Source organism: Bacillus sp. S2(2019) (assembly GCF_005144805.1).
GTDB classification, from domain to species: domain Bacteria; phylum Bacillota; class Bacilli; order Bacillales; family Bacillaceae; genus Bacillus; species Bacillus altitudinis.
In genome coordinates this window covers 114,485-172,155 of the sequence record NZ_SWFL01000003.1, presented here as the reverse complement: position 1 = coordinate 172,155, position 57,671 = coordinate 114,485, and the positions used below count along the sequence as shown (strand labels likewise).

Genomic DNA, 57,671 nt, shown 5'->3' with positions numbered 1-57,671 from the left:
GTTATAGCTTAGAAGTGTTACAATTGATTCTTCATCATCCACAACTAATATTTTTTTATTCATGTTGTGCCTCCAATTAGTGATTTCCCCTGCATCCGTTTTTTTGTATCTTATGTGAAAAGCGAGAAGTCATGCTTTCTCTTTCATTTTAACGAAAGCTTAACAAGAGAACAATTTAAAATTTCGACAAGATTGGTTTTGTAAACAAAAAGAAGACTCCTCATACGAGAAGCCTTCTTTTTTATTCATATTAAGACAATACTTTCATGACGTTCTTTACAGATTCAACAGAACGGTCAAGCTGACTTCTTTCTTCTTCTGTCAGCTCAAGCTCGATGATCTGCTCAAGGCCGTTTCCACCTACGATTGTTGGAACTCCAAGGTAAATGCCTTCGTAGCCATATTCACCTTCAAGGTATGCAATCGTCGGCATGACGCGGCGTTGATCTTTTAAGATCGCCTCAACCATTTCAACGAGTGAAGCAGCAGGTGCATAATACGCACTACCGTTACCTAATAGGTTGACGATTTCACCGCCGCCTTTTCTTGTTCTTTCAACAATTGCATCAATTCGCTCTTTAGGAATTAATGTTTCCAGCGGGATACCGCCTGCATAAGAGTAACGTACAAGAGGAACCATGTCGTCCCCATGTCCGCCAAGAACAAAGCCCGTCACATCTTTCACAGATAGGTTTAATTCTTGAGCAACGAACGTACGGAAACGTGCTGTATCAAGAATTCCTGATTGTCCGATGACTTTTTCTTTTGGTAATCCTGATTCTTTATAAACTGCATATGTCATTGCATCAACAGGGTTTGTTAACACAACAATGATCGCTTCTGGAGAATATTTAACGATTTCACGTGTCACACTGCGCATGATTTTTTCATTTGTTGACACGAGGTCGTCACGGCTCATTCCCGGCTTTCTTGCAATTCCTGCCGTAATGACCACGACATCAGAACCGGCTGTATCTTCGTAGTTAGAAGTTCCTGTAATATTCGCATCGAAGCCTTGAACAGGGCTTGCTTCCAGCATGTCAAGTGCTTTCCCTTTTGTCGGGTTTTCAAGCTGAGGGATATCCACTAATACGACATCCGCTAATTCTTTTTGAGCTGTTAGAAATGCTGTAGTTGCTCCAGTAAAGCCTGCTCCGATGACAGATACTTTTTTACGCTTGTTTGCCATTTCCTTTTTCCCCTTTAACTTTAAAGTTTAAGAATCAAGACAAGTTTTTGATGAGCTCGTCAGCAAACTCAGAACATTTCACTTCTGTTGCACCGTCCATTAATCTAGCAAAATCGTACGTGACGACTTTAGATGCAATTGTTTTTTCAACAGATTGAATCACTAGATCAGCAGCTTCTTGCCATCCAAGGTGCTCAAGTAAAAGCACGCCTGATAGAAGAACAGAAGATGGATTCACTTTATCAAGACCAGCATATTTCGGTGCTGTTCCGTGAGTCGCTTCAAAAATAGCATGTCCTGTTTCGTAGTTGATATTTGCACCAGGTGCGATACCAATTCCACCAACTTGTGCTGCAAGTGCATCAGAGATGTAGTCTCCGTTTAAGTTCATTGTTGCGACAACATCGAACTCAGCTGGACGAGTTAAAATTTGTTGAAGGAAAATATCTGCAATGCTGTCTTTGACAATGATTTTGCCAGCAGCTTCTGCTTCACTTTGCGCTTTGTTTGCCGCATCTTTTCCATCTTGTTCTACAATACGATCATATTGTGCCCATGTAAAGACTTTGTCACCAAACTCTTTTTCAGCCACTTCGTAGCCCCAGTTTTTGAAGGCTCCTTCTGTAAATTTCATGATGTTTCCTTTGTGAACAAGTGTCACAGATTTACGGCCTTGGTCAATCGCATATTGGATCGCTGCTCTGACAAGACGAGATGTTCCTTCTTCAGAAACTGGTTTGATTCCGATACCTGATGTTTCTGGGAAACGGATTTTATTCACACCTAATTCGTTTTTCAAGAAGTCGATTAACTTCTTCACTTCGTCTGATCCTTTTGCATACTCAATTCCTGCATAGATATCTTCAGTGTTTTCACGGAAGATGACCATGTCTGTGTCTTCTGGACGTTTCACAGGAGATGGTACGCCTTGGAACCAGCGAACTGGACGTAAGCATGTGAATAAATCAAGCTCTTGTCTTAGTGCCACGTTCAATGAACGGATTCCTCCGCCAATTGGTGTTGTCAGTGGTCCTTTGATCGCGATTAAATATTCACGAATGTCTTCAAGTGTTTGCTCTGGAAGCCACTCGCCCGTTTTATTATAAGCTTTTTCACCTGCATATACTTCTTTCCAAGTGATTTGCTTTTCACCTTTATATGCTTTTTCTACAGCTGCTTCAAGAACTCTTGATGCTGCTTTCCAAATGTCAGGACCGATTCCGTCCCCTTCGATAAACGGGATAATTGGATTATTTGGTACATTCAATACGCCGCCAGTAACTGTAATTTTTTCGCCTTGTGACAATGATATTACCTCCCAGGTTATGTAGTGAATATTTGAAACTTCCAAGCTTGATGTCTGCAAGCCAAGAAGTTTTTCACGTGATTCGTTTTTTGTTGATATGGAGGCTGATTGGTTTAGATGGATCAGCCTCCACTATTCTATAAACATTAGTCTCTTTCACTGATCGGAACAAACGTTTGAAGGTCTGGTCCAATATAGTCAGCTCTTGGACGGATCAGACGGTTGTTATCATATTGCTCTAAAATGTGAGCAATCCATCCAGAGAATCGGCTGATCACGAAAATTGGTGTAAACAAGTCATGATCAATCCCAAGACTGTGATAGACAGAAGCAGAATAAAAATCAACATTTGGTGGAAGATTTTTCTCTGATGTCACGATTTCCTCTGCGCGTACAGACATTTCATACCATTTTGGCTCGCCTGTGAGATTTGTTAAGCGCTGGCTCATTTCTTTTAAATGTTTTGCACGCGGGTCACCCTGGCGGTAAACGCGGTGGCCAAAGCCCATAATTTTCTCTTTCTTCTCTAGCTTACCATGAATATAGGAATCTACGTTTTCAACTTCGCCAATTTCTGAGAGCATCTTCATTACGCCTTCATTCGCGCCGCCATGAAGTGGTCCTTTCAATGCGCCGATAGCTGCTGTTACACCAGAGTAGATATCTGATAGTGTAGCAACACATACACGTGCTGTAAATGTCGATGCGTTTAATTCGTGATCCGCATGTAGAATGAGCGCTTTATCAATCGCTTCAATTTCTACTGGTGAAGGCTCTTCGCCGTTTAGCATATATAAGAAGTTTGCAGCATAGCTGTATTCTTCTTTTGGCTGTACAGGCTCAAGTCCCTTTCGAATGCGTGAAAATGCAGCGACAAGTCCAGAAATTTTCGCTTGTAAGCGAATGGCTTTTCTGTAATTCGCTTCTTTGTCCATAATTTCTGATTCGTCATCAAGTAAACCTAATAAGGATACCGCTGTACGAATCGCAGACATTGGATGAACCCCATCCAGCGAATAAGATTTAAAGTGCTCAATGATCTCTTGCGGAATATGAGCATTTTCATTGAGCTGCTGCTTTAACTCGCTTAGCTCCTGCTCATTCGGCAGCTTTAAGTGCCATAACAGGTAGACAATTTCTTCGAAAGTCGCTTTTTCAGTTAAATCATCGATATTGTACCCTACATAAGTAAGAGTATCATCAATAATTGAGCTTACGGATGAAGTTGTTGCCACGATACCTTCAAGACCTCTTGTTGCTGTCATGTTCAATCTCCCCTTTTTAAAAAGATTCCCCTTCGTTGCAAAATTCTCGCTTTTTGAAAGCGCTATCCAACCAAAATAGGCTGGCAGGTTTAGAAAAGAAAATGCTTACATTTACCTATACGGTTAGAGCGCTTTTAGCCTCATATCTCTTGTTTGATCAATGAGTTCAAAATTAAGCCTATTCCCATTATAAACAATAATCAGACATTTGTTAAATGTTTAACTATAATTTTTTTTGATATTTTTTTTTCCAGCCTTCCGGTTCGGGCATGGAATAAAGGGATTTTGCTTCTTTTAATATATTTAATTATGTTTTTTTGCAAAAGCTCACGTCAGAAAAAATATCAAAAGAAAGTGGCATGAGCCACTCTCTTTTTAACCGCTGAAAAATTTCACTGCTTGCATCGCTAAATAGGCAATTCCAGCACCAATCAGCGGGCCAACAGCCACACCTTTGAATAAGCTGACTGCCAAAATCGTACCGAATACAAGTGCTGCTGTGATATGCGGATCGTTTTCGAGTAGCACAATGCCGTTTTTTGCAATTAATGCTACTAATATACCCGCTCCAAGAGCTATCCAAGCATAGGAAGATTTCATCGCTTCTCCAAGCTGTTTAAATCCAATGTCCCCTGTTGCGATCGGTACAAGCACAGCGATCGTGATGACCGTCACACCCCAATTGATACCTTTTGATTGCAGAACCGGGAATATTTTTTGATCCAGGCCAATCAGCTTAATGGCAATCAGCACAGAGACCGCTAAAATTAACGAATTGTTTTTTGCAATAAGTGCAATAACGAGTAAAAGAACCAAAAACAAATTTGCTTGAGTAAACATACGCCGCTCCTTTCTTTCTTTTTATTGCGACCTTTTCATATTACTAATCTTTTTGAATAAAATGAAGTATCGGACATGCTTGTTTTTTGGAGGGGATTGTGTGAATCACACTTATGTGGGCATTTTTTTGCGAAGTTTGATGATTTTCAGCATCGCCGTTTGTGCGGTTGTTTTTTTATATCAGTCTTTTCCGTTTTTATATCCATTTTGGATTGCATTTGCCGTGTCGTGTTTGATTCATCCAGCCGTATGCAAAATCGAAAACATGACCGGGATGCCAAGAGGTTTTGTTGTCATCATTGTGTTATTACTCTTTTTAGTGGCAGCAGCCGGATTCATGACACTTTTAGTAGCGGAAATCATTTCAGGAAGTGCTTATTTAGCAAAGGTCCTGCCAGGTCATCTTGATCAAATGATTGGGATTGTGGAACGTTTTTTCACAGATCAGATTTTGCCTTTATATCATGATTTGACTGCTCAATTTAATACACTTCAAGCAGGTCAAAAGGAATCGATTTTAGGACAAATCCAAGCACTTGGTGACGAAGCAGCGGCAAAAATCGGGACTTTCCTTTCAAAAACTCTTGAATTCATTCCAGCTTTTTTAGGTCTTTTGCCTGATGCAGCAGCGACGCTTTTATTTTCCGCACTAGCGACTTTTTTTATCACAAAAGATTGGTTTACGTTAAAAAAATATGGTTCTCGTATCTTTCCCGCCAAATGGATGCTTCATACACGTGCCATTTTATCTGAAATCAAAAAAGCCATTTCTGGCTTTATGAAGGCCCAGCTTCTCCTTGTTGCCATGACCATTGGGATCGTGCTGATTGGGCTTTTCATCTTAAAGGTCGAACATGCGATTGTGATCGCTCTATGTATTGGTCTAGTTGATTTACTTCCTTACATCGGGAGTGGCACCGTTTTTCTTCCGTGGATCATTTACTCCGCCATGACAGGAAATCTTTCACTCGCCATTGGACTGGGCATTTTGTATATTGTGGTGCTCATTCAAAGACAAATATCAGAGCCAAAAGTCTTAAGTAAATCAATCGGTCTTAATCCTTTAGCAACACTTGTGGCATTGTTTGTCGGGTTAAAATGCTTTGGTTTTCTTGGACTTGCACTCGGTCCCGCTTCTCTTGTCGTTTGGCAGGCGTTTCGTAATGCAGGGGTTTTCAGAGACCTTTATCAGTACATTCGGTATGGTGCGCAAAAGTAAAAGAGACCTGATGCGAAGGTCTCTTTAGCGTATAATCGTATAGCGTTTGCGATTGGACATGTTTCTAAGCCAGCGCTCAAAGAGCGGTTTGATCCGTTTTCTTGTCATGGGAATGAGCAACACAGCACCAATCAGATCAGAAAGGAATCCAGGTATGAGCAGCAGCAAACCACCGATCAGAATGCAGAAGCCATCGACAATGGTGGCCCCTGGCATTTTGCCATATTGTAAATCTCGCTGCACTTTCTGAAATGCCTCTATTCCTTGTTTTCTTGCAAAGTAAGCACCTAATGCGCTTGTTAGCACAATGACTAGCATCGTTGGTAAAATACCAATGATGTTACTTGAGATTAAAAATAAACTAATTTCCACTGCTGGGAACAGAATCAATAATAGTAGAAAATATTTTTTCAAGCCATATCACCTCATGGGGTCTCTTTCATCGAAAGCTGTTTACTTTTTTTAGTGTAACATAAAAAAAGAGAGGAGTCAGACAACTCCCCTCGTGTGTGATTTAAAGGACGCTTGCACGGCCTTTGTAGATCGCTCCGCGTGCTGGATCTACTGTAATCTCTTCGCCTTCTTTTAGAAGTGTTGTGGCACTGTCAAGACCGACAATGACTGGAATACCAAGACTAAGCCCAACGACTGCTGCATGGCTTGTTAAACCGCCTTCTTCCGTGATAAGTGCAGATGCTTTTTCTAAAGCACCCATCATGTCACGATCTGTGCAGTTTGCGACAAGAATCGCACCATCGTACATTTTTTCCTCTGCTTCTTTTCCGCTTTGTGCAATAACAACCGGTCCAAATGCAGATTTGCGGCCAATTCCTTGACCCTTCGCAATGATGTCACCGACAACATACACTTTCATTAAGTTGGTTGTACCTGTTTCACCAACTGGCACACCAGCTGTAATCACGATTAAATCACCATGTCTTACATAGCCTGTTTCAATTGACTTTTCTACTGCATTCTCAAGCATTTCATCAGTAGATGTCGTTTTTGAACCGCTCTTTGCAAATACACCGAATACGAGTGAAAGTTTTCTTGCCACTGATTCGTTTGCTGTGACTGCTACGATTGGTGCTTTTGGTCTATATTTTGAAATCATTCTCGCTGTATGACCGCTCTCAGTAGGTGTCACAATTGCCGCCACATCAAGCTTCATAGCTGTGTGCGCAACAGATTGACCGATCGCATCTGTAATGCTGACTTCTACTTCTTCGCTTCTGCGAGAAAGGATCGCTTTATAGTTAAGTGCTTCCTCTGAACGTGAGGCAATGTTGTGCATCGTTTGCACAGCTTCAACTGGATATGTTCCTGCTGCTGTTTCACCAGATAGCATGATCGCATCTGTACCATCAAAAATAGCATTTGCCACATCACTTGCTTCTGCACGAGTTGGACGCGGGTTACGCTGCATGCTATCCAGCATTTGAGTTGCTGTGATGACAGGCTTGCCTAAACGGTTGCATTTTTTGATTAGCATTTTTTGAACAAGTGGTACTTCTTCTGCCGGAATCTCTACACCAAGATCTCCACGCGCGACCATCAGTCCATCTGATACCTCAAGGATTTCATCGATGTTATCAACGCCCTCTTGGTTTTCAATCTTCGGAATGATTTGAATGTCAGCTGCGTTGTTCTTTTCAAGCAGCTCACGAATCTCAAGAACATCAGAAGCTCGTCTTACAAAAGAAGCTGCGATGAAATCGACACCTTGTTCAATTCCAAACAGAATATCATTGGCATCCTTTTCTGTAATACCCGGCAAGTTCACACTCACACCTGGTACGTTGACACCTTTTTTGTTTTTCAGTGTACCTGTATTCATCACTTTTGTGACGATTTCTTTTCGGTCCTTATTTAATTCTTTTACTTCTAGACCAATCAGACCATCATCTAATAAAATGGTTGAGCCCACTTCTACATCATGAATTAAATCTTCGTACGTCACACTGATTTTTTCAGTGTTTCCCACAATGTCTTCCATACTCACGATAAGATCAGCACCAGCAACTAACTCAATTGAGCCGTTTTCAACTGTACGTGTACGGATCTCTGGACCTTTTGTATCAAGAAGGATCGCAATGTCCTTGCCTAAAGTTTTACCTGCTTTGCGAATGTTTTCAATACGTGCACCATGCTCTTCAAAATCTCCATGAGAGAAGTTTAGTCTGGCTACATTCATTCCTGCTTCAATCAATTCAGTCAGCTTTTCAATGCTTTCACTTGCTGGACCGATTGTACAAACGATTTTTGTCTTTCTCATTACTGTTCCTCCTAAGGTCTTCTCGTTTTATATAGAGAGCTCTTGTGAAAGTCGGTACATATTTTGATCGACTGTATGCTTTTTATCTAAGATGTCTAAAATATCGTGATGAACGAGTTCGTTGCTTTGAATGCCTACACAGCGTCCGCCTCTTCCTTCAAGAAGAAGTTCTACTGCATACGCTCCTAAGCGACTTGCGAGCACTCGGTCAAACGCACTTGGAGAACCTCCACGCTGAATATGTCCTAAGACAGATACACGCGTTTCAAGGCTTGTCTCCTCTTCAATTCTCTTACCAAATTCGACACCGCTGCCTACGCCTTCTGCGACGATGATGATACTGTGCTTCTTGCCGCGCTCATGTCCTCTTCTCAATCTGGCAATAATTTCGTCCATGTCATAGTCTGCTTCAGGAATCAAAATCGATTCAGCTCCGCCTGCAAGACCTGACCAAAGGGCAATATCCCCTGCATGTCTTCCCATTACTTCCACTACGTATGTACGTTCATGAGATGTGGCTGTATCACGAATTTTATCAATGGCATCAATGACTGTATTTAGTGCTGTATCAAAGCCAATAGTGAAATCAGTACCAGGAATGTCATTGTCAATCGTGCCAGGGACACCTACACATGGAAAACCGAGCTCTGTTAATTTCTTCGCTCCCATGAATGAGCCATCTCCACCGATGACAACAAGTCCTTCAATACCGAATTTTTTTAAGTTCTCAATCCCTTTTTCACGACCTTCAACTGTCTTGAATTCAGGACATCTTGCCGTGTAAAGTTTTGTTCCTCCACGATGAATGATATCGCCTACTGAACCTATTTCGAGTTTCTCAATTTTACCGTTAATTAGACCTGAATATCCATTATAAATACCGTAAACTTCTACATTATGGTAAATTGCTTTCCTTACAACTGCGCGCACAGCTGCATTCATTCCTGGGGAATCCCCACCGCTCGTTAAAACTCCTATACGCTTCATCTTTTTCACCTCAGAGACCATATATGAATTAAACATACCATTTCCACTGCTTGAAAACAATCATGAGCAAAACCGGATGTTTTCAATACGAATTTCTAAAACCGTACTTATTATACAATTAAATAAAATGTTTTTAAACAAAAGTTAAGAAAGTCTTGAAAGCACTTTGTTCAAAAAACAGTTGTTTCAAGTCCTCTAAACCTTGTCAAATCAACGTTTTCAGACGTTTCAAATTTTATGAAAACAAAAGAAAATTATTTTCAAATAGCGCTTACATCAGATCGTTTTGATGAAAAAAGACGAAAAAAATAAACGCCAGCCAAAAGGCTGTACGTTTATTTAGTTTACCCCAATATATTGATTTTCAATCGATACTTTGCCGATTGCTTTGTATTTTTGATATCTTTGTTCGACTAATTCTTCAGGCGATTGTTTGAGCAAAGATGTAAGTGACTGTTTTAATGTTTTTTCAATGTAGGCTGCTTGTTGTTTCACGTCTCGGTGTGCTCCACCTTGCACTTCTTTAATAACATCATCTATAATATCTAATTCTTTTAGGTCTGGAGCGGTAATTTTCATTGATTCTGCAGCTTTTTTTGCAAGTGATGAGTCCTTCCAGAGCAGTGCTGCTGCACCTTCAGGTGAAATCACTGAATATGTTGAGTTCTCTAGCATAAATAGGTGGTTTCCTACGCCTAAGCCTAGTGCTCCGCCACTTCCGCCTTCTCCAATGACAATACAGACAACCGGTACACGAAGTCCTGCCATTTCGAAAAGGTTTTTCGCAATTGCTTCACTTTGCCCGCGTTCTTCAGCTGCTTTACCAGGATAAGCTCCTTTTGTATCAATAAAGCAAATGATTGGACGATTAAATTTATCTGCTTGTTTCATCAAGCGCAATGCTTTACGGTAACCTTCTGGATGCGGCATCCCGAAATTACGGCGCAAGTTTTCTTTTGTGTCTTTTCCGCGCTGATGACCAATGACTGTGACAGGAAGTCCTTTAAACGTGGCAATTCCTCCAACGATGGCTTCATCGTCACCATAAAAACGATCACCGTGACATTCGAAAAAGTTATCAAACAGCTCTTGAATGTAATCGAGAGTTGTTGGGCGCATCGCATGACGAGCAATTTGCACTCTGTCCCACGGCTTTAAATTTGTATAAATGTCTGTTTCAAGCTTACTCAGACGTGTTTCAAGGCGCTCAATTTCCGCACTTAAATCCATCTCTGAGTTTTGTGTGAACTTTTTCAATTCATCAATTTTCGCTCGAAGTTCAATGACAGGTTTTTCAAATTCTAGTTCTCCAGCCACTCTCGTTCACCTCCTGTGCTGTGTAATGCTAAGATTTGGCCTAATGTTTCTTTCATTTCTGCACGGTGAATCACAGCATCTAGCTGACCATGCTTCATTAAAAATTCAGCCGTTTGGAAGTCCTCTGGTAGGTCTTCACGAATGGTTTGTTCAATGATTCTGCGACCAGCAAAACCAATTAATGCACCAGGCTCTGCAAAGTTGTAATCACCGAGAGACGCAAAACTAGCTGATACACCACCAGTTGTCGGATTGGTCATCACAGAGATAATCAGACCTTGATCCTCGCTGAACAGCTTTAATGCTGAACTTGTTTTTGCCATCTGCATTAGACTAAGAATCCCCTCTTGCATTCTTGCTCCTCCAGATGCAGTGAAGATGATAAATGGCACCTTGTCCGCTTTTGCTTTCTCAATAGCTAATGTAATCTTTTCACCAACGACTGAGCCCATGCTGCCCATACGGAACGTGGCATCCATGACAGCAATGACAGCACTTTGACCTTTAATTTCACCTTTTCCTGTTACGATGGCTTCATTCAAAGATGTTTTTTCTCTGTCTTTCTGAAGCTTTTCTTCGTAGCCTGGGAAACCGAGCGGATTCTCAGAAATGAGGTGACCGTTAAATTCTTCAAATGTGCCTTCGTCTACAAGGCTTTCAATACGTTGTTTTGCATTCATTTGCAAATGTCTGCCGCAATTCATGCAAACACGTAAATTTTTATCTAGTTCTTTGGTGAGCATTATTTTTTTACATTGCGGACATTTGGTCATGATGCCTTCAGGCACATCTTGACTTGCCTGTTCAGAGGGTACAGATGCATATTTTTTCTTTTTACTGAAAATATTCTTGATTGACAAATGACTACCTCCCTTTTTGAAGGGTTTTTTCTTTACACGCACATCCACTATTATAGGACATGTCATAACTGTACCGAAACTATTGTACTTTTTTTGTCAAACGCTGTCATCCTTCATTCAATTTTTTCAGTGGGGAATTGATGAGAAATGAGTATAGGTTTGGGGCGCTGAGTAGTTGGTATATGTGAATTGTGAACGTCTACAAAAAAATCTCATTTAGGATGAAAAAAATTTCGTATAAGAGAGGAAATGGTGCACGTTTTTCCTCCAATTTCAGAAAGAACGTGCACACTTTCCCATTTCGATTACTCGCCGATAATCGTTAATTTTCTTGTTTTTTCTGCAACAGCTTCTGGGTCTACTTTGATTCTTGAAACGCCCGTTTCCATTGCTGCTTTTGCCACTGCTTTGGCTACCGCTGGCGCTACTCGTGCATCAAATGGTGCAGGGATAACGTATTCCGCTGACAATTCTTCATCTGATACAAGGGAAGCAATCGCTTCAACAGCTGCAATTTTCATTTCTTCGTTAATGTGTGTCGCACGTACATCAAGCGCCCCGCGGAAAATACCAGGGAATGCAAGGACGTTGTTCACTTGGTTCGGGAAGTCAGAACGGCCAGTTCCTACAACACTTGCACCTGCTGCATGTGCATCTTCTGGCATGATCTCTGGGTTTGGATTCGCCATTGCGAAGATGACAGGATCTTTTGCCATTTTTCCAACCATTTCTTTAGTTAAAGCACCTGCTACTGAAACGCCGATAAAGACATCTGCGCCTTCAATCACTTCTTCTAAAGAACCTTCTTTACGATCTTGGTTCGTGAATTTAGCTACTTCATTTTTCACTGCATTCATACCATTCGGACGGCCTTCATAAATAGCGCCTTTTGTATCACACATGATGATATCACGTACACCGAAATGATAAAGAAGTTTGATAATCGCAATTCCTGCTGCTCCAGCGCCGTTTGCAACCACTTTAATTGAAGACATTGATTTTCCAGACAGCTTCAGTGCATTCACAAGTCCTGCCACTGTTACAATCGCTGTCCCGTGCTGATCATCGTGGAAAACAGGAATGTTTGTCTCTTTTTTCAAACGCTCTTCAATGATAAAGCAGTTTGGTGCTGCAATATCTTCAAGATTCACGCCGCCAAATGTCGGCTCAAGAAGCTTCACTGTTTCAACGATTTTGTCTACATCGTTTGTTGCAAGTGCGATTGGGAATGCATCAACACCTGCAAAGCTTTTGAATAAGACAGCTTTTCCTTCCATTACTGGAAGAGATGCTTCAGCCCCAATGTTTCCAAGCCCTAACACAGCACTTCCGTCTGTGACAACAGCAACCATATTGCCTTTCATTGTATAATCATACACTTTGCTTGTGTCGTCATAAATATCTTTACATGGCTCTGCCACACCTGGTGAGTAAGCCAAGCTCAAGTCTTTCGCATTTTTCACTTGTACCTTTGATTTTGATTCGAGTTTGCCTTGATTCTCTTTGTGCATATGTAATGCTTCTTCTCTTAATGACATGTGATGAACACTCCTTCAAGTGGAAAATGATTTAATGAATTGCTAAGTTGATAAGCACATACTTGGCAGTTTAAATACACAGAATCTTTAAAATGATAACACAATAGGTGAAATTGTAAAACATATTCAGACGATTTGTCATCATTTAATCACAACGTTTTGTTCACCTAGCAGCTCTTTTAACTGGAAAATGACCGCATGATCTGCATGAACTTTGTATGCATCTGGAAGTCTCATCGTCTTTTTTTGCTTTTCATAATACAAATAGACATCTGCTTCTCCGCTGTGCATGGAGATCACTCGCTTCACTTGTTCTAGCAGTTCCTGCGTATGGTTCTCTTCTTTGACTCGAATGTAGACAGATTCTTTTCTTTTAGAGCCCATCTCTTCCAGTAGAACAGCTTCTTGCACGATGATTTGACTGCTCTCATTTCTGACATCTATTCTGCCTTCAACATAAAGCATTGCGCCCTCCTCAAGTAAGGGGGACAGCTTTCTAAATTGCTCTGGAAAGACGACACCTTCCATTTCTCCCGTTTCATCCCCGAATGTGACAAATGCCATCGATTGTCCATTTTTTGTCCGAATCGATTTCACCTTTGTCAAAAGACCACCCATTGAGATCTTTCGCTTTATATAGGAAGAAAGTCTGATGATTTCCACTGCACCATTCTCTCTCAAACGATCTCGATACGCTTGTACAGGGTGATTTGATAAATATAACCCGAGTGCTTCTTTTTCAAATTGCAGGAGATCAACAAGCGGCAGTTCGTCTATCTCTGCATATTTTGGCTTAATGGAGAACGTTGTATCCCCAAGAAAGTCCAGCTGATCCTCAGGTGTTAAAAATGACACATGGTCTAACGCAATATCTATCGATGCTAATAACGAAGCACGATTTGGATGAAGCTCATCCATTGCCCCTGAGAAAATGAGGGCTTCAATCGTTTTTCGGTTGACACTCTTTGTTGATACCCTTGCACAAAAATCAAATAAATCTTCAAATGGCTTTTCCTGTCTTGCTCTGTATATATCCTTTACAGCTGACACTCCGACATTTTTGATCGCTCTTAAGCTGTAGCGGATCTCCCCTTTTTCAACCGTGAATGGAAATTCGCTCTTATTAATAGAAGGCTTCAACACAGATATCCCTTTTTCCTTTGCCTCATAGAAATATTGAGCCACTTTGTCTTCATTTCCAATCACACTCGTTAAAAGACCGCACATAAAATATAACGGATAATGCGCTTTTAAATAAGCAAGCTGAAAGCCGATCATGCTATATGCAACAGCATGGCTTCTATTAAAACCATAGTTTGCAAATTTGACGATTAGGTCATAAACGTCATTTGCAATGTTAACAGGATACTCCTTTTTTAGGCATCCTTCAACAAAATGGCTTCGCTCTTCATCAAGCACCTTTTTATCTTTCTTCGAAACGGCTCTTCTTAGTAAATCAGCCTCGCCCAGCTTAAAGCCTGCCATCTTTGCTGCAATCAGCATGATTTGCTCCTGATAGACGATGACCCCATATGTATCCTTTAAGATGTCATACAAATCTGGATGCGGATAGGAGACTTTCACTCTGCCATGCTTTCGGTCGATAAAGAGCGGGATATTCTCCATCGGACCCGGGCGGTATAAGGCATTGACTGCCACGATATCTTCTAGACTAGAAGGTTTCAGTCGTCTCAGCACCTGACGCATACCTTGTGATTCGAGCTGGAAAATCCCCGTTGTATCTCCCGCTGATAACAAATCAAACGTTTTCTGATCTTCATATGAAATGTCACTAAAGTTAATGTGGACGTTTTCCTGTCTTTCAATCTGGTTTTTAATGGATTCAATTAATGTTAAGTTTCTCAAACCTAAAAAATCCATTTTTAAAAGACCGAGATCTTCTAAATAATTCATCGCATATTGCGTCAAATACACTCCATCATGGCCTTCTTGAATAGGCACGACTTGTGTGAGCGGCTCCTCACTTAGAACAACGCCGGCTGCATGTGTTGACGTATGTCTTGGTAATCCTTCTACCTTTAAAGCGGTTTGAAACACTCTTTGCAGCTCTTCAGATTGCTGGAGCAGTGTTTTTAATTCTGAGGAGACTGTCACCGCTTCTTTCAGTGTCGTCCCTGGCTTTGATGGGATGAGTTTTGCAAGGCGGTCTGCTGCTTTTGAATCAATTCCCATCACACGTCCGACATCTCTTAAAGCTGCCTTTGCGGCAAGTGTTCCAAACGTGACAATTTGCGCCACATGCATATCCCCATATTTGTCTTTTACATATGAAATGATTTCATCCCTTCTCGTGTCAGGAAAATCGATATCTATATCCGGCATGCTGATTCGTTCAGGATTTAAAAAACGCTCAAATAAAAGCCCGTGACGGATCGGATCGACATCTGTAATAAACAGAACATACGCAACTAAAGAGCCTGCTGCTGATCCCCGGCCAGGACCTGTGACTATGCCATGATCATGAGCATACTTCATAAAATCCCACACAATGAGGAAATAGTCACTGAAATTCATTTTTTGAATGATGCTCAGCTCATACTCAAGCCTTTTGATATATGTGTCATTTGAAGCAATCTGTCTTCGTTTCATGCCTTCTTGGCACACTCTTCGTAAAAACTGATCAGCTGTTGATTGATCAGGCGTCGGATAAGTTGGCAGTTTCGTCTGACCAAGATTTAAATCGACCTCACAGCGGTTTGCAATCTCAACCGTTCTTGCCAGCAATTCTGGATCATCACCATACCACTGCGTCATTTCTTCGATCGATCTGAAATGCTTGTCTGCTTGGTCTTCCTCTATTTCTGATAACTGCTGGCCTGCTTTAATGGCCTTTAAACATGTATATGCGGTTTTGTCCTCTTGATGTATATAGTGGACGTCACCTGTTGCCACAAGCGGGATGTTCGCCCTTTTTGAGAGTTCCCTTAGCTTATGAGACAGCTCTTCGTCCTGCTGAAACGGCTGAACGGCTAAATACACATGTTCCTCACCAAAAAGATCTTTTAAATGGCTGGCTGCATCCCTTGCTTCATCTAGCTGATCATGTTGTAGCAGCGTTTCAATATAGCCGGATACGCCTGGTGTGATGGCAATAAGGCCATGATGATAGGCTTTCAGCCATTTCTCTTTCAGGCCGGTTTTTGACTTTGATTTCAAGACACTGCTAATTTTGATCAAGTTTTGATAGCCTTCATTGTTTTTGGCAAGGAGGATCAAAGGATAAGCCTCTGTCTCTTGTTCATCTATGAAGACAGAAGCTGTTAAACCGATAATCGGCTTGATGCCATGTGTTTTACATTCCTTATAAAATTCAACCGTTCCATACATCACATGGTCATCCGTAAGAGCGAGCGCTTGATAGCCAAGTTCTTTCGCCTTTAATACGAGCTCCTTGACCTTCGCTGCACTGCTCAACAAGCTGTATCCACTGTGGACCTGAAGATGAACATAGGACATGCTTAATCCACTCCTTTCGTCTAAATTCATTCTTTCATTATAAAACGCGATGCGGTGAGAAACAAATGTTCTTTCTTTTCCGCTTGTTCATACTTGTCCAGCATTCGCCATATATTGAATAGAGTGAGGTGGGAAAAATGGATGTGAAGGAAGCCTTTATTCCAAACTTTATTAGCTGTTATTTTATCGCACTAGGGGTTATTTTGGGCGGTGCTATTATAGGCGGGGTAGGTGCATATTTATCTGGTCAGCCACCGCTATCAATTATTTCAAGTCTTGCCAACCGCTTAAAAATTTGGGCACTTGTTGCGGCAATCGGTGGAACTTTTGATGCGGTCTATAGTTTTGAAAGAGGGATTTTCGAAGGGAACACACGTGATATTTTCAAGCAGATCTTGCTCATTATCTCTGCTATGGGCGGTGCGCAAACGGGGTATCTCCTGATAACGTGGCTCACTCAGGAGCATGTGTCATCATGAGGGTGCCTGAGCTGTATAAACGTCCAGGCTGGCAGCGTTTTTTTGCTGGGATGATGTTCGGCGCAATTATCAGCTGGCTGATTTTTCTCTTTACGTATGGCACCTTTCAAGAGAAACAAGTGACACTGCTCAGAAGCCAGCAGCACCATATGGACAGTCTGAAAGAACAAATCACACTCTATCGGGAAGATTTGCATAAATTAAATGAAGACAATAAGCAGCGTCTGCTTATTCAGAGCGTAGACGTTCACCTCGTCAACCGTGAGCAGTACAAAATCCCGGAGCCAGATACCTTGAAATTTGAAGATCAGGTGAAAGAAGATATCTCTGAGGTGATCACAAAGGATATTGAAAGTGTCTATAAAACAAAAGAGCTCTTAAAACGGACCGTGGAAAATAAAGAATATACGATTAGAGAAAAGGCATACCGCGCTAAAGTCACTGAACTGACCATTTATACAAAGCTATCGCTTGAAGTGCGTATTTCCTTTGCTGAATAATAGATGATGTGGAATTTTTATGAATTTCTGCACTCAATGATCGCTTTTCACTTGTTATTTTTATACACTAAAAGAAGAACGAGATGATCATAAGAAAGAGGTGAGAACAATGGAGGTTTACAGCTATCGTCAAATGGCACGAGACAAAGCAAGCCGGATTAAAGACGGCATGTGTGCTTATGCTGAGACAGAAATGATGGCCCATTTAATTAAAAAAGAATTAAAGCATCAAAATCTCCAAGCCTATGAAGATTCAACTGACATCGGCTGCTGGTTTATACCTGTATCCAAGTAACCCTTTTCTCAAAGCTCAAAAAAGAGAGGGGGACTTGAAGCCCCTCTCTCACGATGATGATTTACATACTTCTTCTAAATCACGCAAAATCTCATCTGCAACTGCCCAATCATATATGGACGCACCGGCTGCAAGCGGGTGACCTCCGCCATGATATTTTTTAGCAATGGTGTTAATGACAACGCCTTTTGAGCGGAATCTCACACGAATCTGATCGTTCTCTTCCACAAAAAAGACCCATGCCTTAATCCCTGCAATATTTCCAAGTGTCCCAACAAGCTGTGAGGCTTGCTGCGCTGTTGTTTGGAATGACTCCAAAATGTCACGTTTAATAAAAACAGAGGCTACGCCATTCTCTGATAAAGAGATATGTTGAAAAATATAGCCATTTAATTTCACCACATTCAAATCTGTCTCATACAATTGATTGAAAAGGTCTGATGATGAAAACGGATATTCGATGAGTTCACCCGCATATTTGAGTGTCTTTTTCGTTGTGTTTGGGAAAAGGAAACGGCCTGTGTCTCCTACAATGCCGGCATAAATGAGTTCTGCCGCCTTTGTATTCAGCTGATATCCTTCTTCTTTCCCCTCTAAATACAGCTCATAAATCATTTCACTGACAGAGCTTGCTTCTGTATCAACCCAAAGCAAATCACCATACGGATCTTCATTCGGATGATGATCAATTTTCATCAGCTTATCGCCCATTGAATAACGCTGATCATCAATTCTTGCTTGATTCGCAGTGTCACAGACAATGACAAGGGCACCTTTGTACACTTCATCCGGCACGTCATCTAATTCATATAAAAATGAAAGGGATGGCTCAGGGGTTCCTGTTGCATAAATATTTTTTTCTGGATAGGTGGCACGCAAGATTTCCGTAAGGCCGCACTGCGATCCATAGGCGTCTGGATCAGGTCTTACATGTCTATGAATGATGATGGTGTCATATAATGATATGGTTCTAATCAGTTCTTTTTTCATAAATACTCCTTCTTATGCGATACTCTTTTTATTATTAAATCATAATCTACCCAGACAGAAAAGTGAGGAATAGACAATTTATTCTAGTAAGCAAGCCTATTTACGTTTAAAATAGGGTTGTAACCACTTACAATGGAGGCTTGGCACATGCTTGTTTTGATTGTGTTTATTATTTGTTCTGCCATGTTTTATTTATACTACAAAGCAAAAAATGTCCGTACGAACCGGCCGGTCGAGAAGAAATTCTGGTCTGCTAAATCAAGTATGGCACTTGGCTGCTTTGTCCTGCTCTTCGGTGTGAATCAATTATTTTTAAACCGCTCGTCACTCGCATTTGTCATTGGGTTTGTTTTTGTTGCAGTTGGTATCGGCAGTACATGGGCCGGATATAAAGCCTATAAGCACTATCTTCCGCTCTTTTTAAAGGAAGGCGAAAAAGACCACGCATAATAGAGAAAGGGCTAAAATGAACTTTATTTTAGCCCTTTCTCTTCTTTTCAGCGTGTTAGAAAACCTTTGCAGCCCTAGGAAGGACGAGTACTGGCGCAGAGCGAATGTCACATTCGTGAGCACTAGCACGCAGGACTGACAAAGAATGCGAGGGTTTGTCTACACGCTGAAAGGGCGCATTCATGCCGCCCTTTTTTGCCTATTATCCTCTCTCCATCAGCTGCACCATCAACATCGCTTTGCCTACAATATTTGACTGGTGGTAAACTTCCACTTCCAGCTTTCCAAACTTGCGCCCAACTTCTAAAATATTCGGTTTGATCTGTATCGTGGATTCCATTTGAACTGGTTTTAAGAAATAGACAGAAAGACTTTCTACAATTAGTTCGCCTTTTTTATGAGACTTTAAGAAGCGGTTGGCTGATTCGATTAAAATTTGTGTAAACACACCATACGAAATATTGCCCAGCTGATTTGTCATTTGTGGTGAGACTTCATATTGGTACACCGCATCTGTTTTTGATTTTTCTGTCTCGGCTTCCTTAAATCCTCTAGACACGACATCATCCAGCTTTTCACCGACCTGCGGCTGCTTTTGAATCATTTGCAGCGCCTTCAGCACGTCCTGACGGCTAATCATCCCAATCAGCTTCGCATGATCATTTACAACTGGCAGCACCTCAATACCTTCCCACACCATCATTTGTGCAGCTGAAGCGACAGATGTTTTGCCAATAACGGTCAGCGGATTTTTTGTCATCACCTTTTCAATCGGTGTAGAACGGTCATGGCCTGCAATATCCTTTGAGGTCAAAATGCCGTGAATTTTCATTTGATCGTCTGCTACCGGGAACCTTCCGTGCCCGGTTTCATAATTCTTTTCATACCATTTCTCAAGTTTGTCTTCTGGCGATAAATAGATGGTCCGTTCTATCGGCGTTAAAATATCCTCCACAAGCACAATTTCTTTTTTAATCAACTGGTCATAAATGGCCCGGTTAATGAGAGCCGCTACGGTAAATGTATCGTAGCTTGTTGATAAAATGGGCAGCTCAAGCTCATCTGCGAGCTGAATAATTTCATCATCTGTTGAGAATCCGCCCGTGACCAGCACAGCCGCTCCCGCCTCTAATGCTTGCCGGTGAGCATTGATTCGGTTTCCGACGATCAACAGGTTGCCTGCTGCTGTGTATCGCATCATCGCATCCAGTTCCATTGCACCGATGACAAATTTATTTAACGTTTTATGTAAGCCGGCTCGTCCGCCAAGCACCTGGCCATCAATGACATTGACCACTTCCGCATATGTCAGCTTTTCAATATTTTCTTTTTTCTTCTGTTCAATTCGAATGGTACCGACTCGTTCAATGGTGCTCACGAACCCTTTATTTTCAGCATCCTTAATAGCCCGGTAAGCCGTGCCTTCACTGACTTTCATTTCTTTCGCTATACGCCGGACAGAAATTTTCTCTCCGACATCCAATGAATCAATATACGATAAAATTTGCTCATGCTTTGTCGCCAATCCCGTTCACCCTTTTTGTTTTCAGCGTTTTCATCTATATTTCATTATAAAGGCAGGAGGCTTTTAATAGCAATTTGTCTTTTACACGAGCACGATACAGGCAAAGAAAAAAGCCGGTAGGGTACCGGCTTTTCTTTCTATTGATTATATCTCGATGGATTCTCCACTGTTTAATACATGACCCACGCCGCCATGCAAGCTGTCTGCAAAGGCATGAGGATCTTGCTCAATCGGCGGGAATGTACTGTAATGAATCGGTACGACTTGTTTCGCACGAAGCCACTCTGCTGCGATTCTCGCATCGTCTGGTCCCATCGTGAAGTTATCACCTATTGGCAGGAAGGCGAGCTCAATATGATTCAGCTCCCCAATGAGTTTCATATCCGAGAAGAGAGCCGTGTCTCCAGCATGATAAATTGTTTTGCCTTCAGCAGTAAATAAAATACCGGATGGCATTCCTGTATACGTAATCGTTTTGGATTCTTCATCAATGACCGCTGAGCCATGGAACGCTTGCGTCAGCTTGACTTTACCAAATTCAAATTCACGTCCGCCGCCAATAGAAAGCGGGTGTGTTTTCACCCCTTGCCAGCCTAAATAAGTGGCAAGTTCGAATGGCGCAATCACGAGTGCGTCATTGTTTTTAGCGATTTCAATCGTGTCTCCGACGTGATCTCCATGCCCGTGCGTGAGCAAAATCACATCTGCTTTCACATCTTGCGGTTTGATCTCTGTATGCTTATTTCCATTTAAAAATGGATCAATCCAAATATGGTATCCGTTTGTTTCAATGTGTACGACTGAATGTCCATGATATGTAGCTTTCATGTAAATATATCCACCTTTCGAATTTGATCTCATTTTGTCTATTCCCTCTATAAAAAGCTGAAAAACTTAGTGCCTATGAATGACATTAAGACCACCTGTTGCTTCAATGACGGTTCCTGTAATGAGGTCTGAACGGTCATCACATAGAAATGAAATGATACGACCGATATCCTCTCCAGTACCAGACCTGCCTATTGGCGTTTCATCGTCTTTGATTTGGCGGGCTTCCTCTATTGTCGATTCTTTCATGTCTCCAACGATTTTGCCTGGACACACCATATTAGCGGTGATGCCGTTTTCGGCTTCTTCAATCGCAATGGTTTTCGTCAATGACGCAAGGCCCACTTTTGCCGCTCCGAAAGCTGATCTGTGCATCCAGCCTGGCGCATGGTCTGCTCCTTGGAAGCCATATGTGATAATCCGGCCAAAGCCTTGTTTTCTCATCATAGGGATCACCATTCGGAACAAATGGAACACTGCGGATAGGTTGCCTTCCATCATTTGATACCATTCGTCTTCAGAGTAATCCGCGAGTTTTTTTCGTTCAAAAATATAAGGTCCAGCATTATTGATCAAGGCATCAATCCGCCCAAATCGCTCTGCTGCCAGCTCGACCATGTTTTTTAAATCTTCTTTGTTTGTCACATCGCCTTGGACAAATTGAAGCTTTTCTTCGTATTCTTGCAGTTCTTCTTTCATCTGCCGGACAGCTTCATCATCACTTCGATAATTCACTGTCACAGAATACCCCATATTCAGTAAAGACTCGGTGACTTTCCTGCCAAGTCCTTTAGAACCCGCTGTTATTAATGCGTGTCGCACACAATCTCCTCCTAAAGCAAAGGTTGCAAGTTCATGTGTTTCTTTTGTTATCTTTACTTTACTATAAACCGGCTCCCTTCGCACTTTTGAACCCTTTAACAGTGAGGGGAAAACCGTATAGGGTGATTCATCCACTTTTTCATATCCCATGAACCATGGATATCGAGAAGCAGCGAAACAAACCGATAGCATTCTCTCACCTCATGAAGCTGGCGAGGAAGCGGGCAAATCTCTTCATACCCTAATTGAACCGCTTGTGCAGCTTCTTTCGTCAAAAGGTATTCGAGTGCAATCAAATCAAACGTAGCTGGTCCAAATACGACATATTCCGTATCAACTAGACTCGTCACTTGATCATCGTCTTCAATATATTGCGATGGGTCTAAATCAATTAAAATGAGACTGGCTGCATCAGGAGGACTTAGCTTTTCAAGCTTTTGCTGCACCTTTTCTGCATAATTCTGATATTCAGGCTGATCAGCGTAATAGTGGCTGATGAGTTTGGAGACAGTCTTTTTTAACAGCGCATGGAATTCTCTCAAATGTCTCTTTTCTCCCCCGTATACTGCACCGAAAAAGTTTGTTTGATATGAATGAAGATGCGCTAGTTTCCTCCCGTAATCCCTATAGAATTGTGCTGAACGGCCCTCAAAAGATGTTAAAGGGATTCCTTCTACTTTTTCCATGACATAAAAGTGTTTCCCCGCCTTCTTCACTTTACGAACAACTTTCGGAATATGAAAGGAATTCGTATGAGCCAGCTTTTCATTGATTTCATCAAGATGCTCCTGTACAGTACGGGCATCTACTCCATAAATCATGTTGATCCCATACACAAATTCACTTTCTTCTCTTGCAGTTTTAGGAGATTTCACTACATATTCCGTCTGGTCTTGTAAGGAAATCAGCCACACATCATTAGCCCGGCCGTCGTATGGTTCTCCTAACGTTTTCATTGATACGATAGGCTGATCAAACAAAGCCTGAAGCGTTTTCTTCATGAACTGTTGTCACTCCTTATTCAGCTTGACACTGGTATGCTTTCATTTTCTCCAGTGAAGATCAATCTCCTTTTTCCCATGAAAAAAACCATCCGTATAAACGAATGGTTTTGGCGAATTATGCTAGGCAGGCTTTTGCTTTTTCTAAAGCGAGCTGAATTTGTTTAAATCCAGTTCCACCTGCACTTGTTCTTTTTTCAACAGCAACATACGGATCAAGAACAGTGTAAATATCTTGTTCAAAGAGGCCGCTTGCTTCTGTAAATGTTTCAAATGGAAGGTCACTTAAATAGATGCCTTTTTGAATGCATGTATATACAAGCTTCCCAACGATTTCGTGTGCTTCACGGAATGGCATACCTTTTTTCGCAAGGTAGTCTGCCACTTCGGTCGCATTTGAGAAATCTTCTTTTGTTGCTTTTTTCATGACATCTTCGTTCACTGTCATCGTTTGAATCATACCTGTGAAGATTTGCAGGCTGCCAGCGATCGTTTTCACCGTATCAAACATGCCTTCTTTATCTTCTTGCAAGTCTTTGTTATACGTAAGCGGCAAGCCTTTCATAATCGTGAGCAGCCCCATCAGGTTGCCATATACCCGCCCTGTTTTTCCGCGGATCAATTCAGCCATATCCGGGTTTTTCTTTTGCGGCATCATGCTGCTGCCTGTTGCGTACGTGTCATCGAGCTCAATGAATTTGAATTCTTGAGAACACCATAAAATGATTTCCTCACAAAGACGTGAGAGATGCATCATCACAAGGCTGCTATTGGACAAGAACTCTAAAATGAAATCACGATCACTCACGCCATCAAGGCTGTTCTCGTAAATATGGTCAAAGCCAAGAAGCTCTGCTGTATATTCACGATCAATTGGGAATGTCGTTCCTGCTAACGCCCCGCATCCAAGTGGTGACACATTAATCCGCTTCAATGAATCTTGAAAACGCGCTTTGTCCCGTTCAAGCATCCAAAAGTAGGCGAGCATATGATGAGCAAAGGAGATAGGCTGTGCACGCTGTAAGTGCGTATATCCTGGAAAAATCGTTTCAACGTGCTGTTCAGCTTTTTCTACAAGCACTGTTTGAAAAGAAGAGATCAGCTCAATGATATGCTCTACTTGGTTATTCAAATATAAATGCATATCGGTTGCGACCTGATCATTCCGGCTTCTCGCTGTGTGCAATTTGCCGCCAAGCGGACCAATCTCATCAATGAGCATTTTTTCAAGGTTTAAATGAATGTCCTCATAATCTACTGAGAAATCGAGTTCATCCGCCTCTGCCTTTTTCATGAGCGTATTCAGTCCGTCTTTGATTGCAGCGGCCTCCTCATCGCCGATGATACCGCATTTATTCAGCATACTTGCATGGGCAAGGGAGCCGGTCAGATCTTCTTTGACTAATTGTTTGTCGAAATGAATGGATGCACCAAACTCATCGACCCATTTTTCTGGTGTTTTTTGAAATCGGCCTCCCCAAAGCTTTTTCATGCTTTAACCTGCTCCTTTTTGTTCACGATGCTGTTTACTTTTGTTGGTAAACCCCAAAGGTTAATAAATCCTACAGCTGCATCATGATCGAATTCATCTGCTTTTGTGTAAGTTGCTAGATTTTCATCATAAAGTGAATATGGTGATTTACGTCCTTCTACAATGGCATGGCCTTTAAATAGTTTCACACGTACAACACCTGTTACGTTCTTTTGCGTTTCTTGTAAGAATGCATCTAGTGCTGATTTAAGTGGTGAGAACCATAAGCCGTTGTATATTAATTCAGCCATTTTTTGTTCAACGATTGGCTTAAAGTGTGCTACTTCTTTGACAAGCGTTAAGTCTTCAAGTTCTTTGTGTGCTTTTAATAGGGTAACTGCACCTGGGCACTCATATACTTCACGAGATTTGATTCCAACAAGACGGTTTTCAACATGATCGATTCTGCCTACACCATGCTGGCCAGCAACTTCATTTAAATGAAGGATGAGATCAGATAATGAATACTGGATTCCGTCAATGGCTGTTGGTTTTCCTTTTTCAAACGTGATTTCAATGATTTCAGGTGTGTCAGGTGTTTTTTCAAGTGGATTTGTCAGATCATAAGCACCTTCTGGCGGCGCTGCCCAAGGATCTTCTAAAATACCACATTCGTTACTTCTGCCCCAAAGGTTTTGGTCAATTGAATATGGGCTGTCTAAGTTAATCGGAATTGGAATCCCGTGCTTTTGTGCATAGTCGATTTCTTCATCACGAGACCATTTCCATTCACGCACTGGTGCAAGAACTTCTAAGTCTGGATTCAATGCTTTGATTGATACTTCAAAACGAACTTGGTCGTTTCCTTTCCCTGTACATCCGTGTGCAACGGCTACGGCATTTTCTTTCTCTGCGACTTCCACTAACTTTTTGGCAATGAGCGGACGAGATAGTGCAGACACGAGTGGGTATTTCCCTTCATACATCGTGTGGGCTTGCAGTGCAGCAAGTGCAAATTCTTCAGCAAACTCTTCTTTTGCGTCGATCATGTAAGATTGAACAGCTCCGACTTGAAGTGCTTTTTGTTGAACGAATGCTAAATCTTTTCCTTCACCTACGTCCAGGCAGCAAGCAACAACTTCGTAACCTTGCTCCTGTAACCATTTAACTGCAACAGAGGTATCAAGACCTCCGGAATATGCTAATACGACTTTTTTATTTTGTGACATGATTGAAAAGCTCCTCTCGCTTGTTTTGATTCTGTGAATGTTTTTTTGCATAAAAATAAGTTTTAATTTATAAACATGCATTTAGTATGTATACACTGTAACAAGGAAAAATTGTTTTTTCAACCCCTTTATGAAAAAAACTCTGCCAAATTTTCTTGGCAGAGTCATTTTGGGCTATTTTTGATCTTTTTCAAGCTCTCGCAAGACATGAGGAAGCTCTGGAATAATGAGTTTGGTCATGGCTAACCGAACTGCTCCGGTAGAGCCTGGTGTGGCAAAAACGGCTTTTTGGTTAATCACCCCTGCCGTCGCTCTAGATAAGATAGCGGCTGATCCAATATCTTCTGTATAGCTCAGCATGCGAAAAATTTCTCCAAAGCCCGGCAGCTCTTTTGAGAAAAGAGGTGTAATGGATTCAATCGTGACGTCCCTTGCTGCAATACCAGTTCCCCCGTTTAACAAGACGGCATCAATCTTCGCTTCACTTGTTCCTTCTAAAACGGCGTCTTGAATCGCTCCAATGTGATCTTTCACAATATCGTATGCAAGAATAAGGTGCCCTTGTTCTTTGAGCAAATCAATCATCAGACGGCCGCTTTTATCTGTTTCTTTTGTCCTTGTATCACTGACGGTAATGACTTTTACATGAAGCCTCGTTTTCGCTTCGCGTTTATGTTCTTCGACGCTCATATCTTCACACCGCTCCTTTCATATTGCCTCACATTATAGCATGCTGATTTCAATAGAAAAAAGCCCTTTTCCGCTGAGGAAAAGAGCTTCAAAAGGATGTTACGCTAAACGCATAACGTCTCTTGCAATCATAACTTCTTCGTTCGTTGGAATCACGATGACTTTTACAGGAGAGTGAGGGTAGCTGATGAATGCTTCTTCGCCTCTCATGTTGTTAAGAGATGGATCCCAATATACGCCCATGAATTCTAGACCACGAAGTACACGTGCTCTCACTTCTGAGCTGTTTTCACCGATTCCAGCTGTGAAGATGATGGCATCTACACCATTCATTCTCGCTGCATAAGAACCGATGTATTTATGAATACGGCTTGCAAAAATATCTAGTGCTACTTCAGCACGGTCGTTTCCTTCTTCTGTCGCTTCTTCGATATCACGAAGGTCACTTGAAAGACCAGACACACCTAAAAGACCACTCTTCTTATTCAAAGTAGAAAGTACTTCTTCAGCTGTATGTCCTGTTTTCTCCATAATAAATGGAATAAGGGCAGGGTCAATGTTACCTGAACGTGTTCCCATTGCAACACCCGCAAGTGGTGTGAAGCCCATTGACGTATCGATTGATTTTCCGCCTTCAACTGCTGCGATACTTGCACCATTTCCAAGGTGGCAAGAAATCAAACGAAGCTCTTCAAGAGGACGGCCTAATAGCTCTGCTGCACGCTCTGTTACGAACTTATGGCTTGTCCCGTGGAATCCGTATTTACGAATACCAAAGTTTTTGTAGTAGTCGTACGGAAGGCTGTATAGGTAAGACTGCTCTGGCATTGTTTGGTGGAAAGCTGTATCGAACACAGCAATCGCTGGTACGTCAGGCAGAATTTGTTTGAATGCTTTGATTCCTACAACGTTTGCAGGATTGTGAAGTGGTGCAAGCTCTGAAAGCTGATCAATGTCTTTGATGACTTCATCTGTTAAAACAACAGAATCGCTGAATTTTTCTCCGCCGTGAACGACGCGGTGTCCTACGCCATCAATTTCATTAAAGTCTTTGATGATGTTAAATTCAATTAGTTTTTCAAGCAGCATTTTAACCGCTACTGCATGATCTGGAATATCTGTGACTTCTGTTTTCTTTTCTCCATCTACAGAAATCGTGAAGATACTGTTGTCCATTCCGATTCTTTCAACAAGACCTTTTGTTAAAACGGTTTCTTCTGGCATGTCGAACAATTGGAATTTAAGAGATGAGCTTCCTGCGTTGATTGCAATAATTTTGGACATTACTGTCGCTCCTTTTACTCAGTTGTTATATAAGGTTTCACGTTTTTTCGGTGCTATATTCAACCTGTTTGAACGGGTCTTTTATAGTTTAACGATAAGTCCGAAAAATATCTGACTTTTTCATTTAAACATTGAAAACTTTGCATTTCAAGTACACCTTCGAACTGTTACCGCTTACATCAATAAGTCGTTATTTTCTGAATAATAAAATAGCCAGACATCACTCTGGCTATTCTTTCGTTTCTTTTTCTTCTATAAACCATTGGTCTAATTTTCTCATGACGCCAACCATTGCTTCCTTCTGTGAGAAAGATGGCAGATTGGCAAATAGCATACGTTTCGGTGCTTCGAGCCCCTCTTTTTTCTTTTGCATCACAAATAAGCTTTTGGCATGCTTTTTGTCTTTGAACATAGAGACTGGCAGCTGAATTAACGCATTCATATATGCATGTTCTTTGATGAAATCCTTTAATTGTACGCTTTCTTTTCCTTCAAATAAATCGTTTGGAATGATGAAGAATAAGAAGCCGCCTTCTTTCGTGTAACGAAGACTTTGCTCAATGAATAAATAATGCGCAAAGGAATGACCTTCTTTTGCCTTTAATTCATAGTCTTTAGCGCGCTCATCGTTTGGATAAAACCCGACAGGAAGACTACATACAGCAACATCTGCTGGTGAGATAAGAAGCGGCTCAAGGCTGTCCTGGTGGAAAAGCTCTACTTCTTTTTCTTCTAAGTTCGCTTGTGCCCACGCAATTTTAATGAGCACGTCATCAATTTCAGAGGCAAAACCGCGTGTTGTTTCTGCTGTTACATTGTTGAGGACCGCAAGCAGTAAATTCCCTGTTCCTGCTGCTGGATCAAAGACAACCAGCTCTTTTTGTCCTTCTAAAAATTTATTGACCAAATAGCTGACAAACAGACCAATTGTATCAGGTGTCATCTGACGGTTTGGATGTGAAATATCCTTTTGTCCTTTTAATACGGCGAGCTGAAACGCTTTACGAATCTGCTCATGATCATAAGAGGCGAAATCTGCTTTCTCTATTAAATCTTTTAGTAAACCGTTTCGATCATTTGCCTGGAAAAAGGCTTCTCCTGCTTCTGCCAATGCTTCAATATAGGAAATGTTCTGTTCCTTTTTTAAACGAATTGAAGCTGTATCGAGCAGCTCAAAAATCGTACTTACTTGATCTTTCTGCAATGCTTTTCTCTCCTCGCTTTGTTAAAAGCTAGATGTTCTCATTGAAAAGAGCCCCAGTATGAAGCCGGAGCTCTTGTCGATGCTGCTTTTATAACAGTGATTTCGCAGCCTCAATGGCTTTTTCATAATTTGGATGATTGGTTGCTTCGCTTACGTACTCAGTGTAAACCACTTTTCCGCTTGGGTCTAATACGAAGACCGCACGCGCCAATAAACGCAATTCTTTCATATATAAACCAAACGCTTCACCAAATGACATATCTCTATGATCAGATAATGTTTCAACATTTTCAATTCCGTTTGCTCCGCACCAGCGTGCTTGTGCAAATGGTAGGTCTGCACTAATGGTATAGATATTGACCGGACCTAAACCGGCTGCCTCTTCATTGAAACGTCTTGTTTGTGCGTCACACACACCTGTATCAATAGAAGGAATCACTGAGATAATCGTCACTTTTCCTGTTAAATCAGAAAGTGAAACTTCCCCTAGTGAGTTCGTTAATACCGTGAAATCTGGAGCCTGCTCGCCTACTTTCACTTCATTTCCTACAAGCGTTACTGGGCTCCCTTTAAATGTGATCGATGCCAAAACAATTCCTCCCTTATCAAATGTATGGTTCTATCATAGTAGAGAAAGCAAAAAACTGCAAAGCCTAATCGTCCATTTTGAAAAAAAAGTTAACTGCAGGGCAGCTAACTTTTTAAAGGTCTATGTCATCTAGTTTTCGTTCTTTGTGACGATGCTCCCGTTCATCCTTCTTAAACATGTGCTGAAGACGTTCAATTGCTTGAGGAGCAGAATCCAATATTTTATCGAGCAGATGTGTGTGTTCATCCAAATGAAGCATTCGTACGCCATTTGTTCCCACAATTAAAAAGGCGATTGGTGTGATCGATACTCCCCCACCGCTTCCGCCTCCAAATGGGAGTCTCGGTTCTTTTCGTTCTTGTTCATCAGACCGTTTTTCTTTCTTTTGGTTACCGTTGAATTCACTGCCGCCGGCTGCAAATCCAAAACCAACCTTTGACACAGTGAGAATGACACTGCCGTCAGGGGTTTCGACTGGATCGCCGATGATCGTGTTCACATCAATCATTTCTTTTAAGTTTTCCATCGCTGTCTTCATCAGACCTTGGATTGGATGATCTGCCATTTTCGGGTTCCTCCTTAAACAGATGATTCATTCTTCGTTGCTTGAAGAGAGGCATTTTTTCTCGCCTTTCTCCCTTTTAACCAATGGACAAGTAATCGAATGGCTGCAAGCATAGCATGTCCAATCCGAAAATAAGCTATACATGCAAAGTGTGTCTGTGATACATTGTGCTGAAAAGCGGGAATCACTTCATAGACCGGTTTGTGCTTAAAGGTGAGATGCTCCTGCATAAAGGCAAGAAGTGCTCCTTTGACTGACCACACACCACCGGCTGCTACACCTGTTAAAGCTGCGTCATGAAAACCAATCCAGGTGGACCAGTGAAATGAGACGATTTTTATATGAATGAAGAACTTTCGCATGATCCGGTTTAGATCGACAATCTCTTTTGTAATACGCTCCATTTGATGAAGGATTTCCTTTACATCACGTTTTCCCACTTTTTTATGCATGGTTTCTTTTTCTTGACTCGGCGTTTTGGTGCTGGCCATTTTCTTTTCACGAATATCAATCGTTTGATCTTCCGTATTCACTTTCACCATCGGAATGTCTTTCTTCAGTCTGACGATTCCATATAAGGTGATGATCTTCACCGCAATATGGTCATTGTCATTTGCATGTGAATAGTCCAGTGAAATGGTCACTTTCATAAAGATCAATAAGATCACAAGGAACAAAAAAGCTGCGATCCAAACGTACAGCACTGTGCTCACTTCCTCCATAACAAATGATGCTTCCACTACGATTATGGCTCTCCTTCTGGATTTTATACCCAATCACCAAAAAAAGAGTTTGACCGGTACTCGGCCAAACTCTCTTTGATTATGCGTTTGATTCTGTTTTTTCATATAAATGTTCATGAACAACCACCGTATCTGCAAAGTAGTCATGAACCCCTTGCTTTTTCGGCGTAAACCCAACCACAGCATAGAGAACAAAAAGCGTATTAATATATCGCCCCACAATTTCTCTAAAGAAAATGACATCCCATGGCAGCTTCTTCTCCGGCTGAAGTGAGACGACTTTGATTCCAAACACCATCTTTCCAAGTGTTTGTTGGAAAATCTTCGTCATGATCGCAAAATAAAGCAGAAAGACAATTGTGGTTGTGACGGAAAATGGGGAAAACCAACCTCCACCTTTTGACCAGCCAAAGAGACTAAAGATTGGAGAAACCGTCAAATGGTTAACACCCCATACGACGAGCCAATCTAGGATAAATGCCCAAAATCTAATCCAGAAACCTGCAAAAGCCTGCGCTTCAATTGAAGTGCGCTTCGCAAGAGTCGGCCTTGATTCTCCCTCTTGGCTGCGACTTTCCGTTACTTCATCGAATGTAGAATCCATCTATGATCCCTCCTTTATTTTGAATAGAGATACATCGGTTTAGACCCATTTGAGCCAGCCAGTGTTTCTTTTAAGTTCAGAAAATCAATTTCGCTTTTAAAGAGCTTGCTTGCACTCATATTGAAAAGAGAGTTCCAGCCAAAGCTTTGTGAATAGCTGATAACCTTTGCTCCTTTTAGGCCTTTTTCATTTTTCTTCATTGCTTTTAGTGCATCTTCATAGTAACCAAGCTCATCCACTAATCCGTTCGATTTCGCCTGTGTTCCGTCATATACCCGGCCGTCAGCAATTTTCTTGACGTCCTGCTTAGACATGCCGCGTCCTTCTGAGATGACTTTCACAAAACCTTCATAAGAGTTGTCAACCATGCTTTGCATGATGTCGCGCTCATCTTTTGTCATATCACGATTTGGGGACATGATGTCTTTGAATTTTCCACTTTTAATGGTTTCATATTTGATGCCTAAATTATCTGCTAGCTTTGCATAATTCAAACTTTGCATGATGACCCCGAGAGAGCCTGTTAACGTTTCAGGTGAAGCAAAGATTTTTTTCGCTGGAGTGGATACATAATAGCCGCCAGAAGCCGCCATTGAACCCATAGAAACATAAATTGGCTTCTTCGCTTTCTTTACTTCTTCTAATTTTTTATGTATTTCAGCACTTTCATAGACACCGCCGCCAGGAGAGTTGACACGCAGCAAGACACCTTTCACAGACGCATCGTCTTTTGCTTTATCTAATTCTTTTAAGAACGCACGATGATCATATGCTTCCCCGCCTAAAAGGCTGGATGCACCGCCGTTATCTTGAATCGTGCCATTAATCTCAAGTACAGCAATTTTACTCGCACCGCTTCCATCTTCTAGTACCTTTTCTTCGATTTCGTCCCCGAATTGATAGCTCATCTTATTATCATTGAAGCTTTCATACAAGGCCGTCGTGATACTAATCACAATCGAAAAGCCAAAAACACCAAGTGCAATGATTAAGGCTACCCATCTTTTCGCATTCATTTCTTTCTCCTCCTTTTTGTCTCACTTCGTTCATACGAATACACACATGAAATGTTTCACAGGAACTGTGGTTTTTTTACATTTCATTTCAACATATGATAGCACCGATGTGAAATGACGATCAACTTTACATCTTCTATCATTTGCTCATCATGACGAAAAATTGGTTATTTTATCCTCTCCCTATATCTAATAGCTCAGACCATCTTCACAACGAAACGCCCAGACCTCTCTTTCTTCCAAAATGAGCTATTAAATTATGCTCAAAGTCAGCGTCGTCTAATCACTTACAATGACTCATTTCTTAAATGGAAGCCTCTATCATGATGAAGCGTCTTTCTAATATTTTTACTTTCATATGAAAAAAGTGTAAAATGTGAACAAGGGTTTTTATGTAAGCCCTTTACTACTCGAAATCTATTTTTGACAACAAAGGGGAGAACGTCAATGACAGACAATCGTCGCAATGTATTTTTCTTTTACAAAAAAGATCATGAATTGGATGGACACATTTCTTCTCTGGAGAAGCTCGCTACCGATCAAGGCTTTCACGTCGTAAAGCGTGCAGAAGATGCCCATATCATTGCTTCAATTGGTGGAGATGGTACATTTCTTCAAGCGGTTCGCAAAACGAACTTCCGGGATGACTGCTTGTATGTAGGGGTATCAAAAACAGAGAATTCGCACCTATACTGCGATTTTTCGTTAGAACATTTTGATCAAATGATTGATGCCATGAACACTGAACAAATTGAAGTGAGAAAATATCCGATCATCGATGTAAGCGTTGACAGTACAAACCAGTTCCATTGCTTAAACGAACTGTCGATCCGCTCTAGCATCATTAAAACATTTGTCATCGATGTGTATATAGATGATTTCCATTTTGAAACCTTTAGAGGCGACGGGATGATTATTTCCACTCCGACCGGTTCAACGGCCTACAATAAATCTGTCAACGGCGCCGTGGTGGATCCGATGCTTCCGTGTATGCAAGTAACCGAGCTGGCATCGCTGAATAACAACTCATACCGTACACTTGGAGCTCCTTTCATTTTAAGCAGTGACCGCAAGCTGACACTAAAGGTTGTTCAGGACGGTAACGACCATCCGATTATCGGTCTTGATAACGAAGCGCTAGGTACAAAACATGTCAAACAAATTGATATTGGCCTTTCTGGTAAAGTGATCAAAACGGTCAAATTAAAAGATAACTCCTATTGGGAAAAAGTAAAACGCAGATTCCTTTAATCATTGAAAAGCTCCTTGATGGGGCTTTTTTTCATGCCTTTTCATTCAAGGTCATGGTGTCTTTGAAAAGATATGGTATGATGTCACAAGTATACATGTACGAAAAGGAGAATACGATGCCATTACAACATTTTGATCAATATCCATTAAGCGATGAATTGAAACAAGCGCTAGAAGCGCTTCATTTCCATACACCTACACCCGTCCAGCACGAGACATTATCCGTTGCTTTTTCAAAGCAGGACCTCATTGTCAAATCTCAGACAGGCAGTGGCAAAACAGCAGCCTACGGTCTGCCAATTTGTGAAATGGTGGATTGGGCTGAGAATAAACCTCAAGCCCTTATCCTCGTCCCAACAAGAGAACTTGCCATGCAGGTCAAACAGGATCTGACCAGCCTCGGACGATTTAAACGAATCAAAGCGGCCGCCATTTACGGGAAAGCTCCATTTCAAGCACAAAAAATAGAGCTTGCACAAAAGAACCACATTGTGTGCGGAACACCAGGACGAATATTGGATCACCTTGAAAAAGGGACACTTTCTTTAGACAATCTGTCATTTTTCGTGTTAGATGAAGCAGATGAAATGCTCAACATGGGATTTATTGATCAAGTCTCTTCTATTATTCAGCATCTGCCGCCAAAGCGGATGTCGATGTTATTTTCAGCGACGATGTCTGATGAAATGAAGGATTTGAGTGAGCAGTTTTTACAATCGCCAAAAGTGATAGAGATTGCTCGGGAGGAAACGACGAAGCAGCAAATCACCCACACGTTGATTGAAACCGAGGAAGAAGGCAAGTTTTCATTACTTCAACGAACGATTGTCATTGAAAATCCAGATAGCTGTATCATTTTTTGCAATACGCAGGAGCGAGTGAATGAGCTGACGATGAAGCTGGATGAGTGGGATGTTCCTTGCGATAAGATTCATGGCGGGATGAAGCAGGAAGATCGCTTTGCCGTCATGGATGAATTCAAAAACGGGGAATTCCGTTATTTGATCGCAACAGATATTGCAGCCCGAGGAATTGATGTCAGTGATATGACACATGTCATTCATTACGACTTGCCATATGAAAAAGAACGCTATATTCACCGGACCGGAAGAACTGGCAGAGCGGGGAAAAGCGGAAAAACGATTGCGTTTATGACAAGGCACGGGCAGCCGCTTATTGAAGAATTAAAAGAGGAAGCTGGCATTCATTTTCAAATTCAGCCTTATCCTACAAAAGAAGAAGCAAAACAGCATGTGGCAAGCTTTGAAGAAAAAATTGAAACACCGATTCAAAAGGAAAATAAGCAGGCCGGCATAGAAAAAGATATTATGAAGCTGTATTTTAATGGCGGGAAGAAAAAGAAACTCCGGGCAGTTGATTTCGTTGGAACGATCGCCAAAATAGACGGCGTTGCGTTTGATGACATTGGGATTATTACCATTCAGGAAACAAAAACATATGTAGATATTTTAAATGGCAAAGGCCCTCTTGTGCTAAAAGCCATGCGCCACACAACGATTAAAGGCAAGCAGTTAAAAGTACATGAAGCACGTGCATAAAAAGTGAAGGCTAAGCGCCTTTACTTTTTTTATTTAAAATAAAATAAGCTTACAACCCTTGAACCATCAGCCTTTCCCGCGTCCAACATGACAAATATCATATTGAATACATGATGGGTGCTACTATGAGCATGACACCTTTCCTTCTATACTTTGAAGTAGAAAGAAACGGAAAGGACTTGAACGTTCATGACGACTTCAACCAACACACAGCAGCAAGCCACTTTAAGAAAACAAGTTGGCCAATTCTCTGGTGCTAATTCGAAAAAAAGTATCATTCAACTCTTTAATACATTCATTCCATTTTTGGGGCTTTGGTTTCTTGCCTATTATAGCCTGAACATCTCCTACCTTTTAACCCTCTTCTTTGCGGTTATTGCAGCTGGATTTTTAGTGCGCGTCTTTATTATTTTTCACGACTGCTGCCATCAATCCTTTTTTAAACAGAAGCCGCTGAATCACCTGTTCGGTTTTGTAACGGGCGTACTCACCCTTTTCCCTTATCTTCAATGGCAAAGAGATCATTCAATTCACCATGCCACAAGCAGTAATCTAGACAAACGAGGTACTGGCGACATTTGGCTCCTGACAGTCAAAGAATATCAAGAAGCATCAGCTTGGACGAAATTTCGCTACAGATTTTACCGTAATCCTTTTGTGATGTTTATTTTAGGACCGATCTTTGTTTTTCTCTTAAAAAACCGTTTCAACGTCAAAAATGCTCGTAAAAAAGAGCGCTGGAACACGTATTTCACAAACGTGAGCATCATTGCGCTAGCAACTGCAACGTGTCTTCTTTTTGGCTGGCAGGAGTTCCTGCTTGTCCAAGGTCCAATCTTCCTGATCTCAGGATCAATCGGCGTATGGCTGTTTTATGTGCAGCATACATTTGAAGATTCTTACTTTGAAGCAGATGAACATTGGAATTATGTGCAGGCAGCTGTAGAAGGCAGTTCTTTTTACAAATTGCCAAAACTTCTTCAATGGTTAACAGGCAATATCGGCTATCACCATGTTCATCATTTAAGTCCGAGGGTACCGAATTATCATTTAGAACATGCCCATGAGCACAGTGAGCCGCTTCAAAATGTGCCAACCATCACGTTAAAAACAAGTATCGAATCAATGAAATTTAGACTTTGGGATGAAGAAACGAAAGCATTCATTACCTTTAAAGAAGCACGGCAATCTAAAAAGATGCCCGCACCTGTCATTAAAGGAGACATTCTGAAGAAAAATGCATAATTGGTGCAAGCTCTTTCTTACAATAGAAGGAGCTTGTTGTATTTGCAGGATGCGCTCATCTGTTCAATTTGATAAAGTAGTGAAAAAGACTGAAAAAATGAAAAAGGTGAATCACGGATGAAAAAACAACTGAAAATTCAAAAACTGCATGGGATTTCCCCATATATTTGGGCGATTTTTTTCATCCTGCCCTTTTATTTTATCTTTAAGACCCCTTCGACTTTAGGCATTGTGATCGGCATTATTTTAAACGTCGTTTTTTTTGCGGTCTACCGTTTTGCCTTTGTCTCAAAGGGCTGGTCGTTATATGTATTCGGCCTTCTATTAATCGCCATTTCGACTGGTTATGTGATGCTCTATAGCTACATTTATTTTGCTTTTTGTATCGCCTATTTCAACGGGCATATCAAAAGAAAAGTCCCTTTCTATATCTTATACTATATTCATCTAGGGAGCGCCGCCGTAGCAGTGAACTTTAGCTTGATTTTAAAAAAGGGATGGTTTCTCACACAAATTCCGTTTGTCGTGATTACACTGATCAGCGCCATCCTCCTCCCTCTTAGCATTCGAAGCAGGAAGGAACGTGAACGGCTAGAAGAGAAATTAGAATATGCCAATGAGCGGATCGCCGATCTTGTCAAAATTGAAGAGAGACAGCGCATTGCTCGTGACCTGCATGATACACTTGGACAAAAACTCTCTCTTATCGGTTTAAAGAGTGACCTTGCCCGTAAACTCGTGTATAAAGACCCTGAACAGGCACGCGCCGAATTAAAAAGCGTCCAACAGACAGCTAGAACGTCTCTTAATGAAGTGCGGAAAATTGTTTCTTCCATGAAAGGCATTCGGATCAAAGATGAAATATTGAATATCAAGCAAATCCTTGAAGCCGCCGATATTGACATGATTTATGATGAAAAGGAAGCGCCGAAACACATCTCTCTTCTGAACGAAAACATTGTGAGCATGTGCATCAAAGAAGCCGTAACGAATGTCGTCAAACATAGCGACGCCACTGTCTGTCAAATCACCATTCATCAAAAGTCAAAGGAAGTTGTCATTACAGTTGAGGATAACGGCACATTTAAAGGCGGTGATCCATCCTCTCAAACGAAGGGACATGGCCTTTTAGGGATTAGAGAAAGATTGGAATTTGCAAATGGACGCCTGCACATTGAAACAAAAGACGGGACGAAGCTGATCATGAGCATTCCAAATGATTCAGCAGCGAAAGATAAGGAGGAAATAAAATGATTAACATCTTTATCGCAGAGGATCAGCAAATGCTGCTCGGTGCTCTTGGATCGCTTCTCGATTTAGAAGACGATATGACGGTTGTTGGAAAAGGTACAAACGGCCAGGATGCCATAGATTTTGCTAAAAAACACCCGGTCGACATTTGTTTAATGGATATTGAAATGCCCGGGAAATCTGGGCTCGATGCCGCTGAAGAACTTAAAAAGTCTGATGTGAAGATCATCATTTTAACAACCTTTGCTCGTTCTGGCTATTTTCAAAGAGCACTGAAAGCTGGCGTTAGCGGCTACATGCTGAAGGACAGCCCAAGCGAGGATTTGGCAAGTGCCATCCGAAGCGTGATGAAAGGGAAAAAGGTGTACGCCCCTGAATTAATGGAAGACTTGTACAGCGACGAAAATCCTTTAACTGAACGAGAAAAGTCGGTTCTAGAACTCGTCGCAGACGGAAAAAACACAAAAGAAATCGCCAAGGAACTCAGCATTAAAAGCGGCACTGTCCGAAACTACATATCCGTTATTTTAGATAAACTAGAAGTCAAAAACCGAATTGAAGCCATCACTCGTTCCAAAGAAAAAGGCTGGTTTAAATAAGAAAAAAGATCAGGTCATACCACTGCCTTGATCTTTTTTTCTTTCTATCATTATTCCTCTATCCACTGCTAAAATATCATTGACAACAAACCTCACTTCTATGGTATGATACTTGAGTGATAATAATTATCATTATCACTCATACAACCAAATACACGGCTGATGTGCCGATTTCAAAGGAGTCTACATTCATGAAGAAAATATTGTTCCCTCTGATGCTCATCTTCGTACTTGCGTTGAGCGCATGTGGCAATAGCAGCAACTCTTCCTCAAATAAAGGAAAAAATCAATCAACGTCATCGGACACGATTACATATCAATCTGAAAATGGACCTGTAAAGCTGCCAGCAAATCCAAAACGTGTTGTTGTTCTCGCCTCTTATACAGGAAATGTCTTGTCACTTGGTGTGAACCTTGTGGGTGTTGACTCATGGTCAAAAAAGAATCCACGTTTCAAAAAGAAATTAAAAAATGTGGAAGAAGTATCCGATGAAAATGTAGAAAAAATCATGAAGCTAAAGCCTGATGTCATCATCGGTTTAAGCGGTGCAAAAAATGTAGAAAAACTGAAAAAAATCGCCCCTACCGTTTTATTCACGTATAACAAAGTCGATTACCTTCAGCAGCATATTGAAATTGGAAAAGTCTTAAACAAAGAAAAAGAAGCAGAAGCATGGGTCAAGGATTTCAAAAAGCGCGCAGCTGAAGCTGGCAAAGAAATCAAAGCAAAAATCGGTGAAGATGCAACCGTATCTGTCTTTGAAAGCGGCACAAAAGATCTTTACGTCTTTGGAGATGCATGGGGACGCGGAACAGAAATCCTCTACCAAGCAATGAAACTAAAAATGCCGGAAAAAGTAAAAGAAAAAGCATTAAAAGCTGGTTATTATGCGGTGTCACAAGAGGTCATCCCTGAATTTGCCGGAGACTATATGATCATTAGCAAAAACAGCGAGATGGACAATTCCTATCAAAACAGTAAAATCTATAAGTCCATTCCTGCTGTGAAAAAACATCGTGTGTATGAAGCAAATGCGGAAGAGTTTTACTTTAATGACCCACTCACACTTGAATATCAATTATCATTCTTTAAAAAGCACTTTTTAGGTAAATAAACCGAAGCAAGGGATCTCTTCCCTTGCTTTTTTTGCTGTCTGCTTCTAGCGGGAGTGCCTGTTTTCCGCTACAATGATGTACAAGTAATTCAAAAAGTGTGGTGCTCGTTTTGTTTAAAATTTTGCTGATTGAGGATGATACAACCCTCTTCCAAGAAATCAAAGAACGTTTAGTCAACTGGTCTTATGATGTGTATGGGATCAACAATTTTCAACAGGTCATGCAGGAGTTCACTTCCATCCAGCCTGATTTAGTCATTATTGATATTCAGCTACCAAAGTACGATGGCTTTCATTGGTGCCGGATGATTCGGCATCATTCTAATGTGCCCATTATCTTTCTTTCCTCTCGTGATCATCCTGCTGATATGGTCATGTCGATGCAGCTTGGAGCTGATGATTTTGTACAAAAGCCCTTTCACTTTGACGTTCTCATCGCCAAAGTAAGTGCTGTTCTTCGCCGAGTCCATGATTATAATGCGGAACCAGCCAACCTAAAAGTCTGGTGCGGCGCTACCCTTGATCTTGAAAATAATACAGTGACAAATGAAAACGGTGAGATTGAATTAACAAAAAATGAGTTTTTTATTCTCAAAGAATTGATTCAGCATAAAAATCATATCGTCAAAAGGGAATCTCTCATCCAAGCTTTATGGGACGATGAACGATTCGTGAGTGACAATACACTCACTGTAAACGTCAACCGCCTTAGAAAAAAACTAGACGAAATCTCCCTTGGCACCTTCATTGAAACAAAAGTGGGTCAAGGTTATCTTGCAAAAGAAAAGGATGATCAATGATGCTGCAAGCATTTCTAAAAGAACGAAGAAGCTGGATCTTGTTCTTTCTTAGTTTGCAGCTTCTCATTCTCTTTGTTGCATATTTGGATACAACGATTCCACTCGCTTCTCTTTTTTATATCGTGCTTTTGTCTACATTACTCTTCATTGTTTTTCTTTTTTTTCGTTACGGGAAAGAAACTGCTTATTACATGCAACTGAAAGCATGGGACGAAAATATAGACCATCAAATACGTCTCAAACCCTCTTCCCCCTTTGAACAAATTGTACAGGAGGCAACGTCAGAGCAAATCGACCGATACCGCCAGATGACGGCTAAGCAAAAGACTGCGCTGGAAGAAGAAAAAGATGAACTACTCTCATGGATACATGAGGTGAAAACGCCGCTCACGGCGATGCACTTAATGATTGACCGCATAACAGAACAGCCGCTCAAATCAAATATGACATATGAATGGCTTAGAATACATTTACTCCTTGATGCACAGCTGCATCAAAGCAGGATCCAACATATTGAAAATGATTTATTTATTGAAAAACTGGATCTCCAAAACATGCTAACGAAAGAAATCAAAGCGCTCCAATCGTGGTGTATGCAAAAAGGAATTGGCTTTGACCTTTTATTAGAAGAGCGAGATGTATTAAGTGATACAAAATGGTTATCCTTTATGATCAGACAAGTGCTGACAAACGCCGTCAAGTACAGCCAATCATCTGACATTATCATCGAAAGCAAACAAATGAACGAACAAGTGGTGCTCACCATCACAGATCAAGGCAGAGGAATTGACCCAAGAGACGTGTCCCGTATTTTTGAAAAAGGCTTTACCTCCACAAGACATCACAATGACGCGGCCTCCACAGGCATGGGGCTCTATTTAACAAAAAAGGGAGCTGACGCTCTTCATATCACGATCGAGGTCAACTCCACGTTAGATCAAGGGACAACATTCACCTTTATTTTTCCGAAAAAGAATGATTTTGTCCATATTGCGAGCATGTGAACATGCAGTTCAAGAAACCCAATCTCTTCATCCAACGACGCATTGAAGAGATTGGGTGATTTTATACAGCCATATCACGCTACTTCACGGCACATTTCTCCTAGCTGTTTCCTTCTATAAATACTCATTAGCAGCCCGACTGACATCATTTCTAGAAGAATATGAGATCCCCCATAGCTCATAAAAGGCATGGAAACTCCTGATATAGGCAATAATCCAAAGTTTGTGAAAATACTTAAGATAAATTTTGCTGCAAATGTGGTTGCCAAACCAATCATTAATATTTTGCCATAAGCAGATTGAACTCGTTTCGCTGTATGAACTACTCTATAAATCAAAGTCACAAACAACATAAGAACGGCCAATCCTGCAAACCATCCGAATGAATAAATGATATACGTCAACATCCAATCAGTGTGAACATCATACAATGCGTACGGATTTATCTGAAAACCATTTGAGCTAAATTCATGAAGTGAGTATTGGTAAAAGTGGGCCATATCAGCTTGATACAGAGAAAATAATTGAACAATGAGATAGACAATACCTGCTGCTGTAAACGGAATAAGCTGTCTCATTCTTGCATGAGATACATACATCATCGTTATGCATATGATCATAAAGGTGATGGTTGCAGAAAGAGATCCGACTATATGTAATAAAATAATGGGTAAAGTGACAATCGCTAACCCTAGCCAGGACTTGAAACCTTTCTCCCAATTCCAAGATTGATAAATGCCAGCTAACGAAATAATCATCAGAAATGGAAAAATTTCAGTCAGATTGATCGATCCATTATTTAAGCTTAAAAAGAGAATACCGTTCACTCTTGTCCCAATCATCATTGTAAGAATTAGCATTCCAATCGTTCCTATGTATAAATGCCATGAATAGGGTAAAAAGCGCCGATAATCAAAAGCAAACAGCCCAAGCATCAACGCAAGACCAAATACATAGTAAATGAGACTTTTATAAAAGATATTCGTGTCTTGAAAATGCAGTAAATGAGAATGAAACTGAAAATAATACATCACAAACAGCCCAAATAAACAAGTAGCTAATACAAGAAGTATCGTTTTAAAGTCCACTTGAGTTTTGTGTGTTTCATGGAGTTGCATTCCGAGTATGGCTGCATCTCCAATTTGATCGAGCGCTTGATCTACCGCCTCTTCTTCTGACATGCCCGCACTGACCGCTTCCTCTTTCAGTGTGTATAAATGATCACGAAGCTCAAGCTTTATACTTGAATGTACGTCTTTATTTTTGATTCGTTTACACACATTTTTGATATATTGTTCAAATTTTTTCTCTAATCCCATACGACTTTCTCCCCGTTCAAAACGCCATCTACTGCACCTTTGAAGACGGTCCATTCTTCCTTCTTTTCCTTCATAAACACTTTGCCCTGTTCATTAATCTTGTAATACTTCCTTTTTCGATTGCCATTCCCTTCACCCCAGTAAGACACAATGAATCCTTTCCCCTCCAAAGTGTGCAAAATAGGATATATCGTCCCCTCTTTAAAGCTAAAAATTCCTTCGGATTTCGACTCCAATTCCTTAATCATTTCATATCCATACATCGGCTTTTCATTTAACAAGCTTAAAATAAGGGTAGCAGTACTCCCCTTTAGAAGCTCTTTACTCACTTTCATCCATGGTCACCCCTAATACATAGATATACTATGCATATATTTGATATGCATATCTTACATGAAATCAAATACTCTGTAAAGGTTCATCAGAAAAAAACAAGAAATTTGATACATCATAGCGAAAAACAGATAAAATAATTGAATAACAATCTGAATTCTACATAAGGCTTTGACATATGAAACAAGCATGTGACAACAATGTCACATGCTCGTCTGTTTTGTTCGCCAAATCGCAGGAAGTCTGATCGGCTTCTTTTTATACTAGAGATATCAATTAAATAAAAAAGGGGTTCGACAGATGAACATTTTAGAAGCTCGCAAGTTATATAAAAGCTATGGAAATAAATTCAATAAACAAGAGGTGCTGAAAGGCATTGATTTGACGATAGAAGCTGGAGAATTTGTCAGCATCATGGGGCCATCAGGCTCGGGGAAAACGACCCTTTTGAACGTATTGTCATCGATTGATCATGTGTCCAGCGGATCGATTCGGATTGCAGATGCAGAAATGACGCAAATGAAAGATCAGCAGCTCGCTGAATTTAGAAAGAAACAGCTTGGCTTTGTTTTTCAGGATTACAACTTACTTGATACACTCACGGTTAAAGAGAACATCCTCTTGCCATTATCCATCTCCAAAACGCCTAAAAAAGAAGCTTTTGAACGCTTTCAACAGCTTGCAGAGGATATGGGGATTTATGAACTAAGAGACAAATATCCAAATGAATTGTCTGGTGGACAAAAGCAACGGACATCTGCGGTACGTGCCTTTATTCATGAACCAAGCCTTATCTTTGCTGATGAACCAACTGGAGCACTTGATTCCAAATCTGCTTCTGACTTACTGAACAAGCTGCAAGAATTCAATCACAAGCGCAAAGCAACCATTGTCATGGTGACGCATGACCCTGTTGCAGCCAGTTATTCAAGACGAGTGATTTTTATCAAAGATGGACAGATCTATACACAATTGAATAAAGGCGCATTAGAGAGAAAGATGTTTTTCGAGGATATTATGAAAACGCAAGGTGTTTTAGGCGGTGTGAAGCATGAACATTAATCAGCTCGTCTTCCGCAATCTGAAGAAAAACTTAAAAAATTACTATTTATACGTGTTTGCACTTGTATTTAGTGTGGCGCTCTACTTTTCTTTTGTCACCTTGCAGTACTCACCAGCACTTGATGATGTAAAGGGGTCCATTAAGGGCGGTGCGTCGATTAAAGCCGCTTCAGTACTACTCATTGCCATTGTTGGAATCTTCCTGTTATATGCGAACAGCATTTTTATTAAACGAAGAGGGAGAGAAATAGGTCTCCTGCAGCTCATTGGCATGACGAAACAAAAAATTGCCAAACTACTCAATGCAGAAAACTTTATCCTATACGTGGTCTCCATGGCTGTTGGTATCATAGCTGGATTTATCGGTTCAAAACTCATGCTGATGGTGCTATTTAAAGTAACCGGCGTGAACGCCATCGCCAACCTGCATTTTTCAGGCATGGCCCTTTTGCAGACACTGATCGTCTTTTTCGTCATCTATGGATTAATTATGTTAAGAAATCGATGGTTTATTAATAGACAGACGATTTTATCTTTGTTTAGAACCACGTCATCCACAGAGCAGCGTGTGAAAAAAATCTCTGTGTTTGAAATCATCATTGGGGTTCTAGGCATTGCATTCATCAGCTCAGGCTATTATATTTCTTCTCAGCTTTTTACCGGCACATATACGTCCATGTTTGCGTTACTTTTAGCGATGATTTATATTCTTGGCTCTGTCATTATCGGTACCTTTCTTTTCTATAAAGGCTCTGTTTCGTTCATTGCCAATATCGTACGTAAACGAAAAAATGGCTATCTCGCCATTCATGAAGTCCTGTCTCTGTCATCTATTATGTTTCGATTAAAATCAAACGCACTGCTTTTAACGATTATTACAACGGTATCTGCGCTTGCCATCGGGTTGTTATCTTTAAGCTACATTTCCTATTACTCAGCAGAAAAAACCGCTGAACAACAGATCCCTTCACATTTCGTCATGGGATCTGAGAAAGAAGCCAACACCTTTACTCGTGCACTTTCTGACAAACATATTGCGTATGAAACAAAGCAGTTCAAGGTCATTCAAGCGAAGTTTGACGCAAAAAAGATCATGGATTCAGAGATTAAAAATATGAATAATGATCCAGGTGTCTTAACTCTACCTGTGATCAGTGAAAAAAACGCACCAAATATTCATGTGAAAAGCAACGAAGTCATCTTAAGCGGCTACAGTGATTTATTGAAGAAATTCATGCCGATTCAAAGTTCAGGTGATGTGAAACTACTTATTAAGAAACCCCTTGATTTAAAGGTCATTGATATGAAGAAAGATTACCTCATTTCTTACAACTTTACGTTTGGTGGTCTACCTGTTGCTGTCGTCAGTCAAAGTGTCTTTGAGCAGCTTGACCAGCAGAAAGACCCTAAACTTCAGATTGAGAATAATCAATATCACGCAGTCAATATAAAAGATGATCAAAACCTTGAACAAGCGAATGATGTGTTTACCTCTTTAAAACTAGGTGACAACAGCATGTCTCAATTGGCTACCACTCAGCAACAAAAACAAACCATCGGACTGATGATGTTTATAGTCGGATTTTTAGGTCTCAGCTTCCTTGTCACTTCAGGCTGTATTTTATACTTTAAGCAGATGAATGAAAGTGAAGAAGAACAAAGCTCTTACACGATCTTGCGTAAGCTTGGTTTTACTGAGAAGGATCTATTAAAAGGTATTCGGCTCAAACAGCTATTTAACTTTGGGATTCCGCTCGTTGTCGGGTTGCTTCACAGCTACTTTGCAGTACAGTCAGGCTGGTTTTTCTTCGGCGGTGAACTGTGGACACCAATGCTCATCGTCATGTCGATTTATACGGTGCTATATTCTATCTTCGGATTCCTATCTGTCCAGTATTACAAAAAAGTCATTAAAGAATCCTTGTAATCTCATCCCCATAGGCAGCTGCCTATGGGGATTGTTTGTTTATGATGGCGTTGATTCAAACTGATGCGATAAAATATGATCTCTTGCCGCATAAGCTTTTTGTTTGATCTCTTCTAAGTTCACTCCAACTAGCTTCCCATTTCGTTTCACTGCTTTTCCAGCCACATAGACAGAATCAACATTTGAAGGGTGTGCCGTTTGCACAACTGCCCCAGCTGGATCTGTCATCGGAAGAAGATTCATGCTTGTCCGATCGATCAAGATAAAATCGGCTTCTTTTCCAGGTGTGAGTGAGCCGATTTTGTCACCAAGCTTCAAGGCACGAGCCCCGTTTATGGTGGCTGCTTCAAGCATTTGCTGTGCAGACAATCCAAGTTCAGGCCCTGGCATCGTCCCTTCCATCAATAAAGATTGATTTTGAATCGCCCGCTCCGCCTGTAGTCCGAATTTCATTTGGGTAAATAAATCTCCGCCTGTCGCTGTCACCACATCTACACCAAGCGTTGGCAGAACGCCATTTTCAATGGCGAGCCCTGTGACAGGATATCCGTGTCCCATCATCATTTCAATCTCAGGTGTAATAGAGATGGAGCTTCCGCTGTCAGCTAACATCTTCATTTGATCTGCATCAATTGCATTGATATGCACCATATTCAAATCAGGACCGAGCAGCCCTGCTTGATAAAGCCGCTCAATCGATCGATCCGCTGCTCCCCAATTTCCAAAGCCAATGTGCATACTGCATAATGCATCTAGTGATCTCGCTGTTTCAATTTCAAAGACGGTCGTCTCCCATGAAGAAAATTCAGGTCCACGAATGGCAAGTCCCATCGTCAACAGCTGATCCGATGATTGAAAATGTTTTTGTTTCACGCGGGCTGCGTCTTCCATATTCGTGAGCGTACTCTCTCTGTCCCAATACGCTGCATCTCCAGAGGTACCAAAACCAAAGACCGCTCGAATACCCGCATCTTTTAAACCTCCAATGAGTTCTTCTGTATGATCCATAGAATTGATCATCGTCCAGTCGAAAAACGTGGTCACTCCTGCATCTAATGCCTCTAATGCGCCTAAATAATTAGCAATTCGATCATCTGATGGACGTCTCATCGCCCCATAGTTGCCATAATAAATTTTGCTCAAATACGTTTGCAAAGACCAATCTGTTCCGATTCCCCGTATGACAGACTGCCACACATGACGATGGGTATCCACAAGCCCTGGCATGATGACCATGTCAGACGCATCCACAACATCGGCACCACTTGCTTCAATCGAAGGTCCGACTTCTACAATATGTGCCCCTTCAATTAATAGATCTCCCTTCTCCAGAAAACCTAAAGATGGATCAAGTGTGATAAGAGCCGCATCTTTAAACAATGTTTTCTTCATCCATATCCCCCTTTTCAAATAAAGAGAATGAGTCACTCACCCTCTCTGTCATTTTAAGACATAACAGGTTCAAATTAGAAGAAAAGTGACTCAAGGAATGTGGTTTTATGAGCTGATATTCCGAAAGTAGTTGTATATCCGTTTTAATTTCACGTCATGCTTCCCTTTCGGACTTTCCATCATGCCAAATTCAAAGAACTTCACCGGTTTAATCCCGACATATTGTAAAAGAGCTCGTTTCATTAACACCTTGTGGGCATTCTGTAAAAAGAAGAAAGGGTAGTGGGTCGGTCCTTGCATTGTCGATACACATACAGCCCTCTTTCCTTTTAACAAGCCTTCTGGAAGCAGCCCGCCTGTTTGACGGTAAGCAAAATTTGCTGCAAACATTCGATCAATAAAGCCAAGCAGCATGGCTGGCGGCCGCCCCCACCAAATCGGATAAACAAACACGATGTTGTCTGCCCATTTGATTTTCTCTTGATATTCTTGAATCTCAGGGTCCTTATGCATATCACGTCTTTTTTTCTCTTTATTAAAAATAAGTACAGGATCAAATTTGTCTTGGTATAAATCGATGATTCTCACTTCTTGAACGTTTGGATTTTCTTCACTGCCCTTTAGGATTTCTTTAAAAAAAGCACCATTTAAACTATTGTGATGAGGGTGAGTATAAATAATGAGTACATTCATGGTTTGTCTCCTTTAGTTATCATTTGATAACCAAAAGCATACACCCCTCTTTTTTAGTTGTCAAATGATAATTGTTTTTTGATAATAAATTTGGTATGGTACATAGGAGGTGAAACATGATGAAAAACCCACATTTTTTCAAAGAGTTTGTCACATTTGCTTCTACTTTTTCTGAGCTGAAACATGCTATGATGAGCAAGATCAAACCATCTGATCTAACCACTCTACAATATTTGATTCTGGAGCAGTTAGCCGTCAGTGAGCCGCTAACACCTAGCGAAATCGCCGATTGTCAGCACATGTCTCTTCCGAATGTCAGCAGAGAATTGAAAAAGCTTCACGAAAAACAATTCATTGATAGACAAGAAGATAAAGATGACAAGCGAAAACATGTCATTATGCTGTCTAAAAAAGGCCGCGAGTGTATGGACAAAGCATTTCAACAAATTGAATCCATGCTCATGGACAGCCTTTCTTCCTCTGACCAAAATCAAATGGATGATATCGTACAAGCTCTCCGTCTATTAAATCAAACCATCTTCAAAAAATGATCGAATGAAAAAAGCATGAGCGTATCGCTCATGCAAATGATTTTTGAACACATTAGTAAAGAGATGCTAAAAGATACGTGATGAAACCTACTATTGGAATAATCGGGATCATCAGCTTCAATGTTTTATTCGTATTCTTATATAAATTCCACAGCAAAACTGGTACACCAAACGTCAATGTATCAAAGACAGCAAGCACTGCCCCTTTACGCTGTTCTTTATGAGCCATTTGAAAACCTCCAATTCACCAAACTTTTTTCACACAATAACCTGCTATCCCAGCCGATATTCCTGCATTAATGACTGTACATGCTATACAACCAACAGGTCCTGTTAAACAAACATAATAACAAGCCCCAAGAACCATTGAACGAAGCGGAAGAGATTCATTCGGGCCACTTTTCTTTTTTAAACAACTCCAAAATTTGTTCCAATTAAAGCTCGTTTGAATTTCCGAATCTTCAGCATTCATAATTTTTCTATTTAATTCCATCATATCTTTTTTCGCACCGTTTTCACCATAGGTAAAAGATCCTTTTAAAAACTCCCCATTTGGATTGATATGAAACTCATTCTTCAACTTTCCATTTTGAATGAAATATGAGTGTAAATTACCTTGCTCATCGTATTCCGCAAGTTGAATATAATGGGACTTTATCTGACTTAGTGAAATTGAAATAAATGATGCTGTGCTTACTAGCTGATTATCTGCTTTCTTCTTTGTTAGATAAAAATAAACAACATTCGCTTTAGCATCATTCAAATGAACTGCTACACTTTCTCCATTTAATTGATACCCTTTTTTGTAGGCTATTTCTTTTGCCTGTAAAAATTGAAGGCTCTTTTTTGTTTTTTTTATGAGCCTTTCAGCCACTTTATTGTTTTGTATCTTTTCAAAAGGCATATCCTCTTTTATGCTAACAGCTTTCCCCACATGATATTGTCCGCATAGAAGTGAAATGAATAATAAAACAACAAGCATCTTCCTTACTTTCATTATGTAGCCTCCTTTAATAAATCCCATAAAAATTATACCTTTTTATGGAAAATGTCATAAGAGGCTTATTTACCAAAAATAACCACTATAAATAATGTAGCATATCTCCTACTTGATATCATTTCCTCCAGGTAATTGAATCGTCAGTATGTCTGAGATAAATGAACGGGGTGTAACTGATGCTTGCCCCGAGACAGTAGACAACAAAAAAGCGCCAGATGTTTTCCATCCAACGCTTTTTCCCATGACATGTTCAGCACTCATTTTCATGCATCACGTCTCTTTTGCTCTATGTATCCTTTATCCAATAAGCTGATAGGCGATATATAATGCAACCAGCCAGATCATGACCGCAGAGGCTTTATTGATCCGGTTCATCCACTTGCCGTTTGTATCTAGCTTTCCTAACATTTTCCCGAGAAGGGCAAGACCCATAAACCATAACCACGAGACAATGATACAGGCTGCGGTAAATGCCACCTTTTCCGCTCCATGATATTGAAGAGAGTTCGTCCCTATCACTCCTATTGTATCGAGAATCGCGTGAGGATTTAAAAGTGAAACGGAACAGGCAAATATGATTTGTTTTCTCACAGGCATCAGGTCCATCTTTTCTTGATTACCTGTTGCGGAGCTCGTGTTCCAAACTGACCACCCCATATAAAGTAAAAAGAAAAATCCAATGATAAAAAGACCTATTTGCAAGATAGGAATGGTGAGTACAACAACCGAAACCCCAATGACAGCTAAAGTAATTAAAAGTGTGTCGCAGAGAGCAGCTGTAATGACCACAGGCAGTACGCGATATAATCGAGGCTGAAGGGCTCCTTGCTGAAATACAAATACATTTTGTGCGCCCAAAGGTAAAATAAGACCAAAGGCAAGCACAATCCCATGAATTATCGCAATCGACATTTTCAGAACATTCTCCTTTTCCAAGTCATCCTTACACATTTTAACATAAAACATCATGAACGAATTTTACATATTTGATTTGTCTAATAAAAAAAGCGCTGGATGGTTTTCCATCCAGACGCTTATTGTTTCTACTGTCATGATGATTTTCGTGCAAGCTCTCTTTCTCTCAGCTCGACACGTCGAATTTTCGCTGACGGAGTTTTTGGTAGCTCGTCAATGAATTCGATTTCTCTTGGATATTTGTACGGTGCTGTTGTATTTTTCACGTGTGTTTGCAGTTCTTTAATCAGCTCATCGCTTTGTGCAGATGCATCTCGCAGGACAACGTATGCTTTCACGATTGATCCTCTGATTTCATCTGGACTTGCCACGACAGCACATTCTTTCACTGCTGGGTGTTTAATCAGTGCATCTTCGACTTCAAACGGGCCAATTGTATAACCTGAGCTGACGATGATGTCATCCCTGCGGCTTTCAAACCAAAAATACCCGTCTTCATCTTTTTTCGCACGGTCACCGGTGATAAAGTAATCCCCGCGGCGCTGCGCCTTTGTACGCTCTGCATCTTTGTAGTATTCCTTGAATAAAGCCGGCGTTTCAAGATGAACGGCAATGTCACCTATTTCTCCTGGAGCACAGATCTGGCCATTCTCATCAATGATCTCTACTTCATTGCCAGGTGTTGGTTTGCCCATACTACCCGGCTTGATGTCCATTCCTTTCAGCACCCCGACCAGCAGCGTGCTTTCTGTTTGCCCGTAACCATCTCGCACTTCGATATCGAAATGTTTTTTGAACGTATCGATGACTTCACGGTTGAGCGGCTCTCCCGCAGAAACAGCACTATGCAATGTTGGCAGCTCGTACTGACTGAGGTCATCCACTTTTGCCATAAAACGATATTCTGTTGGTGTACAGCATAGAACATTGATTTCATTTTTTTGAAGCAGCTCTAAGTACGTATTCGGATTAAATTTCCCTCCATAAACAAAACCTTCTGCTCCGCTTCCTAAAACAGATAAGAGAGGACTCCACACCCATTTTTGCCAGCCTGGTCCTGCTGTTGCCCATACTTTATCCCCTTCATTAATGGAGAGCCACGCTTTGGCCGCAGTACGTAAATGTGCATACGCCCAGCCATGTGTATGAACAACCCCTTTTGGGTTACCTGTTGTGCCTGATGTATAAGATAGAAACGCCATGTCCGTACGTGTTGTTTCTGCCATTTTTAACTCGCTTGATTGCTCTTCCTTTTGCGCAACAATATTTGTCCAGCCATGATCATTCTCACCAATCGAGAATGTTTTAAAATCTTTTGGCTGATTGGTTCCGTCGAATGATTGAATGAATGATGCGTAAACAATTGCTCCTTTTGCTTCTGCATGCTCAATTCGGTAATCTATATCTTTAGCGCGAAGCATTTCTGAACAAGGAATTACAACCATTCCTGTTTTTAAAATGGCTAAATAAATGCTGTATGCCTCTAGCATACGCGGCACCATCACAATGATTTTATCGCCTTTTTTAAAGCCTGCATTTAATAGAACATGACCAATTTTATTCGCCTCTTCTACTAATGCTGCATATGTCACATGCGCTTCATGGCCATTCCCGTCCTGCCAATGCAGGGCGATTTTCTTCTGGTCATGACTGAACGCTTCAATCTCACTGACTAAGTTATATTGTTCTGGTGCAATTAAGTCTTCTCTTTTCATGGTACAGCTCCTTTTAGCCTCTTTCTATGAAACGAATCATGTTTCAATTTACCTATTCTAACACTCATAACTGAAAAATGCTTGAATTAGGACCTACTCCTAGTATTATGCCATAATTTTTTCATTTCGTCTTCTTTTTTAAAAATATTCTAACAATTTATATGTACAAAAAGAAAAGAGCGGGAATGAACCCGCTCATAAGCCATAGCTTTTTAATTGTGTGTCTTAGAAAGATCCGCCACCCATATGTTGTTGAGCGTAAGATACAAGACGCTTAGTGATTTCTCCACCAACTGATCCGTTAGCGCGAGCTGTTGTTTCCGGTCCAAGGTTTACGCCAAATTCTGAAGCGATTTCGTACTTCATTTGGTCGATCGCTTGTGCAGCGCCTGGAACGACTAATTGATTAGAACTGCTTTGTCTGTTTTGTTGAGCCATGTGTTCTCACCTCCTTGTGAATATAGAATGTGTAGAAACACATGACTTCATGCGATTGATTTTATGGTAATTATTATGAAATTTTTTATTTAGAATAAATCAGCGAATTTGTCAGCTGCTTTCTTTTCATTTGTGACAACGATTGTTTCGATCTGCTCCACTGCCTCATCAAGCATTGGCTCGAATTCAGCAAAGCTTTCGTATCGTTCTACTTTTTCAAGTTTTGGTTTTGTTTTTGGAGATGGCGGCGTAAAGATCGTGCAGCAATCCTCAAATGGCTGAATGCTTGTCTCATATGTGCCAATTCGTCTCGCTTCTTCGATAATGTCATTCTTATCCACGGCAATCAGTGGGCGAATGATCGGTGTGTTTGTGACATGATTAATGGCATACATGCTTTCAAGTGTCTGACTTGCCACTTGACCAAGGCTTTCACCTGTAATAATGGCAAGCGCATCACGCTTGGCTCTTATTTTATCTGCAATTTTGAGCATCATTCTTCTCGTTGAAGTCATCGTATAGTTTTCTGGTACTTGTTTGTGAATGAGCTCTTGGATTTTTGTAAAAGGAACGATGTGAAGCTTGACTTCGCCTCCATAGGCAGCTAAGCATTCCGCTAGATCAATGACCTTTTGCTTAGCACGTTCACTTGTATAAGGTGGGCTAAAGAAATGAACAGCTTCAATTTGAATGCCTCGTTTCATTGCCTGATAGCCGGCCACTGGGCTGTCAAAGCCGCCAGAGAGCATCAGCATTGCTCTTCCGCTTGAACCAACTGGCAGTCCGCCTGCACCTTTTACATCTTTAAATGTAATGTACGTCGCGTGTTCTCTTATTTCAATTCGCAAGTGAACATCTGGCTGTTTCACATTAACGGTTAAGTTGTCTGTATTCCTTAAAACATGTCCACCAATTTCTCGGTTCATTTCATTTGAATCAAGCTCAAATTGTTTATAAGAGCGTTTCGTTGAGACCTTAAATGTATTTCCTTGTTCATACACTTCCTGAACCGCTGAGAGTGCCGCTTCTTTGATGGCATCAAGATTTGTCTCACATTTCACAGCCAGGCTAAAGCTTTGAATGCCAAATACACCTTTAAGCTGTTCTGAAATTGGTTCAGGGTCTTCTCCGTTTAGCATGATCGTAATGCGGTCTCTGTCAGATGCATACTTTAATGCTTCAAAGTCTTTTAATACAAACCGGATATGCTGTCTTAGTTTTTCGATAAATTTCTTTCTATTTTTCCCTTTTGTTGAAATCTCACCAAAACGGACTAAAATATGGTCATACTTCATGTTGTTATCTCATTCCTTTTAATTTTTTCACACTTTGTGCGATCGATGTGATGATTTGCGGCGCTAGCTCTGGTCCTTGTCCATATGTCAAACTGATTCTCATGCTGCTTTTGGCTACTTCTTCTGATTTTCCCATCGCCAGCAGGACACGGCTTGGTTCCTTTTTCTTAGCAGAACAAGCAGACGTTGTCGAAACGTAAATGCCTTCTTTTTCGAGCATATGCAGAAGGACTTCAATTTGAATACCTGGCACTGAAAAATTCACAATGTGCGGTGCACTATGCGTCAGCGGTGTGTTTATGACGACGCCTTCTATCTTTCCAAGCTGCTGCTCTAGCTCCGTTTTTAAAGCGATCATCTCGTCATGATGCTTGTTTAAATGTTCAAATGATTGCTTTATGGCTTTTGCTAAGCTGACAGCTCCAGCAGGGTTCTCAGTCCCTGAGCGAAGGCCAAGTTCTTGCTCTCCTCCTGTGATAAAAGGGGCAAGCACGATCTCTTTCTTTAAAAAGAGGGCACCTGTTCCCTTCAGGCCGTGAATCTTGTGGCCTGACATCGTTAAAAGATCAATATCCATCTCTTTAGGCAGCGGAACCTTGCCAATTCCTTGTACGCCGTCGACATGAAAAATCGCCTCTTTGGCATACGTCCGAATGATGCTTGCCGCTTCCTCTATCGGCTGAATCGCGCCTGTTTCATTGTTTACATGCATGAGACTGACAAGCACTGTATCAGGGCGAAGCACTTCTTTTAAATGCGTCATATCTGCACGGCCATGCTCATTTACTTGAATATAGGAAATATCAAAGCCAAATAATGTTTTCAGCTGTTCAAACGATTCGATGACAGATGGATGCTCAATCGCTGTTGTGACAATATGTCTGCCTCGGTTCATCTTGGCAAGAGCAGCCCCTTTGATGGCAATGTTATTTGCTTCTGTTGCACCTGAAGTAAAAATAATCTCATATTGTGTAAAGCCTGTATAGTGAAGGATTTGTTTTCGCGTTTCACTTAATAGACGGCTCGCATCAATTCCAAGTTGATGCAGCGAAGACGGATTCCCAAAAAAACGCTCACTCACTTGCTGATGTACTTGTAAAACCTCTGGATAAGGCTTTGTTGTGGCACTATTATCAAGATAAATCATATCTTAAACTCCTTACAAAAAAACTTAAAAAATAAATGCATTTATATGTTACCATAATGAAGTCAGACAGAGAATTTTCTGAAAATGGCAGTTGACAACTTTTCATTTTCACTATATCATCCATAGTGCAATTGTCATATAAACACCTAAATTGTCAGAATATTTAAATTTGACACAATACACTGATTGAGGAGGGACTATTTTGAAAAATAGTTTAAGTATAAAAGAAACATTGGCTATTGGACTAATGCTTTTTGCATTATTCTTCGGCGCAGGAAATATGATTTTCCCGCCTGTTCTTGGACAATATGCTGGTGAAAACGTATGGCTTGCCATCGGCGGATTCCTACTTACAGGCGTAGGTCTTCCACTATTAGGGGTTATTGCTGTCGCCCTTACAGGTACCGGTGCCAAAGGTCTTGCCGATAAAGCACACCCTAAATTCGGGACTATCTTCACCGTGATTCTGTATTTATCCATTGGACCATTTTTCGCCATTCCGCGAACAGGTACGGTTTCTTATGAAATTGGATTAGCTCCATTTCTTTCTGAAGGACAGGCTGAATCATGGATTCCATTATTCATCTTTACTCTGGTGTTTTTCACCATTACGTATCTTCTTGCTTTAAACCCTTCAAAGCTGGTTGATCGAATTGGTAAAGTGCTGACACCAATCTTATTAGCGGTTATTGCCATTATTGTGTTTAAAGCTATTGCTACACCGATGGGAATGATCGGTGCGCCTGATGCGACATATAAAGCAAACCCTCTCTTTACTGGGTTTTTAGAGGGTTATAAAACAATGGATGCTCTTGCTTCTATCGTTTTTGGAATCGTGGTCGTAACAGCTGTGAAAGATAGAGGGATCACAGAACGAAAATCACTTGCATCGGCCTGTATAAAAGCTGGTCTTGTTGCAGCAGCGGGACTAGCACTCGTGTATATCTCACTTGCTTATGTTGGTGCTTCAAGCCCTGATGCAACTGGAATGGTCGGAGCAAATGAAGGAGGAAAACTACTTTCACTTTCTGCAAACTTTTTATTCGGTTCTGCTGGTAACATTGTTCTTGGCGCAGCCATTTTATTCGCTTGTCTCACAACAAGTGTTGGACTTGTCTCGTCATGCGGGGAATATTTTTCAAAGCTTTTCCCAGCACTTTCTTATCGTACCGTCGTTCTAATTGTTTCTTTATTTAGCACATTCGTTGCAAACCTCGGACTGGCCCAAATCATTTCTCTATCGGTGCCTGTACTCGTAGCGATATATCCACTGGCCATTGTCATTATTTTATTATCGTTCCTTGACCGCTGGATTAACGGCAGACGAGTGATTTATGTCGTATCCTTGATCTTCACTGGATTTTTTGCCATTATTGACGGCTTACTTGCTGCCAAATTCAATCTAGGGGGTTTACCTAACTTCTTAGATTCATTCATTCCATTTTACGATTTAGGCATTGGGTGGGTTGTACCAGCGATCATCGGCGCAGGGATTGGCGTACTCATCTCTATGTTGACTGGCCCGCCTAAACAGCTTGCATCCTAATCATCCTTTAAACATCCTCTTCCAAAGTGAAAGGGATGTTTTTTTATTGTCCTCCATATACTAAAATAGAAAAATTCATGACTTTTGTACGAAAACACATGTTGACATCAGGCGTACATCCTTTATAATTAATGATTGTTAATGATGAACGGTTACCTAGCAACTAATTAACAGAATATTTCAACATAATAATGGAGGCTTTAAATGCAATGAAGGCAACTTTGTCGACGAAAGATACGGTTATCATAGGTTTTATGCTGTTTGCTCTATTCTTCGGCGCCGGTAATATGATTTATCCACCAGAGCTTGGGCAATATGCTGGGCAAAATGTGTGGAAAGCAATGGGCGGATTTTTATTAACAGGTGTCGGTTTACCGCTTCTTGGGATTATTGCGATTGCTTTAACAGGTAGAGATGCGAAAGGACTAGCTGATAAAGCTCACCCAGCTTTCGGAACAGCGTTTACCGTCATTTTATATTTATCTATCGGGCCACTTTTCGCTATTCCTCGTACAGGAACGGTTTCATATGAGATTGGCGCACTACCCTTTTTAGCTGGTGTACCAGCTTGGCTCTCACTTTTTTTATTTACACTGGCCTTTTTTGGTATTACGTATTATCTTGCGCTAAATCCAACGAAAATTGTGGATCGTGTAGGGAAAGTGTTAACACCGATTAAATTTACGATCATTTTGATTATTATCGTCAAAGCCATTTTGACACCGATGGGCGTCATTGGCACACCTGATGTGTCCTATAGCAATGGATCATTTTTCAAAGGGTTTTTAGAAGGCTATAAAACCATGGACGCTCTTGCATCTATTGTGTTTGGAGTTGTTGTCATCAACGCCATTAAAGGACGCGGCGTAACAAGTAAAAAAGCACTCACATCTGCTTGTATCAAAGCTGGCCTAATTGCAGCTTGCGGATTAACGTTTGTTTATCTATCACTTGCT

The 57,671-nt window shown here is 40.9% G+C and carries 56 protein-coding genes (2 of these 56 running past the window's edge); 18 read left to right on the top strand and 38 right to left on the bottom strand.

Annotation, left to right across the window (positions count from 1 at the left end):
• From FBF75_RS11025 to FBF75_RS11005, 5 genes are all read right to left on the bottom strand, one after another.
• A protein-coding gene (locus FBF75_RS11025; RefSeq protein ID WP_007501691.1) for a response regulator transcription factor crosses the window boundary here: on the bottom strand, positions 1 to 63 show its beginning. Its footprint begins 666 nt before the window's first position; 63 of the gene's 729 nt are visible here — the first part of the coding sequence; it begins with the start codon at positions 61 to 63; its stop codon lies off the left edge, out of view.
• Between the two features lie 187 nt (positions 64 to 250).
• Positions 251 to 1,189 carry a malate dehydrogenase gene (mdh, locus tag FBF75_RS11020; RefSeq protein ID WP_007501693.1) on the bottom strand — a complete coding sequence of 313 codons (939 nt, stop codon included), beginning with the start codon at positions 1,187 to 1,189 and terminating at the stop codon, positions 251 to 253.
• Positions 1,190 to 1,223: 34 nt separating this feature from the next.
• The gene (gene icd / locus FBF75_RS11015; protein ID WP_008346060.1) at positions 1,224 to 2,495 is read right to left on the bottom strand and encodes an NADP-dependent isocitrate dehydrogenase; all 1,272 of its coding nucleotides are present in this window, start codon (positions 2,493 to 2,495) and stop codon (positions 1,224 to 1,226) included.
• Positions 2,496 to 2,641: 146 nt separating this feature from the next.
• Positions 2,642 to 3,760: a citrate synthase gene (citZ, locus tag FBF75_RS11010; protein ID WP_008346063.1), complete on the bottom strand. Its 1,119-nt coding sequence runs from the start codon at positions 3,758 to 3,760 to the stop codon at positions 2,642 to 2,644.
• Between the two features lie 375 nt (positions 3,761 to 4,135).
• On the bottom strand, positions 4,136 to 4,600 hold the full coding sequence (locus tag FBF75_RS11005) for a DUF441 domain-containing protein (protein ID WP_007501699.1): 465 nt from the start codon (positions 4,598 to 4,600) through the stop codon (positions 4,136 to 4,138).
• Positions 4,601 to 4,700: 100 nt separating this feature from the next.
• On the opposite strand from FBF75_RS11005, the gene ytvI reads away from it, so the two are divergent.
• Positions 4,701 to 5,819 carry a sporulation integral membrane protein YtvI gene (ytvI, locus tag FBF75_RS11000; protein WP_060781269.1) on the top strand — a complete coding sequence of 373 codons (1,119 nt, stop codon included), beginning with the start codon at positions 4,701 to 4,703 and terminating at the stop codon, positions 5,817 to 5,819.
• A 24-nt stretch (positions 5,820 to 5,843) separates the two neighbouring features.
• Here the strand turns inward: ytvI and FBF75_RS10995 are convergent, their stop codons facing one another.
• The 7 genes from FBF75_RS10995 to dnaE all read right to left on the bottom strand — a co-directional run bounded on the left by FBF75_RS10995 (position 5,844) and on the right by dnaE (position 16,273).
• Complete coding sequence (locus tag FBF75_RS10995) at positions 5,844 to 6,233, bottom strand: FxsA family protein (protein WP_007501703.1); 390 nt, start codon at positions 6,231 to 6,233, stop codon at positions 5,844 to 5,846.
• Between the two features lie 100 nt (positions 6,234 to 6,333).
• On the bottom strand, positions 6,334 to 8,094 hold the full coding sequence (gene pyk / locus FBF75_RS10990) for a pyruvate kinase (RefSeq protein WP_008346071.1): 1,761 nt from the start codon (positions 8,092 to 8,094) through the stop codon (positions 6,334 to 6,336).
• 27 nt (positions 8,095 to 8,121) lie between these two features.
• The gene (gene pfkA, locus FBF75_RS10985; RefSeq protein ID WP_017358271.1) at positions 8,122 to 9,081 is read right to left on the bottom strand and encodes a 6-phosphofructokinase; all 960 of its coding nucleotides are present in this window, start codon (positions 9,079 to 9,081) and stop codon (positions 8,122 to 8,124) included.
• A gap of 339 nt (positions 9,082 to 9,420) precedes the next feature.
• The gene (gene accA / locus FBF75_RS10980) at positions 9,421 to 10,398 is read right to left on the bottom strand and encodes an acetyl-CoA carboxylase carboxyl transferase subunit alpha (RefSeq protein WP_008346075.1); all 978 of its coding nucleotides are present in this window, start codon (positions 10,396 to 10,398) and stop codon (positions 9,421 to 9,423) included.
• Positions 10,383 to 11,258 carry an acetyl-CoA carboxylase, carboxyltransferase subunit beta gene (gene accD / locus FBF75_RS10975; protein ID WP_008346077.1) on the bottom strand — a complete coding sequence of 292 codons (876 nt, stop codon included), beginning with the start codon at positions 11,256 to 11,258 and terminating at the stop codon, positions 10,383 to 10,385. Before accD ends, accA begins: the two co-directional genes overlap by 16 nt.
• 305 nt (positions 11,259 to 11,563) lie before the next feature.
• Entirely contained in the window at positions 11,564 to 12,796 is a 1,233-nt protein-coding gene (gene ystJ / locus FBF75_RS10970; RefSeq protein ID WP_007501712.1) for an NADP-dependent malic enzyme, read from the bottom strand.
• A 141-nt stretch (positions 12,797 to 12,937) separates the two neighbouring features.
• Entirely contained in the window at positions 12,938 to 16,273 is a 3,336-nt protein-coding gene (gene dnaE / locus FBF75_RS10965; protein WP_035391154.1) for a DNA polymerase III subunit alpha, read from the bottom strand.
• A 137-nt stretch (positions 16,274 to 16,410) separates the two neighbouring features.
• Here dnaE and ytrH point away from each other — a divergent pair, with 137 nt between their 5' ends.
• From ytrH to FBF75_RS10950, 3 genes are all read left to right on the top strand, one after another.
• Complete coding sequence (gene ytrH / locus FBF75_RS10960; protein WP_007501717.1) at positions 16,411 to 16,752, top strand: sporulation membrane protein YtrH; 342 nt, start codon at positions 16,411 to 16,413, stop codon at positions 16,750 to 16,752.
• Positions 16,749 to 17,252: a sporulation membrane protein YtrI gene (gene ytrI / locus FBF75_RS10955; RefSeq protein ID WP_007501718.1), complete on the top strand. Its 504-nt coding sequence runs from the start codon at positions 16,749 to 16,751 to the stop codon at positions 17,250 to 17,252. Before ytrH ends, ytrI begins: the two co-directional genes overlap by 4 nt.
• 109 nt (positions 17,253 to 17,361) lie before the next feature.
• A complete protein-coding gene (locus tag FBF75_RS10950) occupies positions 17,362 to 17,547 on the top strand; it encodes a YtzJ family protein (protein ID WP_008346082.1) in 186 nt (61 codons plus the stop codon).
• Between the two features lie 48 nt (positions 17,548 to 17,595).
• Here FBF75_RS10950 and FBF75_RS10945 read toward each other — a convergent pair whose 3' ends face one another.
• Positions 17,596 to 18,537, bottom strand: coding sequence for a DHH family phosphoesterase (locus FBF75_RS10945; RefSeq protein ID WP_025207776.1), 942 nt, complete (start codon positions 18,535 to 18,537; stop codon positions 17,596 to 17,598).
• Positions 18,538 to 18,684: 147 nt separating this feature from the next.
• Here FBF75_RS10945 and FBF75_RS10940 point away from each other — a divergent pair, with 147 nt between their 5' ends.
• Positions 18,685 to 18,987 carry a YtpI family protein gene (locus FBF75_RS10940; protein WP_008343164.1) on the top strand — a complete coding sequence of 101 codons (303 nt, stop codon included), beginning with the start codon at positions 18,685 to 18,687 and terminating at the stop codon, positions 18,985 to 18,987.
• Between the two features lie 202 nt (positions 18,988 to 19,189).
• Here the strand turns inward: FBF75_RS10940 and FBF75_RS10930 are convergent, their stop codons facing one another.
• The 14 genes from FBF75_RS10930 to sppA all read right to left on the bottom strand — a co-directional run bounded on the left by FBF75_RS10930 (position 19,190) and on the right by sppA (position 32,558).
• Entirely contained in the window at positions 19,190 to 20,512 is a 1,323-nt protein-coding gene (locus tag FBF75_RS10930; RefSeq protein WP_136944744.1) for a CBS domain-containing protein, read from the bottom strand.
• A 144-nt stretch (positions 20,513 to 20,656) separates the two neighbouring features.
• On the bottom strand, positions 20,657 to 21,340 hold the full coding sequence (locus FBF75_RS10925; RefSeq protein WP_039168887.1) for a metal-dependent hydrolase: 684 nt from the start codon (positions 21,338 to 21,340) through the stop codon (positions 20,657 to 20,659).
• Positions 21,341 to 21,406: 66 nt separating this feature from the next.
• Positions 21,407 to 22,162 (bottom strand): SDR family oxidoreductase, encoded by a 756-nt coding sequence (locus FBF75_RS10920; RefSeq protein ID WP_008343153.1) that lies wholly within the window; start codon positions 22,160 to 22,162, stop codon positions 21,407 to 21,409.
• Positions 22,163 to 22,257: 95 nt separating this feature from the next.
• Positions 22,258 to 23,163 carry a phosphotransferase gene (locus FBF75_RS10915; RefSeq protein WP_046526485.1) on the bottom strand — a complete coding sequence of 302 codons (906 nt, stop codon included), beginning with the start codon at positions 23,161 to 23,163 and terminating at the stop codon, positions 22,258 to 22,260.
• Between the two features lie 118 nt (positions 23,164 to 23,281).
• The gene (argH, locus tag FBF75_RS10910; RefSeq protein WP_008343150.1) at positions 23,282 to 24,655 is read right to left on the bottom strand and encodes an argininosuccinate lyase; all 1,374 of its coding nucleotides are present in this window, start codon (positions 24,653 to 24,655) and stop codon (positions 23,282 to 23,284) included.
• Positions 24,652 to 25,863 carry an argininosuccinate synthase gene (locus tag FBF75_RS10905; RefSeq protein ID WP_008343148.1) on the bottom strand — a complete coding sequence of 404 codons (1,212 nt, stop codon included), beginning with the start codon at positions 25,861 to 25,863 and terminating at the stop codon, positions 24,652 to 24,654. The genes argH and FBF75_RS10905 overlap by 4 nt, the downstream gene beginning before the upstream one ends.
• Before the next feature lie 174 nt (positions 25,864 to 26,037).
• Positions 26,038 to 26,553 carry a MogA/MoaB family molybdenum cofactor biosynthesis protein gene (locus FBF75_RS10900; protein WP_024718668.1) on the bottom strand — a complete coding sequence of 172 codons (516 nt, stop codon included), beginning with the start codon at positions 26,551 to 26,553 and terminating at the stop codon, positions 26,038 to 26,040.
• Between the two features lie 99 nt (positions 26,554 to 26,652).
• Positions 26,653 to 27,837 (bottom strand): acetate kinase, encoded by a 1,185-nt coding sequence (locus FBF75_RS10895; RefSeq protein ID WP_024718669.1) that lies wholly within the window; start codon positions 27,835 to 27,837, stop codon positions 26,653 to 26,655.
• Between the two features lie 229 nt (positions 27,838 to 28,066).
• Complete coding sequence (locus FBF75_RS10890) at positions 28,067 to 29,041, bottom strand: class I SAM-dependent methyltransferase (RefSeq protein WP_007501729.1); 975 nt, start codon at positions 29,039 to 29,041, stop codon at positions 28,067 to 28,069.
• Between the two features lie 88 nt (positions 29,042 to 29,129).
• Positions 29,130 to 29,630, bottom strand: coding sequence for a thiol peroxidase (tpx, locus tag FBF75_RS10885; RefSeq protein WP_007501731.1), 501 nt, complete (start codon positions 29,628 to 29,630; stop codon positions 29,130 to 29,132).
• Positions 29,631 to 29,742: 112 nt separating this feature from the next.
• A complete protein-coding gene (gene ytfJ / locus FBF75_RS10880) occupies positions 29,743 to 30,195 on the bottom strand; it encodes a GerW family sporulation protein (protein WP_007501733.1) in 453 nt (150 codons plus the stop codon).
• A 14-nt stretch (positions 30,196 to 30,209) separates the two neighbouring features.
• On the bottom strand, positions 30,210 to 30,917 hold the full coding sequence (locus tag FBF75_RS10875) for a DUF2953 domain-containing protein (RefSeq protein WP_017367840.1): 708 nt from the start codon (positions 30,915 to 30,917) through the stop codon (positions 30,210 to 30,212).
• 100 nt (positions 30,918 to 31,017) lie between these two features.
• Entirely contained in the window at positions 31,018 to 31,542 is a 525-nt protein-coding gene (locus FBF75_RS10870) for an RDD family protein (protein WP_008343136.1), read from the bottom strand.
• Positions 31,543 to 31,556: 14 nt separating this feature from the next.
• A complete protein-coding gene (gene sppA, locus FBF75_RS10865) occupies positions 31,557 to 32,558 on the bottom strand; it encodes a signal peptide peptidase SppA (RefSeq protein ID WP_041092550.1) in 1,002 nt (333 codons plus the stop codon).
• Positions 32,559 to 33,005: 447 nt separating this feature from the next.
• Here sppA and FBF75_RS10860 point away from each other — a divergent pair, with 447 nt between their 5' ends.
• From FBF75_RS10860 to FBF75_RS10825, 8 genes are all read left to right on the top strand, one after another.
• Positions 33,006 to 33,809: an NAD kinase gene (locus FBF75_RS10860; protein WP_017358281.1), complete on the top strand. Its 804-nt coding sequence runs from the start codon at positions 33,006 to 33,008 to the stop codon at positions 33,807 to 33,809.
• Positions 33,810 to 33,925: 116 nt separating this feature from the next.
• A complete protein-coding gene (locus tag FBF75_RS10855; RefSeq protein ID WP_136944743.1) occupies positions 33,926 to 35,368 on the top strand; it encodes a DEAD/DEAH box helicase in 1,443 nt (480 codons plus the stop codon).
• Between the two features lie 189 nt (positions 35,369 to 35,557).
• On the top strand, positions 35,558 to 36,613 hold the full coding sequence (gene desA / locus FBF75_RS10850) for a Delta(5) desaturase DesA (protein ID WP_136944742.1): 1,056 nt from the start codon (positions 35,558 to 35,560) through the stop codon (positions 36,611 to 36,613).
• A 117-nt stretch (positions 36,614 to 36,730) separates the two neighbouring features.
• The gene (locus FBF75_RS10845; RefSeq protein WP_136944741.1) at positions 36,731 to 37,867 is read left to right on the top strand and encodes a sensor histidine kinase; all 1,137 of its coding nucleotides are present in this window, start codon (positions 36,731 to 36,733) and stop codon (positions 37,865 to 37,867) included.
• Positions 37,864 to 38,463, top strand: a complete 600-nt coding sequence (locus tag FBF75_RS10840) for a response regulator transcription factor (RefSeq protein WP_035391139.1) — start codon at positions 37,864 to 37,866, stop codon at positions 38,461 to 38,463. The genes FBF75_RS10845 and FBF75_RS10840 overlap by 4 nt, the downstream gene beginning before the upstream one ends.
• 191 nt (positions 38,464 to 38,654) lie before the next feature.
• Positions 38,655 to 39,578: an iron-hydroxamate ABC transporter substrate-binding protein gene (locus FBF75_RS10835; RefSeq protein WP_136944740.1), complete on the top strand. Its 924-nt coding sequence runs from the start codon at positions 38,655 to 38,657 to the stop codon at positions 39,576 to 39,578.
• 110 nt (positions 39,579 to 39,688) lie between these two features.
• A complete protein-coding gene (locus FBF75_RS10830) occupies positions 39,689 to 40,378 on the top strand; it encodes a response regulator transcription factor (RefSeq protein ID WP_017358287.1) in 690 nt (229 codons plus the stop codon).
• A complete protein-coding gene (locus FBF75_RS10825; RefSeq protein WP_136944739.1) occupies positions 40,378 to 41,382 on the top strand; it encodes a sensor histidine kinase in 1,005 nt (334 codons plus the stop codon). The genes FBF75_RS10830 and FBF75_RS10825 overlap by 1 nt, the downstream gene beginning before the upstream one ends.
• Before the next feature lie 74 nt (positions 41,383 to 41,456).
• On the opposite strand, the gene FBF75_RS10820 is transcribed toward FBF75_RS10825, so the two are convergent.
• Both FBF75_RS10820 and FBF75_RS10815 read right to left on the bottom strand, forming a co-directional pair.
• Positions 41,457 to 42,701, bottom strand: a complete 1,245-nt coding sequence (locus FBF75_RS10820) for an FtsW/RodA/SpoVE family cell cycle protein (protein WP_136944738.1) — start codon at positions 42,699 to 42,701, stop codon at positions 41,457 to 41,459.
• On the bottom strand, positions 42,692 to 43,036 hold the full coding sequence (locus tag FBF75_RS10815; RefSeq protein ID WP_136944737.1) for a PadR family transcriptional regulator: 345 nt from the start codon (positions 43,034 to 43,036) through the stop codon (positions 42,692 to 42,694). Before FBF75_RS10815 ends, FBF75_RS10820 begins: the two co-directional genes overlap by 10 nt.
• A gap of 298 nt (positions 43,037 to 43,334) precedes the next feature.
• Here FBF75_RS10815 and FBF75_RS10810 point away from each other — a divergent pair, with 298 nt between their 5' ends.
• Both FBF75_RS10810 and FBF75_RS10805 read left to right on the top strand, forming a co-directional pair.
• On the top strand, positions 43,335 to 44,096 hold the full coding sequence (locus FBF75_RS10810; protein ID WP_007501759.1) for an ABC transporter ATP-binding protein: 762 nt from the start codon (positions 43,335 to 43,337) through the stop codon (positions 44,094 to 44,096).
• On the top strand, positions 44,086 to 46,023 hold the full coding sequence (locus tag FBF75_RS10805; protein WP_136944736.1) for an ABC transporter permease: 1,938 nt from the start codon (positions 44,086 to 44,088) through the stop codon (positions 46,021 to 46,023). Before FBF75_RS10810 ends, FBF75_RS10805 begins: the two co-directional genes overlap by 11 nt.
• A gap of 39 nt (positions 46,024 to 46,062) precedes the next feature.
• Here the strand turns inward: FBF75_RS10805 and FBF75_RS10800 are convergent, their stop codons facing one another.
• Both FBF75_RS10800 and FBF75_RS10795 read right to left on the bottom strand, forming a co-directional pair.
• Positions 46,063 to 47,415, bottom strand: a complete 1,353-nt coding sequence (locus tag FBF75_RS10800) for an amidohydrolase family protein (protein ID WP_136944735.1) — start codon at positions 47,413 to 47,415, stop codon at positions 46,063 to 46,065.
• Between the two features lie 105 nt (positions 47,416 to 47,520).
• Positions 47,521 to 48,108 (bottom strand): NAD(P)H-dependent oxidoreductase, encoded by a 588-nt coding sequence (locus FBF75_RS10795; RefSeq protein WP_048002746.1) that lies wholly within the window; start codon positions 48,106 to 48,108, stop codon positions 47,521 to 47,523.
• Between the two features lie 116 nt (positions 48,109 to 48,224).
• Here FBF75_RS10795 and FBF75_RS10790 point away from each other — a divergent pair, with 116 nt between their 5' ends.
• The gene (locus FBF75_RS10790; protein ID WP_223255648.1) at positions 48,225 to 48,659 is read left to right on the top strand and encodes a MarR family winged helix-turn-helix transcriptional regulator; all 435 of its coding nucleotides are present in this window, start codon (positions 48,225 to 48,227) and stop codon (positions 48,657 to 48,659) included.
• Between the two features lie 52 nt (positions 48,660 to 48,711).
• On the opposite strand, the gene FBF75_RS19665 is transcribed toward FBF75_RS10790, so the two are convergent.
• The 7 genes from FBF75_RS19665 to FBF75_RS10755 all read right to left on the bottom strand — a co-directional run bounded on the left by FBF75_RS19665 (position 48,712) and on the right by FBF75_RS10755 (position 55,169).
• Positions 48,712 to 48,888, bottom strand: coding sequence for a hypothetical protein (locus FBF75_RS19665; protein ID WP_008356320.1), 177 nt, complete (start codon positions 48,886 to 48,888; stop codon positions 48,712 to 48,714).
• A 15-nt stretch (positions 48,889 to 48,903) separates the two neighbouring features.
• Positions 48,904 to 49,656 carry a hypothetical protein gene (locus FBF75_RS10785; RefSeq protein ID WP_136944734.1) on the bottom strand — a complete coding sequence of 251 codons (753 nt, stop codon included), beginning with the start codon at positions 49,654 to 49,656 and terminating at the stop codon, positions 48,904 to 48,906.
• 300 nt (positions 49,657 to 49,956) lie between these two features.
• A complete protein-coding gene (locus FBF75_RS10775; RefSeq protein ID WP_039964110.1) occupies positions 49,957 to 50,571 on the bottom strand; it encodes a LysE/ArgO family amino acid transporter in 615 nt (204 codons plus the stop codon).
• A 137-nt stretch (positions 50,572 to 50,708) separates the two neighbouring features.
• Complete coding sequence (mbcS, locus tag FBF75_RS10770; RefSeq protein ID WP_136944733.1) at positions 50,709 to 52,289, bottom strand: acyl-CoA synthetase MbcS; 1,581 nt, start codon at positions 52,287 to 52,289, stop codon at positions 50,709 to 50,711.
• 225 nt (positions 52,290 to 52,514) lie between these two features.
• Positions 52,515 to 52,727: an alpha/beta-type small acid-soluble spore protein gene (locus FBF75_RS10765; RefSeq protein WP_003216385.1), complete on the bottom strand. Its 213-nt coding sequence runs from the start codon at positions 52,725 to 52,727 to the stop codon at positions 52,515 to 52,517.
• 89 nt (positions 52,728 to 52,816) lie between these two features.
• On the bottom strand, positions 52,817 to 54,022 hold the full coding sequence (gene thiI / locus FBF75_RS10760) for a tRNA uracil 4-sulfurtransferase ThiI (protein WP_007501769.1): 1,206 nt from the start codon (positions 54,020 to 54,022) through the stop codon (positions 52,817 to 52,819).
• A gap of 4 nt (positions 54,023 to 54,026) precedes the next feature.
• On the bottom strand, positions 54,027 to 55,169 hold the full coding sequence (locus FBF75_RS10755; protein WP_017358297.1) for a cysteine desulfurase family protein: 1,143 nt from the start codon (positions 55,167 to 55,169) through the stop codon (positions 54,027 to 54,029).
• 202 nt (positions 55,170 to 55,371) lie between these two features.
• On the opposite strand from FBF75_RS10755, the gene brnQ (FBF75_RS10750) reads away from it, so the two are divergent.
• Both brnQ (FBF75_RS10750) and brnQ (FBF75_RS10745) read left to right on the top strand, forming a co-directional pair.
• Positions 55,372 to 56,715: a branched-chain amino acid transport system II carrier protein gene (gene brnQ, locus FBF75_RS10750; protein ID WP_017358298.1), complete on the top strand. Its 1,344-nt coding sequence runs from the start codon at positions 55,372 to 55,374 to the stop codon at positions 56,713 to 56,715.
• Positions 56,716 to 56,924: 209 nt separating this feature from the next.
• Positions 56,925 to 57,671 carry the 5' portion of a branched-chain amino acid transport system II carrier protein gene (gene brnQ / locus FBF75_RS10745; RefSeq protein ID WP_017367859.1) on the top strand. 597 nt of this gene lie beyond the right edge of the window, so the window shows 747 of its 1,344 coding nt (coding positions 1-747); its start codon is at positions 56,925 to 56,927; its stop codon lies beyond the right edge, outside the window.

Coding starts and splice junctions, on each gene's coding strand:
- desA (WP_136944742.1), top strand. CDS start 35,558: ATGACGACTTCAACCAACACACAGCAGCAAGCCACTTTAAGAAAACAA.
- ytrH (WP_007501717.1), top strand. CDS start 16,411: ATGGATGTGAAGGAAGCCTTTATTCCAAACTTTATTAGCTGTTATTTT.
- FBF75_RS10835 (WP_136944740.1), top strand. CDS start 38,655: ATGAAGAAAATATTGTTCCCTCTGATGCTCATCTTCGTACTTGCGTTG.
- dnaE (WP_035391154.1), bottom strand. CDS start 16,273: ATGTCCTATGTTCATCTTCAGGTCCACAGTGGATACAGCTTGTTGAGC.
- FBF75_RS10840 (WP_035391139.1), top strand. CDS start 37,864: ATGATTAACATCTTTATCGCAGAGGATCAGCAAATGCTGCTCGGTGCT.
- pfkA (WP_017358271.1), bottom strand. CDS start 9,081: ATGAAGCGTATAGGAGTTTTAACGAGCGGTGGGGATTCCCCAGGAATG.
- ytfJ (WP_007501733.1), bottom strand. CDS start 30,195: ATGGCAGATCATCCAATCCAAGGTCTGATGAAGACAGCGATGGAAAAC.
- FBF75_RS10900 (WP_024718668.1), bottom strand. CDS start 26,553: ATGAGCGTCGAAGAACATAAACGCGAAGCGAAAACGAGGCTTCATGTA.
- thiI (WP_007501769.1), bottom strand. CDS start 54,022: ATGAAGTATGACCATATTTTAGTCCGTTTTGGTGAGATTTCAACAAAA.
- FBF75_RS10795 (WP_048002746.1), bottom strand. CDS start 48,108: ATGAATGTACTCATTATTTATACTCACCCTCATCACAATAGTTTAAAT.
- FBF75_RS10860 (WP_017358281.1), top strand. CDS start 33,006: ATGACAGACAATCGTCGCAATGTATTTTTCTTTTACAAAAAAGATCAT.
- ytrI (WP_007501718.1), top strand. CDS start 16,749: ATGAGGGTGCCTGAGCTGTATAAACGTCCAGGCTGGCAGCGTTTTTTT.
- FBF75_RS10820 (WP_136944738.1), bottom strand. CDS start 42,701: ATGGGATTAGAGAAAAAATTTGAACAATATATCAAAAATGTGTGTAAA.
- FBF75_RS10805 (WP_136944736.1), top strand. CDS start 44,086: ATGAACATTAATCAGCTCGTCTTCCGCAATCTGAAGAAAAACTTAAAA.
- FBF75_RS10755 (WP_017358297.1), bottom strand. CDS start 55,169: ATGATTTATCTTGATAATAGTGCCACAACAAAGCCTTATCCAGAGGTT.
- sppA (WP_041092550.1), bottom strand. CDS start 32,558: ATGAATGCGAAAAGATGGGTAGCCTTAATCATTGCACTTGGTGTTTTT.
- FBF75_RS10895 (WP_024718669.1), bottom strand. CDS start 27,837: ATGTCCAAAATTATTGCAATCAACGCAGGAAGCTCATCTCTTAAATTC.
- FBF75_RS10790 (WP_223255648.1), top strand. CDS start 48,225: ATGATGAAAAACCCACATTTTTTCAAAGAGTTTGTCACATTTGCTTCT.
- FBF75_RS11005 (WP_007501699.1), bottom strand. CDS start 4,600: ATGTTTACTCAAGCAAATTTGTTTTTGGTTCTTTTACTCGTTATTGCA.
- FBF75_RS10810 (WP_007501759.1), top strand. CDS start 43,335: ATGAACATTTTAGAAGCTCGCAAGTTATATAAAAGCTATGGAAATAAA.
- ystJ (WP_007501712.1), bottom strand. CDS start 12,796: ATGTCATTAAGAGAAGAAGCATTACATATGCACAAAGAGAATCAAGGC.
- FBF75_RS10825 (WP_136944739.1), top strand. CDS start 40,378: ATGCTGCAAGCATTTCTAAAAGAACGAAGAAGCTGGATCTTGTTCTTT.
- FBF75_RS10950 (WP_008346082.1), top strand. CDS start 17,362: ATGGAGGTTTACAGCTATCGTCAAATGGCACGAGACAAAGCAAGCCGG.
- FBF75_RS10945 (WP_025207776.1), bottom strand. CDS start 18,537: ATGAAAAAAGAACTGATTAGAACCATATCATTATATGACACCATCATC.
- FBF75_RS10815 (WP_136944737.1), bottom strand. CDS start 43,036: ATGAAAGTGAGTAAAGAGCTTCTAAAGGGGAGTACTGCTACCCTTATT.
- FBF75_RS10775 (WP_039964110.1), bottom strand. CDS start 50,571: ATGTCGATTGCGATAATTCATGGGATTGTGCTTGCCTTTGGTCTTATT.
- FBF75_RS10870 (WP_008343136.1), bottom strand. CDS start 31,542: ATGGATTCTACATTCGATGAAGTAACGGAAAGTCGCAGCCAAGAGGGA.
- FBF75_RS10800 (WP_136944735.1), bottom strand. CDS start 47,415: ATGAAGAAAACATTGTTTAAAGATGCGGCTCTTATCACACTTGATCCA.
- FBF75_RS10765 (WP_003216385.1), bottom strand. CDS start 52,727: ATGGCTCAACAAAACAGACAAAGCAGTTCTAATCAATTAGTCGTTCCA.
- FBF75_RS10940 (WP_008343164.1), top strand. CDS start 18,685: ATGCTTGTTTTGATTGTGTTTATTATTTGTTCTGCCATGTTTTATTTA.
- FBF75_RS10905 (WP_008343148.1), bottom strand. CDS start 25,863: ATGTCACAAAATAAAAAAGTCGTATTAGCATATTCCGGAGGTCTTGAT.
- FBF75_RS10875 (WP_017367840.1), bottom strand. CDS start 30,917: ATGGAGGAAGTGAGCACAGTGCTGTACGTTTGGATCGCAGCTTTTTTG.
- citZ (WP_008346063.1), bottom strand. CDS start 3,760: ATGACAGCAACAAGAGGTCTTGAAGGTATCGTGGCAACAACTTCATCC.
- argH (WP_008343150.1), bottom strand. CDS start 24,655: ATGAAAAAGCTTTGGGGAGGCCGATTTCAAAAAACACCAGAAAAATGG.
- FBF75_RS10785 (WP_136944734.1), bottom strand. CDS start 49,656: ATGAAAGTAAGGAAGATGCTTGTTGTTTTATTATTCATTTCACTTCTA.
- FBF75_RS10925 (WP_039168887.1), bottom strand. CDS start 21,340: ATGAAAGCTACATATCATGGACATTCAGTCGTACACATTGAAACAAAC.
- FBF75_RS10915 (WP_046526485.1), bottom strand. CDS start 23,163: ATGAAGAAAACGCTTCAGGCTTTGTTTGATCAGCCTATCGTATCAATG.
- FBF75_RS10845 (WP_136944741.1), top strand. CDS start 36,731: ATGAAAAAACAACTGAAAATTCAAAAACTGCATGGGATTTCCCCATAT.
- mdh (WP_007501693.1), bottom strand. CDS start 1,189: ATGGCAAACAAGCGTAAAAAAGTATCTGTCATCGGAGCAGGCTTTACT.
- FBF75_RS19665 (WP_008356320.1), bottom strand. CDS start 48,888: ATGGCTCATAAAGAACAGCGTAAAGGGGCAGTGCTTGCTGTCTTTGAT.
- pyk (WP_008346071.1), bottom strand. CDS start 8,094: ATGAGAAAGACAAAAATCGTTTGTACAATCGGTCCAGCAAGTGAAAGC.
- FBF75_RS10855 (WP_136944743.1), top strand. CDS start 33,926: ATGCCATTACAACATTTTGATCAATATCCATTAAGCGATGAATTGAAA.
- mbcS (WP_136944733.1), bottom strand. CDS start 52,289: ATGAAAAGAGAAGACTTAATTGCACCAGAACAATATAACTTAGTCAGT.